At 60.5% G+C, this 55,052-nt stretch carries 62 protein-coding genes, 1 tRNA gene and 2 pseudogenes (1 of these 65 only partly in view); 46 read left to right on the top strand and 19 right to left on the bottom strand.

Features of this window, described 5'->3' with window-relative positions; translation table 11 throughout:
• Positions 1–20 precede the first annotated feature (20 nt).
• On the top strand, positions 21–566 hold the full coding sequence (locus K6118_RS09945; RefSeq protein ID WP_247120200.1) for a protein tyrosine phosphatase family protein: 546 nt from the start codon (positions 21–23) through the stop codon (positions 564–566).
• Positions 567–712: 146 nt separating this feature from the next.
• Entirely contained in the window at positions 713–1,264 is a 552-nt protein-coding gene (locus K6118_RS09940) for a protein tyrosine phosphatase family protein (protein WP_247120199.1), read from the top strand.
• Positions 1,265–1,272: 8 nt separating this feature from the next.
• Here the strand turns inward: K6118_RS09940 and mutY are convergent, their stop codons facing one another.
• Positions 1,273–2,319, bottom strand: coding sequence for an A/G-specific adenine glycosylase (mutY, locus tag K6118_RS09935; RefSeq protein WP_247120198.1), 1,047 nt, complete (start codon positions 2,317–2,319; stop codon positions 1,273–1,275).
• Positions 2,320–2,480: 161 nt separating this feature from the next.
• Here mutY and K6118_RS09930 point away from each other — a divergent pair, with 161 nt between their 5' ends.
• The 21 genes from K6118_RS09930 (at position 2,481) to K6118_RS09830 (ending at position 20,223) form a co-directional block, all read left to right on the top strand.
• Positions 2,481–2,924: a DUF721 domain-containing protein gene (locus K6118_RS09930; RefSeq protein WP_247120197.1), complete on the top strand. Its 444-nt coding sequence runs from the start codon at positions 2,481–2,483 to the stop codon at positions 2,922–2,924.
• 43 nt (positions 2,925–2,967) lie between these two features.
• Positions 2,968–3,603: a thioredoxin domain-containing protein gene (locus K6118_RS09925; protein WP_247120196.1), complete on the top strand. Its 636-nt coding sequence runs from the start codon at positions 2,968–2,970 to the stop codon at positions 3,601–3,603.
• 93 nt (positions 3,604–3,696) lie between these two features.
• Positions 3,697–4,383 (top strand): DsbA family protein, encoded by a 687-nt coding sequence (locus K6118_RS09920; RefSeq protein ID WP_247120195.1) that lies wholly within the window; start codon positions 3,697–3,699, stop codon positions 4,381–4,383.
• A 74-nt stretch (positions 4,384–4,457) separates the two neighbouring features.
• Positions 4,458–7,916: a chromosome segregation protein SMC gene (gene smc, locus K6118_RS09915; RefSeq protein ID WP_247120194.1), complete on the top strand. Its 3,459-nt coding sequence runs from the start codon at positions 4,458–4,460 to the stop codon at positions 7,914–7,916.
• Between the two features lie 172 nt (positions 7,917–8,088).
• Positions 8,089–8,394, top strand: a complete 306-nt coding sequence (locus tag K6118_RS17530) for an AtpZ/AtpI family protein (protein ID WP_247120193.1) — start codon at positions 8,089–8,091, stop codon at positions 8,392–8,394.
• Between the two features lie 56 nt (positions 8,395–8,450).
• Positions 8,451–9,221: a F0F1 ATP synthase subunit A gene (locus K6118_RS09905; protein WP_281500739.1), complete on the top strand. Its 771-nt coding sequence runs from the start codon at positions 8,451–8,453 to the stop codon at positions 9,219–9,221.
• Positions 9,222–9,290: 69 nt separating this feature from the next.
• Positions 9,291–9,515: a F0F1 ATP synthase subunit C gene (locus tag K6118_RS09900; RefSeq protein ID WP_247120191.1), complete on the top strand. Its 225-nt coding sequence runs from the start codon at positions 9,291–9,293 to the stop codon at positions 9,513–9,515.
• A gap of 138 nt (positions 9,516–9,653) precedes the next feature.
• Positions 9,654–10,199 (top strand): F0F1 ATP synthase subunit B family protein, encoded by a 546-nt coding sequence (locus K6118_RS09895; protein WP_247120190.1) that lies wholly within the window; start codon positions 9,654–9,656, stop codon positions 10,197–10,199.
• Between the two features lies 1 nt (position 10,200).
• On the top strand, positions 10,201–10,704 hold the full coding sequence (locus K6118_RS09890; RefSeq protein ID WP_247120189.1) for a F0F1 ATP synthase subunit B family protein: 504 nt from the start codon (positions 10,201–10,203) through the stop codon (positions 10,702–10,704).
• Positions 10,705–10,824: 120 nt separating this feature from the next.
• Positions 10,825–11,748: a cation diffusion facilitator family transporter gene (locus tag K6118_RS09885; protein WP_247120188.1), complete on the top strand. Its 924-nt coding sequence runs from the start codon at positions 10,825–10,827 to the stop codon at positions 11,746–11,748.
• A complete protein-coding gene (locus tag K6118_RS09880) occupies positions 11,745–12,101 on the top strand; it encodes an ArsC family reductase (protein WP_247120187.1) in 357 nt (118 codons plus the stop codon). The genes K6118_RS09885 and K6118_RS09880 overlap by 4 nt, the downstream gene beginning before the upstream one ends.
• A 46-nt stretch (positions 12,102–12,147) precedes the next feature.
• Positions 12,148–12,963: a PhzF family phenazine biosynthesis protein gene (locus K6118_RS09875; RefSeq protein WP_247120186.1), complete on the top strand. Its 816-nt coding sequence runs from the start codon at positions 12,148–12,150 to the stop codon at positions 12,961–12,963.
• Positions 12,964–13,045: 82 nt separating this feature from the next.
• On the top strand, positions 13,046–13,624 hold the full coding sequence (locus K6118_RS09870) for an RNA polymerase sigma factor (protein ID WP_247120185.1): 579 nt from the start codon (positions 13,046–13,048) through the stop codon (positions 13,622–13,624).
• On the top strand, positions 13,621–14,007 hold the full coding sequence (locus K6118_RS09865) for a DUF6768 family protein (protein ID WP_247120184.1): 387 nt from the start codon (positions 13,621–13,623) through the stop codon (positions 14,005–14,007). The genes K6118_RS09870 and K6118_RS09865 overlap by 4 nt, the downstream gene beginning before the upstream one ends.
• Positions 14,008–14,051: 44 nt before the next feature.
• Positions 14,052–14,531, top strand: coding sequence for a glutathione peroxidase (locus tag K6118_RS09860; protein ID WP_247120183.1), 480 nt, complete (start codon positions 14,052–14,054; stop codon positions 14,529–14,531).
• Between the two features lie 70 nt (positions 14,532–14,601).
• Positions 14,602–16,503 carry an NAD(P)-binding protein gene (locus K6118_RS09855; protein ID WP_247120182.1) on the top strand — a complete coding sequence of 634 codons (1,902 nt, stop codon included), beginning with the start codon at positions 14,602–14,604 and terminating at the stop codon, positions 16,501–16,503.
• Between the two features lie 71 nt (positions 16,504–16,574).
• Positions 16,575–17,588 (top strand): alpha/beta fold hydrolase, encoded by a 1,014-nt coding sequence (locus K6118_RS09850; RefSeq protein WP_247120181.1) that lies wholly within the window; start codon positions 16,575–16,577, stop codon positions 17,586–17,588.
• A 395-nt stretch (positions 17,589–17,983) separates the two neighbouring features.
• Entirely contained in the window at positions 17,984–18,628 is a 645-nt protein-coding gene (locus K6118_RS09845) for a LysE/ArgO family amino acid transporter (RefSeq protein WP_247120180.1), read from the top strand.
• Between the two features lie 32 nt (positions 18,629–18,660).
• The gene (locus tag K6118_RS09840; RefSeq protein WP_247120179.1) at positions 18,661–19,326 is read left to right on the top strand and encodes a glutathione S-transferase family protein; all 666 of its coding nucleotides are present in this window, start codon (positions 18,661–18,663) and stop codon (positions 19,324–19,326) included.
• Positions 19,327–19,359: 33 nt separating this feature from the next.
• On the top strand, positions 19,360–19,779 hold the full coding sequence (locus tag K6118_RS09835; RefSeq protein WP_247120178.1) for a GFA family protein: 420 nt from the start codon (positions 19,360–19,362) through the stop codon (positions 19,777–19,779).
• Positions 19,780–19,788: 9 nt separating this feature from the next.
• Complete coding sequence (locus K6118_RS09830; RefSeq protein WP_247120177.1) at positions 19,789–20,223, top strand: hypothetical protein; 435 nt, start codon at positions 19,789–19,791, stop codon at positions 20,221–20,223.
• Positions 20,224–20,295: 72 nt separating this feature from the next.
• Here the strand turns inward: K6118_RS09830 and K6118_RS09825 are convergent, their stop codons facing one another.
• Positions 20,296–20,583 carry a GIY-YIG nuclease family protein gene (locus tag K6118_RS09825; RefSeq protein WP_247120176.1) on the bottom strand — a complete coding sequence of 96 codons (288 nt, stop codon included), beginning with the start codon at positions 20,581–20,583 and terminating at the stop codon, positions 20,296–20,298.
• Between the two features lie 544 nt (positions 20,584–21,127).
• On the opposite strand from K6118_RS09825, the gene ettA reads away from it, so the two are divergent.
• Positions 21,128–22,798: an energy-dependent translational throttle protein EttA gene (gene ettA, locus K6118_RS09820; RefSeq protein ID WP_247120175.1), complete on the top strand. Its 1,671-nt coding sequence runs from the start codon at positions 21,128–21,130 to the stop codon at positions 22,796–22,798.
• Between the two features lie 125 nt (positions 22,799–22,923).
• Here ettA and K6118_RS09815 read toward each other — a convergent pair whose 3' ends face one another.
• The gene (locus tag K6118_RS09815; RefSeq protein ID WP_247120174.1) at positions 22,924–23,691 is read right to left on the bottom strand and encodes an MlaA family lipoprotein; all 768 of its coding nucleotides are present in this window, start codon (positions 23,689–23,691) and stop codon (positions 22,924–22,926) included.
• A gap of 254 nt (positions 23,692–23,945) precedes the next feature.
• Here K6118_RS09815 and K6118_RS09810 point away from each other — a divergent pair, with 254 nt between their 5' ends.
• The 3 genes and pseudogenes from K6118_RS09810 to metH all read left to right on the top strand — a co-directional run bounded on the left by K6118_RS09810 (position 23,946) and on the right by metH (position 29,534).
• Entirely contained in the window at positions 23,946–24,896 is a 951-nt protein-coding gene (locus K6118_RS09810; protein ID WP_247120173.1) for an ArsR/SmtB family transcription factor, read from the top strand.
• Positions 24,897–24,900: 4 nt separating this feature from the next.
• Complete coding sequence (gene metF / locus K6118_RS09805) at positions 24,901–25,824, top strand: methylenetetrahydrofolate reductase [NAD(P)H] (RefSeq protein ID WP_247120172.1); 924 nt, start codon at positions 24,901–24,903, stop codon at positions 25,822–25,824.
• Positions 25,825–25,827: 3 nt separating this feature from the next.
• Positions 25,828–29,534: pseudogene (gene metH / locus K6118_RS09795) on the top strand (methionine synthase).
• Positions 29,535–29,544: 10 nt separating this feature from the next.
• Here the strand turns inward: metH and K6118_RS09790 are convergent.
• From K6118_RS09790 to K6118_RS09775, 4 genes are all read right to left on the bottom strand, one after another.
• Positions 29,545–30,468: an MBL fold metallo-hydrolase gene (locus K6118_RS09790; RefSeq protein WP_247120169.1), complete on the bottom strand. Its 924-nt coding sequence runs from the start codon at positions 30,466–30,468 to the stop codon at positions 29,545–29,547.
• A gap of 15 nt (positions 30,469–30,483) precedes the next feature.
• On the bottom strand, positions 30,484–31,011 hold the full coding sequence (locus K6118_RS09785; protein ID WP_247120168.1) for a PAS domain-containing protein: 528 nt from the start codon (positions 31,009–31,011) through the stop codon (positions 30,484–30,486).
• Between the two features lie 246 nt (positions 31,012–31,257).
• Positions 31,258–31,854: an ATP-dependent Clp protease proteolytic subunit gene (locus K6118_RS09780; protein ID WP_247120167.1), complete on the bottom strand. Its 597-nt coding sequence runs from the start codon at positions 31,852–31,854 to the stop codon at positions 31,258–31,260.
• Positions 31,855–32,158: 304 nt separating this feature from the next.
• Positions 32,159–32,989 carry a class I SAM-dependent methyltransferase gene (locus tag K6118_RS09775; protein WP_247120166.1) on the bottom strand — a complete coding sequence of 277 codons (831 nt, stop codon included), beginning with the start codon at positions 32,987–32,989 and terminating at the stop codon, positions 32,159–32,161.
• 479 nt (positions 32,990–33,468) lie between these two features.
• On the opposite strand from K6118_RS09775, the gene K6118_RS09770 reads away from it, so the two are divergent.
• Entirely contained in the window at positions 33,469–33,702 is a 234-nt protein-coding gene (locus tag K6118_RS09770) for a hypothetical protein (RefSeq protein ID WP_247120165.1), read from the top strand.
• A 104-nt stretch (positions 33,703–33,806) separates the two neighbouring features.
• Here the strand turns inward: K6118_RS09770 and K6118_RS09765 are convergent.
• Positions 33,807–33,882, bottom strand: a tRNA-Thr gene (locus K6118_RS09765).
• Positions 33,883–34,226: 344 nt separating this feature from the next.
• Here K6118_RS09765 and K6118_RS09760 point away from each other — a divergent pair.
• Entirely contained in the window at positions 34,227–34,859 is a 633-nt protein-coding gene (locus K6118_RS09760; RefSeq protein WP_247120164.1) for a 2OG-Fe(II) oxygenase, read from the top strand.
• Positions 34,860–34,956: 97 nt separating this feature from the next.
• Here K6118_RS09760 and K6118_RS09755 read toward each other — a convergent pair whose 3' ends face one another.
• Positions 34,957–35,247, bottom strand: a complete 291-nt coding sequence (locus K6118_RS09755) for a hypothetical protein (RefSeq protein WP_247120163.1) — start codon at positions 35,245–35,247, stop codon at positions 34,957–34,959.
• 241 nt (positions 35,248–35,488) lie between these two features.
• Here K6118_RS09755 and K6118_RS09750 point away from each other — a divergent pair, with 241 nt between their 5' ends.
• Positions 35,489–35,947 (top strand): VOC family protein, encoded by a 459-nt coding sequence (locus K6118_RS09750; RefSeq protein ID WP_247120162.1) that lies wholly within the window; start codon positions 35,489–35,491, stop codon positions 35,945–35,947.
• Positions 35,948–35,989: 42 nt separating this feature from the next.
• On the opposite strand, the gene K6118_RS09745 is transcribed toward K6118_RS09750, so the two are convergent.
• The 3 genes from K6118_RS09745 to K6118_RS09735 form a co-directional block, all read right to left on the bottom strand.
• Positions 35,990–36,382, bottom strand: coding sequence for a hypothetical protein (locus K6118_RS09745; RefSeq protein WP_247120161.1), 393 nt, complete (start codon positions 36,380–36,382; stop codon positions 35,990–35,992).
• 73 nt (positions 36,383–36,455) lie between these two features.
• Complete coding sequence (locus tag K6118_RS09740) at positions 36,456–37,274, bottom strand: hypothetical protein (RefSeq protein ID WP_247120160.1); 819 nt, start codon at positions 37,272–37,274, stop codon at positions 36,456–36,458.
• 177 nt (positions 37,275–37,451) lie between these two features.
• On the bottom strand, positions 37,452–38,228 hold the full coding sequence (locus K6118_RS09735; RefSeq protein WP_247120159.1) for a hypothetical protein: 777 nt from the start codon (positions 38,226–38,228) through the stop codon (positions 37,452–37,454).
• 187 nt (positions 38,229–38,415) lie between these two features.
• Between K6118_RS09735 and K6118_RS09730 the strand changes: the two genes are divergently transcribed.
• Positions 38,416–39,489: a deoxyribonuclease II family protein gene (locus tag K6118_RS09730; protein WP_247120158.1), complete on the top strand. Its 1,074-nt coding sequence runs from the start codon at positions 38,416–38,418 to the stop codon at positions 39,487–39,489.
• On the opposite strand, the gene K6118_RS09725 is transcribed toward K6118_RS09730, so the two are convergent.
• Positions 39,486–39,755 (bottom strand): hypothetical protein, encoded by a 270-nt coding sequence (locus K6118_RS09725; RefSeq protein ID WP_247120157.1) that lies wholly within the window; start codon positions 39,753–39,755, stop codon positions 39,486–39,488. The genes K6118_RS09730 and K6118_RS09725 overlap by 4 nt on opposite strands.
• Positions 39,756–39,894: 139 nt before the next feature.
• On the opposite strand from K6118_RS09725, the gene K6118_RS09720 reads away from it, so the two are divergent.
• The 13 genes from K6118_RS09720 to K6118_RS09660 all read left to right on the top strand — a co-directional run bounded on the left by K6118_RS09720 (position 39,895) and on the right by K6118_RS09660 (position 46,935).
• Positions 39,895–40,155 (top strand): RebB family R body protein, encoded by a 261-nt coding sequence (locus K6118_RS09720; RefSeq protein WP_247120156.1) that lies wholly within the window; start codon positions 39,895–39,897, stop codon positions 40,153–40,155.
• A 154-nt stretch (positions 40,156–40,309) separates the two neighbouring features.
• On the top strand, positions 40,310–40,633 hold the full coding sequence (locus K6118_RS09715; protein ID WP_247120155.1) for a RebB family R body protein: 324 nt from the start codon (positions 40,310–40,312) through the stop codon (positions 40,631–40,633).
• A gap of 330 nt (positions 40,634–40,963) precedes the next feature.
• Positions 40,964–41,290, top strand: a complete 327-nt coding sequence (locus K6118_RS09710; protein WP_247120154.1) for a RebB family R body protein — start codon at positions 40,964–40,966, stop codon at positions 41,288–41,290.
• A 186-nt stretch (positions 41,291–41,476) separates the two neighbouring features.
• Entirely contained in the window at positions 41,477–41,806 is a 330-nt protein-coding gene (locus K6118_RS09705; RefSeq protein ID WP_247120153.1) for a RebB family R body protein, read from the top strand.
• Positions 41,807–41,995: 189 nt separating this feature from the next.
• Positions 41,996–42,319 carry a RebB family R body protein gene (locus tag K6118_RS09700; protein WP_247120152.1) on the top strand — a complete coding sequence of 108 codons (324 nt, stop codon included), beginning with the start codon at positions 41,996–41,998 and terminating at the stop codon, positions 42,317–42,319.
• Positions 42,320–42,549: 230 nt separating this feature from the next.
• Entirely contained in the window at positions 42,550–42,876 is a 327-nt protein-coding gene (locus K6118_RS09695) for a RebB family R body protein (RefSeq protein ID WP_247120151.1), read from the top strand.
• A gap of 275 nt (positions 42,877–43,151) precedes the next feature.
• The gene (locus tag K6118_RS09690; RefSeq protein ID WP_247120150.1) at positions 43,152–43,394 is read left to right on the top strand and encodes a RebB family R body protein; all 243 of its coding nucleotides are present in this window, start codon (positions 43,152–43,154) and stop codon (positions 43,392–43,394) included.
• Between the two features lie 94 nt (positions 43,395–43,488).
• Entirely contained in the window at positions 43,489–43,821 is a 333-nt protein-coding gene (locus K6118_RS09685; RefSeq protein WP_247120149.1) for a RebB family R body protein, read from the top strand.
• A 50-nt stretch (positions 43,822–43,871) separates the two neighbouring features.
• Positions 43,872–44,105 carry a RebB family R body protein gene (locus K6118_RS09680; protein WP_247120148.1) on the top strand — a complete coding sequence of 78 codons (234 nt, stop codon included), beginning with the start codon at positions 43,872–43,874 and terminating at the stop codon, positions 44,103–44,105.
• Positions 44,106–44,213: 108 nt separating this feature from the next.
• Positions 44,214–44,540, top strand: a complete 327-nt coding sequence (locus tag K6118_RS09675; protein WP_247120147.1) for a RebB family R body protein — start codon at positions 44,214–44,216, stop codon at positions 44,538–44,540.
• 51 nt (positions 44,541–44,591) lie between these two features.
• Positions 44,592–44,855, top strand: coding sequence for a RebB family R body protein (locus K6118_RS09670; RefSeq protein ID WP_247120146.1), 264 nt, complete (start codon positions 44,592–44,594; stop codon positions 44,853–44,855).
• A gap of 51 nt (positions 44,856–44,906) precedes the next feature.
• A complete protein-coding gene (locus K6118_RS09665) occupies positions 44,907–45,440 on the top strand; it encodes a hypothetical protein (RefSeq protein ID WP_247120145.1) in 534 nt (177 codons plus the stop codon).
• A gap of 643 nt (positions 45,441–46,083) precedes the next feature.
• Positions 46,084–46,935, top strand: a complete 852-nt coding sequence (locus K6118_RS09660; protein WP_247120144.1) for a sigma-70 family RNA polymerase sigma factor — start codon at positions 46,084–46,086, stop codon at positions 46,933–46,935.
• Between the two features lie 6 nt (positions 46,936–46,941).
• Here the strand turns inward: K6118_RS09660 and glgP are convergent, their stop codons facing one another.
• The 6 genes and pseudogenes from glgP to ada all read right to left on the bottom strand — a co-directional run bounded on the left by glgP (position 46,942) and on the right by ada (position 53,878).
• On the bottom strand, positions 46,942–49,449 hold the full coding sequence (gene glgP, locus K6118_RS09655; protein WP_247120143.1) for an alpha-glucan family phosphorylase: 2,508 nt from the start codon (positions 49,447–49,449) through the stop codon (positions 46,942–46,944).
• Positions 49,450–49,542: 93 nt separating this feature from the next.
• Positions 49,543–49,884, bottom strand: a complete 342-nt coding sequence (locus K6118_RS09650; RefSeq protein WP_247120142.1) for a DUF2934 domain-containing protein — start codon at positions 49,882–49,884, stop codon at positions 49,543–49,545.
• A gap of 169 nt (positions 49,885–50,053) precedes the next feature.
• Positions 50,054–51,322: pseudogene (gene glgC / locus K6118_RS09645) on the bottom strand (glucose-1-phosphate adenylyltransferase); the annotation flags it as partial.
• A gap of 85 nt (positions 51,323–51,407) precedes the next feature.
• A complete protein-coding gene (gene alkB, locus K6118_RS09640; protein ID WP_247120140.1) occupies positions 51,408–52,043 on the bottom strand; it encodes a DNA oxidative demethylase AlkB in 636 nt (211 codons plus the stop codon).
• Between the two features lie 12 nt (positions 52,044–52,055).
• Entirely contained in the window at positions 52,056–52,790 is a 735-nt protein-coding gene (locus K6118_RS09635) for a 2OG-Fe(II) oxygenase (RefSeq protein WP_247120139.1), read from the bottom strand.
• The gene (ada, locus tag K6118_RS09630) at positions 52,787–53,878 is read right to left on the bottom strand and encodes a bifunctional DNA-binding transcriptional regulator/O6-methylguanine-DNA methyltransferase Ada (RefSeq protein ID WP_247120138.1); all 1,092 of its coding nucleotides are present in this window, start codon (positions 53,876–53,878) and stop codon (positions 52,787–52,789) included. Before ada ends, K6118_RS09635 begins: the two co-directional genes overlap by 4 nt.
• 185 nt (positions 53,879–54,063) lie before the next feature.
• Here ada and K6118_RS09625 point away from each other — a divergent pair, with 185 nt between their 5' ends.
• Both K6118_RS09625 and K6118_RS09620 read left to right on the top strand, forming a co-directional pair.
• Positions 54,064–54,531 (top strand): DUF1203 domain-containing protein, encoded by a 468-nt coding sequence (locus K6118_RS09625; protein WP_247120137.1) that lies wholly within the window; start codon positions 54,064–54,066, stop codon positions 54,529–54,531.
• Between the two features lie 136 nt (positions 54,532–54,667).
• A protein-coding gene (locus tag K6118_RS09620) for an amino acid aminotransferase (protein WP_247120136.1) crosses the window boundary here: on the top strand, positions 54,668–55,052 show its beginning. 806 nt of this gene lie beyond the right edge of the window; only the first 385 of its 1,191 coding nucleotides appear in the window; the start codon lies at positions 54,668–54,670; its stop codon lies off the right edge, out of view.

The following is a 55,052-nucleotide window of genomic DNA, read 5'->3' as shown; positions in this document are numbered from 1 at the left end:
TCCGGATCAGGAGTATTGAGATGACCAAACTGTTTGCTGCCTTTACGCTCGTTCTTGGGCTTGTTGCCGGCCCGGCTTTCGCCGCTGATGCCAGCCTCAGCCTCGATATGCACAATATGCACACGCCCGCGCCGGGGCTGATGACCGGGGGGCAACCTTCGAAAGCCGACCTCGAGAAACTGAAGGCAGCCGGCTATAAGGTGATCGTCAACCTGCGCCTGCCGACCGAGGTCACCAAGACGGAAGACCCAGCCAAGGCGGACCAATATAATTTCCCTGAAGCGAACGATGCGCTATCGCTCGGCTTCCAATATATCAACCTGCCGGTCAAAGGCGCCGCGGGGATTTCGGAAGAAAATGCCCGCACGCTCGATGCCATACTGAAGGCGGCGAAAGGCCCTGTGCTGGTGCATTGCAGCAGTGGCAACCGGGCAGGTGGCCTGATTGCCCTGCGTGCCTTTTATGTCCTGCATCAAAGTAAGGACGCAGCGCTTGCCGCTGGCCGTCAGGCGGGCCTGACCCAGCTTGAGCCATTGGTCAAAGCAACGCTGGACCACGCACGGTAAGGGCTCCTCCCCGGTTTGAAAAGCTGGGCGGTCCCGGCCGGGGCCGTCACGCTTCCTTCCCAAGCTGTTATGGTGAAATTGCACCAAAAGGTGTATTTTGCAGTCTGGTGTCGTGACCGGCACGGCATGAGGAGGAGGGAGCTATCATGATAGTCCGGACCCTGACCTTTGTTTTTCTTCTGATCTGGCTGCCTATCGGTGCCGCTTATGCGGGCGGGGCTGAAACCGGTTTTGACATGAAGAACCGGCATGAACCCTTGTCGGGCGTGATGACCGGCGGCAAACCCACCAAAGAAGACCTGATGAAGCTGAAGGCGGAAGGCTATACCACCGTCATCAACCTTATGATGCCGAACGAAGTCATCCCCACGGTCAACAAGGCGGATGATGAAAAATATAACTTCCCCGAAGGCGATTATGTCGCCTCGCTCGGCCTTCATTATGTCTCCATCCCGGTCAAGGTGCCGGACGGGCTGACGGAAGCGAATGCCCGCCTGGTCGATGAGGCTCTGAAGGCGGCAAAAGGCCCGGTGCTCCTCCATTGCAGCAGCGGCGGCCGTGCCGGTGCGATGCTGGCCCTGAGGGCCTTCTATGTGGATGGCGCAAAACCGGATGAGGCCTTGGCGCTTGGGCGCAAGGGTGGTGTCAGCATACTGGAGCCGGATGTGAAAGCGATCCTGGGGATCAAGGACGAATAAGTATCCGTTCAGCCCTTCGCCGCAAGGCTGGCCATCTTCTTGAAGACGGTGGGCAGGCCGACGTCCTGAAGCGCCTCCAAGGGGTGCCAGAAGCCATTCTCAATATTGTAGCGCTGGCTGGCTTTCGCGGCCACCAACCGTGTTTCCAGGTGGAAATGGGTGAAGGTATGCTTGGCCGTGCCGTCGACCGGCTTCCAGTAATCGTCACTGGGCTTATGGTCGAGCCATTCCGGCTTGGCCGGGAAATCGGCGCGTTCGGTCCAGGGGGTGGAAAAAAGCCCCGGCATGCCACCGAGAAGCCCCTTGGGCGCGCGCCGTTCCAGAAGCACATGTCCGTCATGAATGAGCCAGAAGGCGACGGTGCGCCGGGTCGGCTTTTCCTTCTTCGGCGCCTTCATCGGGAAACGCTCGGCATCGCCGGCGGCGCGGGCCGCACAGGCCTTGACCCATGGGCACAGGAGGCATTTGGGCTTCTTCGGTGTGCAGACCGTCGCCCCCAGGTCCATCATCGCCTGGGCGAAATCGCCTGGGCGCTTGGTCGGCGTGATCGCGGCGGTCAGGGCTTTTATACTTTTCTTCGCGCCCGGCAGTTCTTCTTCCAGACGGTTCAGGCGGCTGATCACCCGCTCGACATTTCCGTCGACCACGGCGGCGGCTTCACCGAAGGCGATGGCGGCGATGGCGGCGGCGGTATAGTCGCCGACACCGGGCAGGGCACGCAGGCCAGCTTCATTGTCCGGGAAGCGGCCGCCATGATCCGTGACTACGGCGTTCGCGCATTTGTGCAGGTTCCGGGCCCGGGCGTAATAGCCAAGCCCCGCCCATTCCTTGAGGACATCGTCAAGCGGGGCGGCGGCAAGGGCATCCACCGTTGGCCACAGCGCCATGAAGCGGGCGAAATAATCCTTCACCGTGGCAACAGTGGTTTGCTGCAGCATCACCTCGGAAAGCCACACGGCATAGGGGTCAGACGCACGGCCGGGCTCGGCGCGCCAGGGCAGGCGGCGCCGGTTGCTGTCGTACCAGTCGAGGAGCTCTGTTGCGCGGTCTGTCATCACTATAACTTGAGGGCTTGAAAGGTTAGGGCGTTTGTCCTTGTGCCCGCGGAGGGCGTTTGATAGCACTGACCATAATCCAAGCGACAAATAGAGCAAGCCTTATGGCTGGACCAGCGCGCAAATCAGATCGCCGTTTTAAAGTTGCCCCGGCTTCCGAGGTGGCTGGACGTTTGCTTGCGGGCACCATGCGCAAGCGTGGCTTCGTTCAGGCCGAGGTGGTGACACGCTGGGCGGATATCGTCGGGCAGGAGCTGGCGATGAGCACGGTGCCGGTGAAGCTGGTTTTTCCGCGTGGCGAACGCATGGGCGCGACCCTCGTGGTCAGGACAGAGTCGGCCTTCGCGCCGCTTCTGACCCACAAGGCACCGCACATCATTGAAAAGACCAACAGTTTTTTCGGTTATGGCGCGGTAGCCAAGATGACCGTGGTTCAGGGGCCTCTGCCGCACAAAACCGTCTATCAGCAGCTTGAAAAGACACCGCTCAAGCCTGCCGATAAAGGCAAGCTGGAGGCGTTAACCGGCACGGGAGAGTTGAGCCCGCTCCGGCAAGCGGTTAAAAGTCTTGGCGAATATGTCCTTGGCAGAAACAAGAAGGACTGATGCGTAACGCCGTTGCGCATCTTGTAGATTGGGGAGAACGGGTATGACCCACCTGAAGCGGCTTGCGGCCGCTCTATGTATGGCCGTAGTGCCGATGTTTGGCTTCAGCGCGGCCCATGCGGCAGATAAGGCGGCAGATAAGGCGGCGCCAGCCGCAACCGTAGGCCTGCGCGGCGATATTGTGTACGGCAAGAAAGACGCACCGCTTGTGCTTATCGAGTATGGCTCCCTGACCTGCCCGCATTGCGGCCATTTCGCCAACGACGTTTTCCCCACGATCAAGAAAGACTATATCGACACCGGCAAGGTGAAATATATCTTCCGCAATTTCATCCTCGACCGGTTCGACCTTGCCGCGGCGGAAGCGTCGCGCTGCACGTCGGATCCGGAAAAGACCAAGACCATGATCGCCACTTTCTATAAAACCCAGAAAGACTGGATCATGGCTGAGAACCAGTATGAGGCGATTGCCGCCATTGCCGCCAAGTCGGGCGTCAGCAAGCAGGATTTCGCCAAGTGCCTGACCAGCGACGACCTGGGCAAATATCTGCTGGATATGCGCACCGAAGGCGCCAAGAAATACAAGATCCGCGGCGTGCCGATGCTGATTCTCAACGGTAAGGAGATCAAGGAGCATGATCTGGCCGGGGTGAAGAAACACCTCGATAGCGGCCAATAGGCTGTCAGGTATCCGGCTCAGCCCTCGGGCATGTAAAAATGACTCGCTCATGGCGAGTTTGCGATGTAAACACAATATCTGGTAGGTGAGGATATGACTGCACACAAGAAATTCGGTTTTGGGATGCGCGCGCTTGGCATGATGGCCGGTGTTCTCATGCTTGCGGCTTGCGGTAACGGCAAGTCCGGTGACGGTGCTGCGAAGACGGACGGTTTCCCGCCCGCAGCCAAAACCCAGATCGAGGTTCCGGCTGATGTTGCCAAAAGTGGCACCTGGGGTGATGTGGTCTATGGCGATGCGAACGCGCCGGTCGAGATCATCGAATATGCCTCCATCACCTGCCCGCACTGCGCGCAGTTTTATCGGGATGAATTTCCGGAGCTGAAGAAAGAATTTATCGACACCGGCAAGGTGAAGTTCATCTTCCGGAACTTCCTTCTGAACCGGCTTGACCTGGCGGCCTCGACTGTCGCGCGCTGCGGCGACATGGATACCACAAAGAAGCTGATGCAGATCCTGTATGAGCGCCAGGCTCAGTGGGAAGGGTCGAAAACGCCTGAGGACGAACTGGCCGCCATCGCGCGCCGGGTCGGCATCAGCCGCACCGAGTTCGACCGGTGTCTCGAGAACACCAAAATGCATGAGCATCTGACCAAGATGAGCACCATTGCGCAGAAACAGTATCAGGTTAAAGGCACGCCGACGCTGTTTGTGAATGGTATCAGGATCGAAGGCCACGGTATGGACGCGATCAAGAAAGCAATTGCCGACGCCAAGTAGCGTCAATTCCGGGAAAGCGGTTTGCCGGGGGGCGGACCGCTTTCTGTCTGTAACAGAGGGGGAGTAGGGCGGCCATGCGGTTTTCGCGTCTCAGGCTGTCAGGGTTTAAATCCTTTGCCGACCCGACCGAGCTTCATATCGAGCGCGGTCTGACGGGGGTCGTCGGCCCGAATGGCTGTGGCAAATCCAACCTTCTCGAAGCGCTTAGGTGGGTGATGGGTGAAAACCGCGCCAAGTCCCTGCGTGGTGCCGGTATGGAAGACGTGATCTTCGGGGGCACCGACCGGCGTTCGCCCCGCAACCTCGCCGAAGTGACGCTGGTAATTGACAACCACATGCGTGTGGCCCCTGCCGATTATAACGAAGAAGATTTCATCGAGGTTACCCGCCGGATCGAGCGGGATTCAGGCTCGGCCTACCGGATCAACGGCAAGGACGTGCGCCAGAAGGATGTGCAGCTCCTGTTTGCGGACGCGGCCACCGGCGCGCATTCGCCCGCGCTCGTCAGCCAAGGCCGCATCGGCAACCTCATCAACGCCAAGCCGGAGGACCGGCGCGCGATCCTTGAGGAAGCCGCGGGGATTTCCGGCCTGCACACGCGCCGGAAGGAAGCTGAAAGCCGCCTCAAGGGCGCTGAGGGCAACCTGGTGCGCGTGCAGGATGTCATCCAGGCGATGGAGGCGCAGATATCTAGCCTCAAGCGTCAGGCCAAGCAGGCTGTGCGCTACCGCAGTATTTCGGGCGATATCCGCCAGGCCGAAGCCAGCCTGATGTATCTCAAATGGAAAATGTCGGCCGAGGAAGTCATCCAGCTTGAAAGCAAGCTCCGCGAGGCCGAGGTGCAGGCGGGCGAAGTGACCGGCAAGGTCACGGAGCTTTCCGCGGCACAGGCCGAACTGGCGGCCAAGCTGCCGCCGCTCAGGGAAGCGGACGCCGAAGCCGCTGCCCGGCTCCAGCGCCTGACCATCGAACGGGAAAACCTGGATGCCGAGGCCGAACGCCGCAAGGCGGCGGCAGCGACCCTCCGGGCAACGCTGGAACAGATCGCCAGTGACCGCGCGCGCGAACAGGAAATCTCCGCCGACGCTCGCGCCGCGCTCGACCGCCTGAACGGCGAGAAAAAGCGCCTGGAAGCCGCGCGTGACGCCGAAAAGGATGCCGAGACCGCCGCCCGCGAAGCGCTTGATGGCAGCCAGAAAGCGGCAGGCGGGGCTGAGGCCGACTATGACAAGATGAGCGAACAGGCCGCCCAGGCCCGGGCGCGCCGCTCCAGCCTTGAAAGCGACAAGCTGGCGATTGCCCGCCGGGTCGAACAATTGGGGGCCGAACAGGTCCGCATCCAGGGCGATATCGATGCCATGGCGGCGGAAGACGCGGTCATTGCCGCTTTGAAGGCGGCCGAGAAGGAGGTCGCCGACGGGGAAGACCGGCTCGCCAAGGCCACTGAAGCCTTGCAGGAAGCCGAAGCCGCCACCCAGGACGCGCGCACCCGCCGCAATGATGCCGATGCTGTCCGGTCTGAGCAGGAGGGCGCGGCCAAAACCTTGGCGGGTGAGGTGGCGAGCCTCGCGAAACTTCTTGAAGCCGATACCGGCAAGGCCGAAAGCCCGGTTGCAGACCGGCTCAAGGCTAAGCCGGGATATGAGCGTGCGGTCGGTGCTGCGCTCGGCGGGGAAGCCGAAGCCGGAACAGGCGATGGCGCCGCCCGCTACTGGGCCGACCTTCCGGCGCTTGAGCCCGCTTCCTGGCCGGACGGTGTCGAAAGCCTTGAAGGCTATGTTGAGGCGCCGGGCGTGCTGGCGCGCCGGTTCGGCTATGTCGGCCTTGTGGGCGAGGGCGCTGATGGCGCGGCGCTCCAGAAAATGCTCAAGCCCGGCCAGCGGCTGGTGTCCCGTGATGGCGGCTTCTGGGCGTGGGACGGTTATGTCGAAAAAGCCGGGGCGCCGGGGGCGGCTGCCGTCAGGCTCGAACAGAAGAACCGGCTGGCGGCGCTTAAGAAGCAGCACGCCAAGGCGGTTGAAGCGTCCGACGCCGCGGCTGAGGTTGCGCGCACAGCCCACGACGCGCACCAGAAAATGCGCGAGGCCGAGCAGGCGGTCCGCCAGCTCCGGCAGGAAGCCGAACGGGCCCTTGGGGATGCCCGCCGTGCGCTTGTCGCGGCCGAACAGGAAGCCAGCCGCCGGGCGACCCGGGCCAACATGCTCAAGGAAACGCTGACCCGGCTGAAGATGGAAGAGGGCGAAAGTCAGGAACGGCTGGATGCCATCGACGCCAAGATCGCCGAGCTGCCGGAAACCACCGCGCTTGAAGAGGACCTCAAGACCCGCCGGGCCGAGGTTGAGCGGCTGAGGGGTGAGCTGAGCCATGCCCGCGCGGCTTATGACAGCCTGCGCCGCGAAGCCCAGGCCCGCACCGACCGGCTGACGGCGATCGCGACCGAATCAGGCGCCTGGACCGTCCGGGTTACTGGGGCGGATAAGCAGCTCAAGGCGCTTGATGAGCGGGAAGACGACACCAAGAAACAGCTCGCCGCGGCAGAAGCCAGCCCGGAGGAGCATGAAAAACGCCTTCAGGCGCTTCTGGACCAGCTGTCCGTGGCGGACGCGGCCAGGACAGCTTCCAGCGAAGCTTTGCGCACCGCCGAAGCGGCGCTCGCTGAAAAAGACCAGGCCTTCCGGGCCATCCAGGAGGTCCAGGCCGAAGCGCGCGAACGCCAGATCCGGGCCGAAGCCTCGGTCGAGAATGCGCTGACACGCCGCAAGGACATCGCGCTCCAGATCGGGGAGCGCTTCGAATGCGCGCCCACCCAGCTGATGGAAAAGGTCGGCATCGAAAGCGCCGACAAGCTGCCGGACACCTCGGTGCTTGAGGTTCAGCTCGAAAGATTGAAGCGGGAGCGGGAGCGCCTGGGCGCCGTGAACCTGCGCGCCGATGAGGAACTGACCGAGATCGAGGAGCAGCTCAACCACCTGACCGGTGAGCGCGCGGACCTGGAGACCGCCATCGCCCGGCTCAGGCAGGCGATCGCCGGCCTCAACAAGGAGGGGCGCGAACGCCTGCTGTCGGCGTTCGATGTGGTCAACCAGCATTTCGGGGACCTGTTCAAAACCCTGTTCGGTGGCGGCACCGCGCATCTGGAGCTGACCGAATCCGACGATCCGCTCAATGCCGGGCTGGAAATCTTCGCGAGCCCGCCGGGCAAGAAGATGCAGGCGCTGTCGCTCTTGTCCGGGGGCGAGCAGGCGCTGACGGCGCTGTCGCTCATCTTCGCGGTCTTCATCACCAACCCGGCGCCCATCTGCGTGCTCGACGAGGTGGACGCGCCGCTTGATGACGCCAACGTCGAGCGTTTCTGCAACCTGCTTGAGGAAATGATCGACCGTACGGACACCCGTTTCCTGATCGTGACCCACAATGCCGTGACCATGTCGCGCATGAACAGATTGTTCGGTGTGACCATGGCGGAACGCGGAATCTCCACCCTCGTTTCGGTGGACTTGGAGCGTGCCGAGGAACTGCGCGACGCGGGCTAGGGTTTTTCTTCTTATTTTACCATTAAAAACAATAGCTTAATCTTTTGTCCGCAAGGCTTGACACCTGAGGGGGCAATCACTATGTTGCAGGCGCCTTTTGGCAGCACTTCTAATTGTTCGGGAGTGTGCTGGCGGTAAAGGCGCTGAACCTTGTCCCGAAGGGGGAAATGCTGTGGGTGATATTGATAAAGACCCTAAGCTTGCGGCCCTTGAGGAACGGTTGAGCCAGGCTCGGAAGAAAGCAGAGCCGGAACCCGAAAGGGTATCGGCAAATTCATCGGCGATGAGTGCAGCTTTCAAACTGGGGATTGAATTAGTGGCCGGAGTTGGTATCGGCGTGCTAATTGGCTTGACCTTAGACAAATGGCTCGCTACACCGCCCGTGTTTTTGTTCGTGTTTCTATTTTTAGGTTTTGCTGCGGGTCTACGCAATGTTATTCGCGAGGCTAAGAGAATGCAGGACCAGAGCGACGACTGAGCGTCGCTGAAACATGGTAAGGTTTGACAGCATGCCGCTTTTAGCGACGTGCCTAAATGAATGAGACGGTAGCCGTGGCCCACAGTCCTATTGAGCAGTTCAAGATCAAGCCCATTTTCGACTGGCATATTGCCGGTTTTGATGCGTCTTTCACCAACAGCTCGCTGTGGATGGTCATCGTGATCACGCTGACGACCTTCTTCATGATCGGCGGAATGCGCAAGGCTTCGGCTGTGCCGGGCCGCTGGCAGTCGGCTGTTGAGATCATGTATGAATTTGTCGCAGGCATGGTCCGCGACAACGTCGGCCGCGAAGGCAAGAAATATTTCCCGTTCGTGTTCACGCTGTTTGTGTTTGTGCTTGGCTGTAACCTGGCAGGCTTGCTTCCCTACAGCTTCACGGTAACGAGCCATATCATTGTCAACTTCGCGATGGCCCTGTTTATCTTCACGGGCGTCACCCTCATCGGTTTCTTTAAGAATGGCGCTGGCTATCTGCGCCTGTTCGCGCCGGCCGGCGTGCCCCTGTGGCTGCTGCCGCTGATCACAGTCATCGAGATCATTTCCTACTGTATCCGTCCCTTCAGCCTGTCTGTGCGTCTGTTCGCCAACATGCTGGCTGGCCACATCATGCTGAAAGTCTTCGCGGGCTTCATCGTGACCCTGGCCCTGGGCGCCGGTGTTGCCGGTGCAGCGGGTGCGGTACTGCCGTTCGGTGTGACTGTTATCCTGACCGGCCTTGAGCTCCTGGTAGCGTGCCTCCAGGCTTATGTATTCACGATTTTGACCTGCATCTATCTGAATGATGCCATGCATCCTGGGCATTGATAGGTCTGGTCGCGACGCCCCTAACCATACAATCAACATACTGATCCAGTTATAGAAAAGGACTACATCATGGAACTCGCAGCTGCAAAAATGATCGGTGCTGGTATTGCCACCCTCGCTCTCGCCGGTATCGGTATCGGCCTCGGCAACATCTTCGGTAGCTACCTCTCCGGCGCTCTTCGCAACCCGTCGGCTGCTCCGAAGCAGTTCACGAACCTGCTGATCGGCTTCGCCCTGACTGAAGCAACCGGCCTGTTCGCGCTGGTTATCGCCTTCCTGATCCTGTTCACCTAAGAACAGCGATTTAGAACCGGATCGGTGTCTCGGCGCGGTCTTATGGCCGCGCCAGACCTACACCGGGCCACTTGTGGTATGATCCACAAGGGATGGCCAAAAAGGCCAATATTGAACACCTAGCCACAGAGGCAAGTGATGTCAGAAGCTCATACAGAAGTCGCTGAAAGCCAACATGAGGGCGGCCTGCCGCAGCTCAATACGGCGACCTATGAAGGGCAGATCATCTGGCTGGTTATCAGCTTTGCTGTGCTGTTCCTCATTGTGTCACGTTTGGTTCTGCCGAAAGTGACCAAGGTTCTGGAAGAGCGCGAAGAGCGTATCGCCAATGATCTGGATACTGCGGAACGGCTCAAAAGGGACGCGGAAGAAGTGAAAGCGGCTTATGAAGCTGCGATCGCCGAAGCCCGCTCCAAGTCGAAAGACCTGATCCTGGCTGCGAAGGAAACCATCCAGGCCGATATCGCCAAGGCGCTGGCCGACCTTGATGCTGACCTCAGCAAAAAGGCCGACGAAGCCGAGGCTGAAATCGCCAAGGCCCGTGATAAAGCTTTCGCCAGCATCGATGCGGTTGCCACGGAGGCCGCTCAGGACATGCTCAAGAAGCTTGCCGGTATCGAAGGTGAAGATGCGGCTGTCGCCAAAGCCGTAAAGTCGGCGCTCAGCGCCACGAAGGGGGCTTAAAATGGAAGCGCATGAAGCATTCTATGTAAACCCGGAATTCTGGGTAGCCCTTGGTTTCTTCGGCTTTGTAGCCCTTGTTCTCCGGATGAAGGGCCACAAGCAGCTCGGTGCCATGCTCGATGAGCGTTCGGCTGCGATCAAAGCCCAGATCGAAGAAGCCAAGACCCTGCGTGACGAAGCTGAAGGCCTGCTTCTCGATTATCAGCGCAAACAGCGCGAGACCGAGAAAGAAGCGGCTGAGCTGCTCGCTCATGCCCAGGAAGACGCCCGGATCATGACGGAAGAGGCGAAAGCCGATATCGCCGTGCTGATCGAGCGCCGCACCCGTGCCGCGCAAGAGAAGATCCATCAGGCGGAAGCCGCTGCGGTCAAGGAAGTTAAAGCCGCTGCGGTCAACGTCGCTGTTGCGGCAGCCAGCCAGGTTATGGCCGATAGCCTCAAGGGCAAGGCCGGCGGTACGCTGATCACCGACGCTATCGATGATCTGGACGGCAAGCTGCACTAAGTTTCTGTACTGAGTACCCTTTGTTTTGAGTAGCTATGACGCCCCGCTTCGACGGGGCGTTTTTGCTTGTATAAGGCGCGGCCTTTGGCTAGCCATAGGGCGACCTTAAGGGAAATGAACATGCATAAGGAAACAGCCGGTCAGCTTATGCGCTGGGCCACACGGGCGTCGGTCGGTGTGGCATCGAGCCTCGTCGTCGCCAAGGCGGCCGTCTGGTGGATGTCCGGCTCGGTGGCGCTTCTGGGTTCGCTTACGGATTCCGCGCTCGACCTCGCCGCGTCGCTCGTGACCATGTTCGCGGTCAAAACCGCGTTGACCCCACCCGATGAAGACCACCGGTTCGGCCACGGCAAGGCTGAAGCGCTTGCCGGGCTTTTCCAGGCTTCGGTGATGAGCGGGTCGGCCGTGTTCCTGATCCTGGAATCCTTCCACCATATCTGGACGCCGCTGCCCGTGGCGCATTCGTCGCTGGTGATGGCGGTTTCGGTGGCGGGGATCGTGCTGTCGCTCGGCCTTGTCCTGTTCCAGGCTTATGTGATCCGGCACACCAAGTCCCTGGCGGTGAGGGGGGACCACCTGCATTATCAGGGCGATATGCTCCTCAACCTGTCGGTCATCGCGGCAGCCATGATGTCCGAGTATGGAATCCTGGCGGCTGACGGTGTGTTCGGCGTGCTGATCGGGCTTTATATCCTCAAAAGCGCGTATGATATCGTCCGCCCCGCCATCGATATGCTGATGGACAGGGAATTCTCCCTGAAAGACCGGGAAAAGATTTTCAATATCGTCATGGGCAACCCGGACGTCTTGGGCCTGCATGAACTGAAGACCCGGTCATCGGGCCGCGACAAGTTCATCCAGATGCATATCGAGGTCCCGGCGGAGATGACGGTCAAAGCCGCGCATCTGGTTGCCGACGAAGTGGAAGCGACGGTCGGGGAAGCTTTTCCGGATTCGGAAATCCTGATCCATATCGACCCGCCGGATGAGCTTGCGGTGGACCGCACGCTCGAGGAACTGCCGCCGCTCAAGGAAGAAATATGATTGTACTTTATGGCATCAAGAATTGCGACACGGTGAAGAAGGCCCGCGCCTGGCTTGAAGGTGCCGACATGCCCTATCATTTCCATGATTTCCGGGTCGATGGCCTGAATGAGGCGATGATGGACCGGTTCATTGCCGCCCTTGGCTGGGAAGCGCTTCTCAATACGCGCGGCACCACCTGGCGCAAGCTGCCGGAAGAAGACCGTGCCGACATGACCGAAGCCAAGGCCGCCGCCCTGATGCTGGCCCATGAAGCGTTGATCAAACGGCCTGTGTGGGAAAAGGATGGCGAGTACCGCCTGGGCTTTGCCGCGAAGGACCATGATGCGCTCACCGACTGGGTGGGTATTTAACTGGCCAGCGACTGACGGAACAACAGCGGAAACGTGGGGGAAGACGATGCCGCAGATTGAAATCTATCAGGTTGATGCCTTTACCGACCGGGCCTTCGGCGGTAACTCCGCGGCGATTTGCCCGCTTGAGGCTTTCCTCGACGATGCGACATCCCAGATGATCGCGCGGGAAAACAACCTTTCTGAAACCGCCTATATCGTCGAAAAGGGCCAGGAGGGTGATGCGCCCGTCTATGCCCTGCGCTGGTTCACGCCCACGACCGAAGTGGATATTTGCGGTCATGCGACCTTGGCATCCGCTCATGTGGTGCTGAGCCACCTGCACCCGGACGCGCCTGCCGTGCATTTCGATACCCGCTCCGGCCGCTTGATCGTGGTCAGGGACGGGGACAAGCTCCGGATGAATTTCCCGCTGATGCCGCCGAAACCGATCGATATCCCGGAAGGGCTGGGCGCGGCGATGGGGGCGGAGCCGAGCGCCGTGCTCAAAAGCGACCTGGGGGACCGGGACCTGCTGCTCATTTACGGGAATGCCGACGTGATTAAGGGGCTTGAACCTGATCTGCAGGCACTGACGGCCTTCGCGCCCTACGGCTTTGTTGCCTCGGCGCCGGGTGAGGGCGATACGGATTTTGTCTCCCGCTGCTTCTTTCCCAACCACGGTATCCCGGAAGACCCGGTTACAGGCTCCGCCCACTGTGTGATGGCGCCTTACTGGGCCGCGCGGCTGGGCAAGGATAAGATGTTCGCTGAACAGATTTCCGCCCGTCACGGCGACTTGTGGCTGGAGATGAAGGGCGACAGGCTGTTGATCACCGGCAAGGCGGTTGAGGTCATGCGCGGGGCGCTGTTCATTTCCTGATACTTTTTGTGCTCTCCCCGCGAACCTTTCCCCGTGCCTGTGCGTTTATATGGAAGACAGATAAGGCAGGGTGGCAGGGTACGTGTCTGGTAGGGGCTCCCCCAGTGATAGGTCCAGGACTTCAGGTCGGGTTTCCGGCAGGAAGGCCGAGGAACTGCTTGTCCTCAGGGTGCAGGCGGGGGAGACGCGTGCGTTCGAGATACTTTACCGCGCGTACCAGCCGTCGCTCCTGAGATTTGCCTACCGCCTGAGCGGTGACCGGCAGCTGGCGCTCGATGCGGTGCAGGATGCCTGGATCCTGACCGAGCGCACCATAGATGAGCTGGACAACCCCGCCATGTTCCGCGCGCGGGTGTTCAAGGCGGTGCGATGGCGCACCTATGACCATATGCGCCGCCGCGGGGTCCCGCATCTGCCGCTGGAGGCCGCGGGCGAGGTGATGGATGCAAGCCGGGAGACCCTGGCGACGCGCGACCAGATCGTCCGGCTGGTCGATACGCTGCCGGACTTCGAGCGCCAGGCGATTTATCTGTTTTATCTGGAGGACATGATGGTGACGGAGATCGCCGATGTCCTCGACGTGCCCGCGGGCACCGTCAAATCACGGCTGAACAGGGCCCGGGCCCGGTTACGACAGCAGCTAGAAGGAGAAGAGGAATGACCTCGATCGACGACCGCATCAAGGAGGAGCTCGAACGCGACAGCGCCGAGATCGACAAGATGCTCAAGGATGATGGTGGCTTGTCCAGCATGATCAGGGCTGGCTACCGCGGCAGTATGGGCGGCTGGATGAAGCTGGTGATCGGCATGGAAATCGTGCTGATGCCGGTGTGGGGCTGGCTGGTGTACCGCTTCGCCGTGGCCGGGTCGGTGGATGACCGGGTGTGGTGGGGCATCTGGATGGCGCTCAGCGGGATCACGCTGATGCTGTTGGAGCTGTGGCTGTGGCTGGAGGTCCACCGGGCCTCGACAAGACGGGAAATCAAGCGGATTGAGCTTGCCATTGCCGAACTGGCGTCTAGCTTAAGGGGAAAGCCGGACTGAAGGGCTCCGATTTGACGGGGCCCGCGCGCATAACGGAGGACGCCATGACCGATGTCTATGATTTCACCTGCACTCGACTGAACGGCAAGGAGCAGCCGCTCAGCGACTATAAGGGCCAGGTGCTCCTCATCGTCAACACGGCGTCCAAATGCGGCTTCACCCCGCAGTTCGAGGGGCTGGAAAAAATGTATGAGGACCTCAAGGACAAGGGCCTCACGATCCTCGGCTTCCCCTGCAACCAGTTCGGCAGCCAGGACCCGGGCTCGAATGACGAGATCGGCGAATTCTGCCAGCTCAATTACGGTGTCAGCTTCCCGATGTTCGCCAAGATCGACGTGAACGGCGAGGGCGCGGCACCGCTTTACAAGCACCTGAAGGCGGTCAAGCCCGGCGTTCTCGGCACCGAGAAAATCAAATGGAACTTCACCAAATTCCTGGTCGACCGCGACGGCAACGTGGTCAAGCGTTTCTCGCCGACCGACAAGCCCGAAGCGATCCGCAAGCATATCGAAGCGCTGCTCTGAGGCGATTTTCCGTATAGCCCCGCGCGCGTGACCCCGTTATCATGGCGGGACAATGCGGGGGGCGCGGACGATGAGTAAACTCAAAGGCATCAACAGACGGGATTTCCTGTCCGGCATGGCGCTCACGGGCGCGATGTTCGGCCTCACGCCCTATGAGGCGATGGCCAAGGGGCTCGCGCTGCCCGGTGGCCCCTTGTGGACTTATCCGCCCGAACGCACGGGGATGCGCGGCGACCATAAGGGCAGCTTCGAAGTCGCCCATGCGGTGGCGTGGCAGGGCAAACGCTACGACCGCCCAAAGGACGTGACCGACAGGCCCTATGACCTGATCATCGTCGGCGGCGGCATCAGCGGGCTCGCGACCGCCGTGATGGCGCAGGACAAGCTGGGCAGTCGCGCGAATATCCTGATCCTCGACAATCATGACGATTTCGGCGGCCACGCCAAACGCAACGAATTTAACGTGAACGGCCAGTCGCTGATCGGCTACGGCGGCAGCCAGTCGCTGGAAGCGCCGGGGCAGTATAGCAAGGTGTCCAAGGCCTTCATCAGGCGCCTCGGCATCGATACCGAGAAATTCTACCGCTATTTCGACCAATCCTTCTACACGCGCGAGGGGCTCGGCCAGGGCCTCTATCTCGACGCCGAGCATTACGGCAAGGATATGCTGTTCGCCGATCCCGCCCAGGGGCTCAGCGGCTCGATATGGCGCTGGGACAAGCCGGCGGAAAAAGCCCGGGTCGAAGCGCTTATCGCCGGTCTCCCGGTCTCGGACGCCGAGAAAAAGGCTCTCCATCATGTGCTGATCGGCAGGCCGGACTGGCTCACCGGCATGGAGGCGAGTGCGAAGGTCAGTTGGCTGAAGGCGCGCTCGTTCGAGGCCTGCCTGCAGGAACGTGCGGGCCTCTCCGCCAAGGTGTGTGGGCTTTTCCGCAATGAGGTCACCAGCTATTGGGGTGTGGGCTGGGATGCCCTGTCGGGGCTGGAGGCCGTGCGCCTCGGCCATCCGCTGACCGTGGGCCTCGGGCTCGACCCGGCCCGGATGCCGGAGCCCTATGCGGAGGATGAGCCCTATATCTTCCATTTCCCGGACGGCAACGCTTCGGTCGCGCGATTGGCACTTGCGAAGTTGATCCCGGATGCCCTGCCGGATGCCAAGGACATGGACAGCGTGGTCGGCGCCCGCGCGCATTATGACCGGCTGGACCGGCGGGAAAACCCGGTGCGCGTGCGGCTCATGAGCACCGCGGTCGATGCCCACAACACCAAGGACGGGGTCGAGGTCACCTATGTGCGCGGCGGCAAGGCCGAGCGGGTGGTGGCGCGCCATGCTGTCATGGCGTCCTGGAACCATATGCTGCCCTTCATCATGCCGGATATGCCCGCGGCCCAGAAGGACGCGCTGCACTATGCCGAAAAGGCGCCGCTCGCCTATATCAACATCGCGCTCAGGAACTGGAAGCCGTTCGCGGACGCCGGTGTCGCCCGGCTTTATTCGCCCAAGGCCCTGTGCGCCTCCGCAATGCTCGACTTCCCGGTCAGCATGGGCGGCTATCTCTTCTCGCGTGCGCCGGAGGACCCGATCCTGATGCATATGGCGCATATCCCCACCTATCCGGGCCACACGATGCGGGAGCAATATAACGCCGGGCGCCACATCATGTATGAGATGAGCTTCGACGATTACGAAAAGGGCGTGCTGGCCCAGCTTTCGGGCGCGTTCGGGCGCCACGGCTTCGACGCCGAAAAGCATGTCGCCGCCATCACGGTCAACCGCTGGCCGCACGGCTATGCCTACGAATATAATGAGCTGTTTGACCCACCCGGTTATGACCGGAACCACGGCCCGCACGTGGTGGGGCGGCAAAAGGTTGGCAATATCGCCATCGCCAACTCGGATTCCTCGGCCGCCGCCTTCGTCAACGGCGCAATCGACGCCGCCGCCCGCGCCGTCACCGACCTGTGGGGGTGACGGCTCGCCTTGCCGCCGCGCCCGCTTGGCCTATCTAGCCTTATACGTGCTTTCAATGAACGGGGGACCCCATGGCAGATATGCCCGCGCCTGAAATGGTTGAAGTGAACGGCATCCAACTGGCGGTGTACCGTGCCGGGCCGGACCCGTCCGACACCGACAAGCCCGCCGTTTTCTTCCTGCATGGCTTTCCTGAAATCGCCTACAGCTGGCGCGCGCAACTGAAGGCGCTCGGTGATGCGGGCTACCCCGTCTTCACCTATGACGCCCGCGGCTATGGCGCGTCCGACGCGCCCAAGGGCCGGAAGAATTACACCGTCGCCAAACTGTGCGCCGACGCCGAAGCGCTTCTGGACCATTACGGCCTGAGGGACGCCGTGTTCGTCGGCCATGACTGGGGCGCGCTGACCCTGTGGGCCATGCCTTTCTATATGGGCGACCGGGTCGCGGGCTATGCCGGGCTCAACGTGCCCCTGATGCCGCTCTACCGCGAAGACCCGATCGCGCTGTTCCGCCGCCATTTCGGTGACAAGATGTATATCGTCCGCTTCCAGACGGAGGGCGCGTGCGAACCGGTGCTTGAGAAGGACCTCATGCGCACCTTCCGCTATTTCCTTAGGAAGCCCGGCAAGTGCAAGGCGCGTGCAGGTGAAGCGCCCAAGCCCGATACCGGCTTTTCTGAAAAGAACCTCGACCTTATCGGCCAGTTGGAGCAGGGCGAGGAAGGCTGGGGCGGCGTGCCGCTGCTGCCGGACGAAGAGCTTCAGATTTATGCCGACGCCTACAGGAAAAACGGCTTCACCGGCCCGCTGCACTGGTACCGCAACATGACCCACAACTGGCAGGACATGCAGCGTTTCGCCGATGCGGACGGCAAGCTGCCGTTCGTCGCCCGGCCGTGCCTGATGATCACGGCGGAGCTGGACCGTGCCTGCCCGCCGTCGCTGGCTGACGGTATGGAAAATCTGTGTGGGCCCTATGAGCGCATCGACCTCAAAGGCTGCGGCCACTGGAGCCAGCAGGAACGCGCCGCCGACGTCAACGCCGCGCTTCTGGATTGGCTGCACAAATATTTCCCGTGCTGAGCACCGTCTTCCGCTCCTTTCCGCCCCTCTCTGTCACCCTGAACTAGTTTCAGGGTCCATTGGATGGCGACCATGCGTTCTCACGTCATCATTGACTGTGTGGATGCTGAACCAAGTTCAGCATGACGGGGAGGGTGGCAAGGGCCGGTGTTCCTGGGCCCGCCGGTCAAGCCGTCGGGTGACGAGAGAGAGGGGAGTTATCCGCCCTTCCAGCTGTCACCCTGAACTTGTTTCAGGGTCCATTGAGTGGTGGATCGTGCGTTTTTACGGAGGCAGAGGCTGTATGGATGCTGTTTGCGCAGCTGGCATGGCCTAGCAAGTTCAGCATGACGGCATCTAGTGAAAGGCCGCCCAGCCGTGCTAAGCCTCGGTAAAGCCGCCATTTGAGGAACAGCATGGGTAATATTGCCGCTTTTACCGAAGGATTCATGGTGTCACTGGGGCTGATCGTCGCGGTGGGGCCGCAGAATGCCTATCTGCTCCGTCAGGGGCTCAGGCACCGCCATGTCGGGGCTGTCAGCACCGTCTGCTTCCTGTCCGATATTATCCTCATCATCCTCGGTGTGATGGGGGTTGGACGCCTTATTGCCTCCCACACTGGCTTATCCGTCTGGCTCGGCTGGGGCGGCGTGCTGTTTCTTCTGTGGTTCGCCCTCAAGAATGTGCGCTCGGCCCTGCACCCCGATGTCATGACCGATGCCCGCATGCGGGACGCGGCGGGGGATGCAGCCGGGCAGGGGGTCAGGACCGCAGTTCTGCATACGCTGGCCTTCACCTGGCTCAATCCGTGGGTCTATGTCGATACCATGGTGCTGATCGGCGGGGTCAGCACAAAATACGCGGGTGACATGGCGCGGATCAGCTTCTGCGTCGGGGCGATTCTGGCCTCGGGCGTCTGGTTCTATGGTCTCGGCTTCGGCGCCAAGAAGGCGGCGCCCTTGTTCCGAAAGCCCATGACATGGCGCATTCTCGACAGTGTGATCGCGCTCATCATGTTGGGGGTTGCAACTCTCCTCATAAAGCATCAACTTCAACTATAACGTTTTAAAATAATGATCAGCGGAGGAGCCCCATGCAGCTGCGTGGCATGAGTCTGTCACCCTATTACGAACGGGTCGTCATTGTTCTGGATGTGAAAAATGCCCTGGACCGGGTTGAGCACGGCCGGATGCCAGGGGTTTTCGGGTCGCCCGAGCTGAAGGCCGAAAACCCGACCGGAAAAATCCCCTATCTCATCCTGGATGACGGCTCCATCCTGCCCGAAGGCCAGGTGATCGCTGAATATTTGAATGCCGTGTTCGAGGGCGAGACCCTGATGCCGGAAGACCCGCTGGCCACCGCCCGGGTGCGGGTGTTCGGCCGCCTGGTGGACCTTTATCTCGGCCAGCATACCATGCCGCTGGCCCGGACCGTAACCCGGGGCACCTATGATGATGCCGCGCTCGCGCTCGCGCTTGAAACCGGCATCCCGGACGCGCTCGACCATATCGAATTCCACCTCTCGGGCGGGCCGTATGCGGTGGGCGACAGCTTCACCATGGCCGATGCGGCGCTCATTCCCTTCATGTTCCACCTGACCAGCTTCCTGGCCCATTTCGAGCTGAAACCGTTCGAAGGCCGGCCCAAGCTTGAGGCCTGGTGGAATGCCCATAAGGACACCCCGCTGGTGGAACGCTGCTTTGGCCGGATGCAGAAATCGCTCGATTTTGTCCTGTCGCTCAGGGCGGCGGCAAAGTAAGATGAACAGGCTTTGGAAGGAGGCTGAGACGGCATGACCGAGGACGGCATTCTCTATACCGGGCGCTGCCTGTGTGGCGGTGTGAAAATGGAAGCGGTGGCGGAACCCCTGTGGGTCGCGCACTGCCATTGCCCCAGCTGCCGCAAGACCACGGGCGCCGCCTTCGCAACCTACGTCGGGTTCGATAAGAACGCCGTACGCTTCATAGGCGAACTGCAGCTTTATAAATCCAGCCCCGGCGTCATGCGCCGCTTCTGCCCCACCTGTGGCGGCACCGTCAGCTTCATGGGCGAAGCCTGGCCGGGCGAAGTGCACCTGCACGCGGGCTTCCTCGACCAGGCCGAAAGCCTGAAGCCCGAAAGCCACGTCTTCACCCGCACCGAAATGCCCTGGGCCCACATGGACGATGGGCTCGAGCGCCACGAGACCTTCCCCTCGGATGATGGGCATTGAGGACAGCCTATGAATTGGCGTCATACCCTAAGGTATGCTCTGCAGGGCTCCGTCACGATTTTGGGTATGGCTTTTCTGGCCTCACCTGCCTTAAAACAATTTCCAGTTTGGCAAGTTTATGGCATTCCGCTTGGAGTTTATCTTGGGGGTATTTTGCCCCTTGTTATCATGTCCGTTGAGCGCGGGCACTGGAGCTTTGGGCGCTGTCTGGTGCTTGGGGCGCTGGGAGGCATGCTGACGCCAATTCTAATCGTCATGCCGATAGTTCCGGGAGCTGCTTTATGGGCTCGTTTGCAAGAAGCGGAAATGCTGGGAAACTATGCGGGATTAGCAGCAATGCTCGCACTGATTGGTGCTGTTCCCGGTATTTTGACCGCCATGGTCTTTTGGGGCGTTGGCTGGGTTTATGAATTTGCCAGCAGTCTACGCATGGAGAGCAAATAGAGCCTCCCCCACCTTCGTCACCCGACGGCTTGACCGGCGGGCCCAGGAACACCGGCCCTTGAAGGGGCGCTCTTAACGGCATATCCGCTGGTATAAGTCCTCCCAGTTGGGGTTTTCGGCTTCGATCAAGTCGATCTTCCAGTCCCGCTTATAGCGTTTCAGGCGTTTCTCGCGCTGGATGGCTGCCTCTGCGGTAGCGTGTTCTTCGAACCAGACGAGGCGGGTGACGTCATACCGGTCCGTAAAACCTTCAATCACATGGTTCTTATGTTCCCACACCCGGCGCGGCAGGTTGCCCGTCATGCCGATATAGAGTGTCCCCTTCGGGCCGCTTGCCATGATGTAGGTGTAATATTGCATGGCCCAATGGTGGTGTTCCTGGGTTCGCCGGTCAAGCCGGCGAATGACGAATAAGAAAGAGTCCTCTTAAATAGAGCGCAGTGGAACCAAGATAATTTGTCCTGACCGTGCCGCATACCTCTCCGGTCGTCACCTCACGGCTTGACTGGCGAATGACGAAAATGGAAGAGAGCCGCCCGAATATAGAGGTAAGCGTCCAGCGCCGCGTGTTCCTCTCCCTGCGTCGACCTTACCCCTCCTCGTCACCCGACGGCTTGACCGGCGGGTCCAGGAACACCATCAAGGCCTCTCCGTCATGCTGAACTTGTTAGGCCATGCCAGCTTCGCAAACAGCATCCATATGGACCCTGAACCAAGTTCAGGGTGACGGCCGTTAGGGGCTCCTTCGGCTTTTCAGCTCGCCAACCGCGCAGCCGGCGAATGACGGAAGAGATAGAGGGGTGCCCGAATATAGCCTGAGGGCCTGACTCTGCTTGTCCCGAAAGCAGATTCGCGCTAACAGAGGGCCAAATATTTTTCCCTATCTTTAAGGACCCAAGTCACCATGGCTTCCTATCAGTATGTCTTTCAGATGCACAAGCTGTCCAAAACCTATCCGGGCGGCAAGCAGGTTCTGAATAATATCTCATTGAACTTCATGCCGGACGCCAAGATCGCCGTCATCGGTCACAACGGTGCCGGTAAGTCGACGCTGATGAAAATCATGGCCGGCTATGACAAGGAATTCACCGGGGAAGCCTGGGCCGCGGACGGTATCCGCGTTGGCTACCTGCCGCAGGAGCCGCAGCTGAACCCGGAGAAGGACGTGCTCGGCAACGTCATGGAAGGCCTTGCCGCCACGCAGGCGCTGGTCGACGAATATAATTCGGTCGCCATGGCTTATGCCGAAGACCCGGATGACATGGACCTTCTCGGCAAGATGGGCGAGCTTCAGGAAAAGATCGACGCCGCCGACGCGTGGGACCTGCAGTCCCAGGCTGAAGTCGCGATGGACGCGCTCTGCTGCCCCCCGAACGACTGGCCGGTCGAGAAGCTTTCGGGCGGTGAGAAACGCCGGGTAGCACTCTGCAAACTGCTGCTTGAGAAGCCGGAAATCCTGCTGCTTGACGAACCGACCAACCACCTGGACGCCGAAACCGTCGCGTGGCTCGAACGCTTCCTGCAGGACTATAAAGGCTGCGTGATCCTCGTCACCCACGACCGTTACTTCCTCGATAACGTCGTCGGCTGGGTGCTGGAACTTGACCGCGGCCAGGGCATTCCGTTCGAAGGCAACTATTCCGCCTGGCTTGAGATGAAAACCAAGCGCATGGCGCAGGAAGAACGCGCCGACAAGTCGCGCCAGAAGGCCATGCAGTCGGAACTGGAGTGGATCCGCCAATCGCCGAAAGCGCGCCAGGCGAAATCCAAGGCCCGTATCAAGGCCTATGATGAGCTTCTGGAACAGCAGCAGGAACGTGTTGCCGGCCCGGCGCAGATCAAGATCCAGCCGCCGAAACGCCTGGGCAGCAAGGTCATCGAGGCCCATAACCTGACGAAGGGTTTTGGCGACAAGCTGCTGTTCGACGGGCTGACCTTCAGCCTGCCGCCGGGGGGCATTGTCGGTGTCATCGGCCCGAACGGCGCCGGTAAGACCACCCTGTTCAAACTGATCACCGGCCAGGAAAAGCCGGACGGAGGCGAGATCATCGTCGGCGATACGGTTGAGCTCGGCTATGTCGACCAGAGCCGCGACGCCATGAACCCGGACAATAACGTCTGGCAGGAAATCTCCGGCGGGCATGATGTCTTCTATTTCGGCAAGACCGAGATCAACACCCGGGCTTATGTCGGTGCCTTCAACTTCAAGGGCGCGGACCAGCAGAAGAAGGTCGGGCTTCTCTCGGGAGGTGAACGTAACCGCGTGCACCTCGCCAAGATGCTGAAGGAGGGTGGCAACGTCCTCCTGCTTGACGAGCCGACCAACGACCTCGACACCGAAACGCTGGCCGCGCTCGAAGAAGCGCTCGAAAACTTCGCCGGGTGCGCCGTGGTCATCAGCCACGACCGTTTCTTCCTCGACCGGATCGCCACCCACATTCTCGCCTTCGAAGGCGACAGCCATGTGGAATGGTTCGAAGGCAACTTCGAAGCTTACGAAGAAGACAAGAAACGCCGTTTGGGTGCGGAAGCGACCCAGCCGCACCGGCTCAAATATCGCCGTTTCACCCGCTAAACGCGGCGCGGACTATACCGGAAATGCGAAAGGGGCCTCTCGGGGCCCCTTTTTGTTGCGCGTGCAACAGGAAAAGTCTTGGAAATTGCGCCAGCTGTTGCAGCTGCAACAGCCGCCGGGCGGCGTCAGTTTGGCGTTTCGCCTTCCGCGTCCTCGAGGTCGTCGAACAGATCCTGCTCACGCGCGGGCGGGTTGCCGTCATGGATTTCGAAGCGGCGGTTCTGCTGGTAAACGGACCGCGCGACCACATAGGGGTCATCTTCCTTGTAAAGCCCGTCAAGCGCGCTGTCGTAGCGGACGCGGGCATCGAAAAAGTCAATGCCTGTACGGGTATAGCTCAAGGCCTTGCCGCCTTCGTCTTCAAGTGCATTGCCTGTCGGGTCGTAAAGGAAATAGCCGACGAGGCCCGTGGTGTCCCGAAGGTTGGAGGGGCCGAGGAATGGCAGGACAAGGTACGGACCGTCGCCCACACCCCAGGTGGCAAGCGTTTGCCCGAGGTCCTCGCTTTGATACGGAATGCCGACATCGTCGGACACTTTCAGAAGCCCGGCCAAGCCGAAACTGCTGTTGAGCACGAACCGGCCAAGTGTCTGTCCTGCCTTCTTGAATTTGAACTGGAGGATGTCGTTTACGAACACCCAGGGTTCGCGCAGGTTGCGCATCACATTGCTGATGCCCTGCCTTGGCGCCTTCGGAACCGTCTTGGTATAGGCATGAACGACCGGGTCGATCACCGCGCGGTCGATGGCCCTGTTGAAGGCGAATGTCGCCCTGTTCATCGGCTCCAGCGGGTCGCTGACATCCGTGCCATTGTGGGCCGTGGAGGCACAGGCGCTGGTCAGGAGCATCAGAGCGGCGCTCAAAATTGCCTTGAGGGAAGGGGCTTCGGTCATTCTATCCTCTGTGGTCCGGCTATCCTGCAGATGCCGATATTATATTGGTTTCTAAATTATGTTTGGCAAAATTCCCGGACTATTTGGCGGTTGCTGCGCTCTTGTTCAAGAGAACACATGCAAAAATCGGCGATATTGTGTTCAGGTTTTTCCGATCCGTGGTAAGAAAACCATGTTTGGCCGCTCACATTTCCTCACTTTACAAACATAAAGAAATCTTTATATTCATGATTTCCTGATGAGAGAAGGGATTCATGGAAGAGCTTCTGGCAGCCCTCAGAGCGGCAAGTGAAACCACGCGGTTGCGCATATTGGCGCTTCTCGCGAAGGGGGAGCTTACCGTCAGCGATCTGGTCCGGATACTGGACCAGAGCCAGCCGCGTGTGTCCCGTCACCTGAAGCTGATGGGTGACGCCGGGCTTTTGGACCGCTTTCAGGAAGGCACCACCGTTTTTTACCGCCTCGCTGAGGGCGGGCAGGGCGCAGCTGTCCACGCTGCCCTTTTACCCATGATCCCCGAAGATGATGCTGACTTTCAGGCTGACCTGACCGTGCTCGCCGATATCCGTGCGGAGCGGGTCAAAAAGGCCGACAGTTTCTTCCGAGAGAATGCCGCCGAGTGGGACCGTATCCGCTCGCTTTATGTTGCTGAGGCGCAGGTGGAAGCAGCGCTTCAGGACTTGCAGGGCAAAAGGCCGGTCCACCGCCTGCTTGATGTCGGGACCGGCACGGGGCGGATGCTCGAAGTGTTCGCACCGCTCGCCGACCAGGCGCTGGGGATCGATGTCTCCCGCGAAATGCTGTCGGTGGCGCGGGGCAACCTTGCCCGCCGCGAGCTGACGAACTGCCAGGTCAGGCAGGGCGATATGTATAACCTGGGGCTTGCGGACGGCAGTGAGGACCTGATCCTGTTTCATCAGGTGCTGCACTTTGCCGACGAGCCCGCCGCAGCGATCCGGGAAGCCGCGCGGGTGCTCAGCCCCGGCGGCCAGTTGTTGATCGCCGACTTTGCCCCGCACGGGGAAGAATATCTGCGCGAGGAGCAGGCGCACCGTCGTCTCGGCTTCGCGGACGAGGAAATAGCTCAATGGGGCCGTGCCGCAGGACTTGGGGATGCCACAATCCGGCATCTGGACGGCGGCAAGCTCAGGGTAACGATCTGGCGGTTCGAAAAGGCCGCCGCAGCGCCTTCAGGTAAGGAGTAGACTTATGGTGCGTTTGGCTGACACGATTGGACGCCGGAATGGCGGCTCGGTTTATGCGGAGCCGGTTGAGGATGTCACTTTCTCCTTCGAATTCTTCCCGCCGAAGACGCCGAAGATGGAGGAAACCCTGTGGTCCTCGATCAAGACGCTGGAGGCGTTGAATCCGAGCTTCGTGTCCGTGACCTACGGTGCGGGGGGCACAACACGCGAACGCACTCATAAAACCGTCAAGCGCATCCTCGATGAAACGCCGCTCAAACCTGCCGCGCACCTCACCTGTGTGGGGGCCTCCAAGGATGAGGTGAATGAGGTGGTTCGGGACTATTATGACGCTGGCGTCCGTCATCTGGTGGCGCTTCGCGGTGATGCTCCTGAAGGGGCTGGCGGCTATAGGCCCCATCCGGGCGGGTACGCCAATGCGGCCGAGCTGGTAGCTGGAATCCGGGATATCGCTGACTTCGATATTTCCGTTGCGGCCTACCCCGAACGGCACCCGGAAAGCGGGACGCTGGCGGCCGACCTGGATAACCTCAAGCGCAAGATCGACGCGGGGGCGACCCGCGCCATCACCCAGTTCTTTTTCGAACCGGATACCTATTTCCGCTTCTTAGATCACTGCCATTCATACGGCATCGAAGTGCCGATCGTGCCGGGCATTCTGCCGGTGACCAATTATGGGACGCTCAAAAGCTTTGCCGCTGCCTGTGGTGCTAGTGTGCCGAAATGGATGGGTGACCTGTTCGAGGGGCTTGACGATCATCCCCAGACGCGCATGCTGGTCGCCGCCTCGGTCGCCAGCGAAATGTGCCGCCAGCTTTATGCCGGTGGTGTGCGCGACTTCCATTTTTACACCCTCAACCGGGCGGAACTCACTTATGCGATCTGCCGCATGCTCGGCTACCGTGCGCCGGCAAAACAGGAGGCCTAAGCCATGACCAACAAAACCAAGCTGCTGTCCGATATCGCCGACAAGCGCATCCTGGTGATGGACGGTGCCATGGGCACCATGATCCAGAAGCGCAAGCTTCAGGAGGCTGACTTCCGGGGTGAGCGCTTCAAGGATTGGCCGACCGACCTCAAGGGCAACAACGACCTCCTGACCATCACCCGGCCGGATGTGATCGCCGATATCCACAGCGCGTTCCTGGAGGCGGGCGCCGATATTCTCGAGACCAACACCTTCAACAGCACCAAAATCTCGCTGGCTGACTATGACATGCAGGCGATGGCGCGGGAGCTGAATATCGAAGGCGCCAAGCTTGCCCGCCGGGTGGCAGACGAATGGACGGCCAAGACGCCCGATAAACCGCGGTTCGTGGCCGGCTCCATCGGCCCCACCAACAAGACGCTTTCCATCTCGCCGGACGTCAATAACCCCGGCTTCCGGGAGGTAACGTTCGATGAGGTGGTCGAAGCCTATCAGGAGCAGGTGGAAGGCCTGATCGAAGGCGGGGTGGATATCATCCTGATCGAAACCGTGTTCGATACTCTGAATGCCAAGGCCGCGATTTTCGCGACCCAGGAAGCGTTCGAGAAGCTGGGCGTGACCCTGCCGGTCATGCTTTCCTGCACGGTGACCGACATGTCCGGCCGGAACCTTTCCGGTCAGACGGTGGAAGCCTTCTGGTATTCTGTCCGGCACGCGAAGCCCTTCACCGTGGGCCTCAATTGTGCGTTCGGGGCTGACAAGCTGCGCCCCCACGCTGTGGCGCTTTCGGCGGTGGCGGACACACGCGTTGCCATATACCCGAACGCCGGTCTCCCGAATGAGATGGGCGAGTACGACGAAACGCCTGAGACCATGGCCCGCCAGCTCAAGGAATGGGCGGAAGAGGGGCTTCTCAATATCGTTGGCGGCTGCTGCGGCACCACGCCCGACCATATCGCCGCGATCGCGAAGGCGGTTGAAGGTGTCGCCCCCCGCAAGGTCAAAAGCTTTGCGCCCGCGATGCGCCTTTCCGGCATCGATCCCATCACCATCATCAACGCCGCGTGAGAGTATAGGTCATGAGTAAAGCTACGGCTCAATTCATCAATATCGGCGAACGTACCAACGTTGCCGGGTCCGCCAAGTTCAAGAAGCTGATCTTCGAGGACAATTATGACGAAGCGGTCACGGTTGCGCGCCAGCAGGTCGAAGGCGGTGCCCAGATCATCGACATCAACTTCGATGACGCCATGCTGGACGCCGAGTTCGCGATGGAGAAATTCCTGAAGCTGGTCGCGGCTGAGCCGGATATTTCCCGCGTGCCGGTGATGATCGACAGCTCCAAATGGTCGGTGATTGAAACCGGTCTCAAATGCGTGCAGGGCAAGGCGGTCGTCAACTCCATCAGCATGAAGGAGGGCGTGGAGCCCTTCAAGGCACAGGCACGGCGGATCATGCGCTACGGCGCCGCCGTCGTCGTCATGGCGTTCGATGAAAAGGGGCAGGCGGACAGCGTTCATAGGAAGTATGACATCTGCGCCAAAAGCTACGATATCCTCGTGAACGAAGTGGGGTTCCCGCCTGAGGATATCATCTTCGACCCCAACATCTTCGCGGTCGCCACGGGGATCGAGGAACATAACAATTACGGTGTCGATTTCATCGAAGCCACGCGGCTTATCAAGGCGCACCTGCCGTACGCCAAGGTGTCGGGCGGTGTGTCCAACATCAGCTTCAGCTTCCGCGGCAACAATCCGGTGCGAGAGGCCATGCACAGCGTGTTCCTCTACCATGCCATCAGGGCCGGTATGGATATGGGTATCGTCAACGCGGGGCAGCTGACCGTCTATTCGGATATCGACCCTGAGCTTCGCGAACGGGTGGAGGACGTGATCCTCAACCGCCGTGATGACGCGACCGACAGGCTGCTGGAGATTGCGGACAATTATAAAGGCCAGGCAGGCCAGGTGCGCAAAGAGGACTTGAGCTGGCGTGAGCAGCCCGTCGCCAAGCGGATCGAACATGCGCTTGTCAAGGGCATCAACGACTATATCGAGATGGATGCCGAGGAGGCGCGCCACCAGTTCACCCGGCCGATCCAGGTGATCGAAGGCCCGCTGATGGACGGTATGAATGTGGTCGGTGACCTGTTCGGCGCCGGTGAAATGTTCCTGCCGCAGGTGGTGAAGTCCGCCCGCGTGATGAAGCAGGCGGTTGCCTACCTCCAGCCTTTCATCGAGGCCGAGAAGGAAGAAGGCGCCAAGGCCAAGGGCCGGATCGTCATGGCCACCGTGAAGGGTGATGTGCATGATATCGGCAAGAATATCGTCGGCGTCGTGTTGCAGTGTAACAATTTCGAGGTCATCGATCTCGGCGTCATGGTGCCGTGGGCGGACATCCTGAGAGCCGCGAATGAGCATGAGGCGGACATGATCGGCCTTTCCGGCCTCATCACCCCGTCGCTGGATGAAATGGTCACGGTGGCGGCTGAAATGGAACGCACGGGCATGAAAACCCCGCTTCTGATCGGCGGCGCGACCACCAGCCGTGTGCATACGGCGGTCAAGATCGCGCCGGAATATTCTGGCCCCGTGACCCACGTGCTGGACGCATCCCGCGCGGTTGGGGTGGCAAGCACGCTGGTCTCCGATGAGCTTCGGGAGAAATTCGTCGCCGATACCAAGGCTGCGTATGACGAAATCCTCCGGAAACGCCTCGCCAACCCGAAGGCGAACCGGCTGGTAAGCCTGGATGCGGCCCGCGCCAACAAGGCGACACCGGACTTTGCCAGCCACACGCCGGAGCGCCCCACCTTCACCGGTCTCAAGGTGTTCGAAGACTATCCACTTGAGGAATTGATCGAGCGTATCGACTGGACGCCTTTCTTCCGCACGTGGGAATTGGCGGGCACATACCCCGCAATCCTTGAGGATGACGTGGTAGGCGCAAGCGCACGCAGCCTGTTCGAGGACGCGCAGGAGATGCTCAAGACCATCGTCGCGGAAAAGTGGCTGACCGCCAAGGGTGTCGTCGGCTTCTGGCCCGCGAACGCAGACGGTGACGATGTGGTGCTTTATGACGGCGACAACCGGGCGGACGAGCTGACCCGTTTCCCGTTCCTGCGCCAGCAGGTGGAGAAGCGCGAAGGCCGCGCCAATGACTGCCTCGCCGACTTTATCGCCCCGGAAGGTACCAAGCCGGACTGGATCGGTGGCTTTACCGTCACCGCAGGCCACGGCATCGAAAAGCACCTGGAACGCTTCAAGGCCGAGAAGGATGACTATAACGACATTCTTCTGAAAGCCCTGGCCGACCGCCTCGCCGAAGCCTTCGCCGAGCGCCTGCATGAGCGCGTGCGCACCGAATTCTGGGCTTATGCCCCGGATGAGAAGCTCACGAACGCGGAGCTTATCAAGGAACGCTACCGCGGTATCCGTCCTGCCCCCGGCTATCCGGCGTGCCCGGACCATTCCGCCAAGCCGGAGCTTTTCAAGCTGCTGGACGCGACCGAAAACGCCGGCGTTGTGCTGACCGACAGTTTCGCCATGGTGCCGACGGCAGCGGTTTCAGGCTTCTATTTCGGCCATCCGGACGCGCATTATTTCGGCGTCGGCAAGATCGGCCGTGACCAGCTTGAGGATTACGCCAAGCGCCGGGGCGTCAGCGTTGAGGAAGCTGAGCGCTGGCTCCGCCCCAACCTCGCGGACTGAGGCACTGTCTTTAGGGTGTGAAGACGTCCAGGTCTTTCGCCGAGATTACCACGCCGTCATACCCGGCGGCGTGGATTTCCTTGACCAGATCCTGATCCGATGTGCCCCAGTAAAGCTGGTGGTAAAGGACGAGGAGCTTCGGCTTGGCCTTGTTCGCAAGCGCTGCAAGCTGGCTTGCCGAAGTGTGAAAGCTGGCATGGTACCGCTGCCATACCGCGGAGCGGCGCTTGAACCCGGCGTCGGAATAGACCTCATGTACCAGAATGTCGGCGCCCTTTGCGGCTTCCAGCAGCGCGTTTGACGGCCGTGTGTCGCCGGACAGGACGATGGTCTTGCCGTAGGCGCGGAAACGGTAGCCATACGCTTCCTTCCAGCTGCCGTGCAGCACGGGAATTGCCTCCACCGTCATGGTGCCGTCCTTGTAGATGAGGCCGGGCTTGACAATCTCATGCACATCGACCTTATAGCCTTCCGGGTTGGCGGGTTCGAGGCCATGGAGGCGCAAGTTCACATCGTCCGAATAGGCGGCTTCCAGGTGCTTGGCCATCCGTTTCGTGCCGTGCGGGCCATAAAGCATGAGCGGAACAGGGCGTTCCAGCACCCACGACGTGAAGATAAGGTCGGGCAGGCCGACGGTATGGTCTGAATGCAGGTGGGTGAGGAAGGCGAGCCGGAGCTGGTCAGGCTTCAGTTCGGGGATACCCTTGCGGGCCGCGGCGGCCGCGCGCCGGACGATGCCTGGGCCTGCGTCGATCAGATAGGACTTGCCGCCCGCGACGATGGCGACTGCGGGGCCTGACCGGTCCGGGTCCGCGTTCGGGGTGCCGGTTCCCAGCATGACCAGCTTCATGGAAGACGTTGTGGGACTGTCCGCCCGGGCGGATAGGCTGCCTGTAATGGTCAGAAGAATGATTGCAAGCCAGCGTATGGTCATGTCGGTCCCCTCCGTTCAGGGGGTGCCGAACACAACCCCATATAGGACCATATCCACATTTACGCCGTCCTTGGCAAGCGGCAGGGCCAGTGTGGAATAGGACTTGTATGTCCGAGGCGACCATTTGGCGGACACGTCGATCATATAATAAGGCTCCCGGTTTTCGACCAGGAGGCGCGAGCGTTCGATGGCCTTGTCGTGCCCCGGTTCGTCGCGCCAGGTGCGGCCGGTGAGGTCGATCCCGGAATCTTCGACGATGCGGGTGCCAAACAGGCGGAAGCGGAAGTTGTTACCACCATCCTCGACATCGGCAAGCGCGATATACGGCAGGAGCGGTTTGATCGTGGACGGGCTGATATCGGCGCGGCCGGGCAGGGCGCCCCGTGCGTCACGCTTCAGGGTCCAGAAGTCCAGAAGGGCCTTCAGGACCGGATGCGTGACGGCATTCGGGTCGAACGGGCGACGCGACGCTGGGCGCTCCGGTGCATTGTCCGCACCATGGAGGCCGAGCAGGTCGCTGATGATACGGGCACCTGGCAACACGATGTCTATTTCCAACCAACCAAAACAGGCGCGAGCGCTTACGTGTCTTTGGGTGCTGTGTTAATACAAATTTAACCAAAGCGCGGTTGAAAACCCCTTGTTTTCTGCGGGGTGTGGCGAATAAACCACGAACACCTCAGATTATTGCGGGGTGAAGGTTGCGTTTGAAACTATCGGTCGGCGGGGGATGGGAGGGGGATGCTGGCGGCCCCGCCCATGGGGCGAGGCCGACAGGGCAGGATAAGGTTACTTTTTCCGGTCCAGGTCATCCATCGTTTCGATGACGCGGCCGACGATGCCGTAGTCGATGGCGCCTTCGGTATCGAGCCAGAAGTCGCGGTCGATATCCTTGCGGACGCGCTCGACATCCTGGCCGGTGGCCTTGGCGATATGCTGGGCCAGGCGTTCGCGCATCCGGATGATCTGTTCAGCCTGGATCGCGATGTCGGTCGACTGTCCACCAGCGGCGCCGCTCGGCTGGTGGATGAGGAAGCGGGTGTTCGGCAGGCTGAGGCGGCGTTCCTTCGGGACCGCCAGATAGATGTGCGTGCCCGCGCTCGCCACCCAGCCGCTGCCGATGATCGTCACTTCCGAGCGGATGAAGCGGATGATGTCATGGATCGAATCCCCGGATTCCACATGCCCGCCGGGCGAGGAGATGATCACCCGGATCGGGTCGTTGGATTCGCTGTCCAGCGCCAGAAGCTGGGCGCAGACGGTCCGGGCCAGCTTGTCATTGATCTGGCCGTAAATCAGCACGGTCCGGTTGGCGAAAAGCTTCTCGTCCACCAGGTCGCTAGCGGGTTTGCTTTTTTCTTCTGCGCGTTCTTCTTCGTCCATCATGCTGATCTCCTGTCAACTGTGGCTGGGCAGGGATGCTGGCGATGCTGTCATTAACGCCGCCGGGCGCCCTTGTGCGTGCAGGGACTATAGGCTGATGGAGCCACAGCCTGCAAGGGGGTGCTGATACGCATCACGGGGTATACAGCAGGGCAAAATGACCCTCTTGATTAGGAGTGTAACGAAGAAGCCTGAGCCACTTGTGACATACAGACTGAAAATTATGAAGCGTCTATTATTCTATCAATGCTCTTCGGTCTATAGGTGCGAATCAAAACGGATCTAGCACTACGATATATGCCTTAGGTCATTTGGGCTCGCCAAATTTCGCCACGTAAAGCGTATGCGTATGCAGAAAGCGACCAAGGAATTTGGGGAATATATCAGCGACGCCAGTATAGACGTGAAAGGCTTTCAATATGGCAGCATTCTTGACACTGCCACCGACCACAAACCCTTTCTGTGTCGGATAAAAAGCCGTCACGGTTAAGCCTCGAGTTTGGGCGATACATTTTACATGGCGGTTAACCGAATCCCAAGAAACTAGAAAATTCTTTGCGTGCCAAGGTATCGTCAGCCGGGACAGCTTAGGTACGGCTTTCTTGATCCGAGACAGAGCACCATATTGGGCTGGACCATGCTGGAGGTCGAACGGATATAGCTTGTTTGGACCGAATACTAATAAAAGCCCACCTGGGCGAAGCAGGTCTATGCTTTCTGTGTAGAATTTGGCACGTACCTGTTCGTAATCGTCTGCGAGCATATTGTGACCGTCCGTAGTGCCGACATGTTCGATCACCCCGAATGACATAACAACATCGAACTTCTCGTTAGGAAACTTTTCCAGATAGTCGGCGGTGAAACAGGGAAAGACCTGATCGGAAATTGCTTGCTGGTAACGCCCGCCCGGCTCCAGTCCTTTGGCGTCGTAGCCTGCGCGCCTCAGGCCTTCGACAACAGCGCCGGTGCCACACCCGACGTCTAGTATCTTGGCGTCCTTTTCCACCCCAAATCTTTTCAAGAATTTCGGCAAGATTTTGCCACCAAGCTGCAGGCCACTAGAGACCTCCAGATTAAAGGCAGAGTCATCCAAATGATAAGACCTGTCAGCTCCGTTCTGAATTTCCGGTGTGTTCATTTCAACTCTAATGTCCCAAAATATATAGCGGTCTTAAGACGCATTATTAGTTGGCCGATAATTGCTTCCAAGGCAGCATAGGAGCACCGCGTAATTCTGTTCAAACTATGATAGCGGGGCGAGAAGAGTCAAATTCTAAAGAATTCAATTTTGGCGAGGGCATTGGGTAGATACGGCACGGACGGCTTGGTCTCTTCCTCTTCACGTTCTTCTTCATCTATCATTCTGGCCTCCTGTTTGACTTGCGGTCATACCGCAATACCAGACAAGTCAAGGTTATTATCGGCGACTATAGGGAGTGGACGTGTTATTGTATAAACTGCTATACGTGGCCTGTGTCGGAAAGTGACCCCTGTTCTCCATCAAAGGGCTATCTGCTCTTTGGCAGCGGTCACTTTGTGGTTTTCTTTATGCACGTTTGGGTAGCTATGATCCGACGTCAAAAGATGAATTTTTTGAGATATTTTGGGAGGTCGGTGATGGTGAACCTGATCGGGACTGCCGGTAATGACGCTCTGACCGGAGGGGACGCCAGCGACACGTTCCAGTTCGGCAAGGTCTCGGGGCATGACACGATCACCGATTTCAATGCCGACGAGGGCACCCTCAATTTCAGCTATCTCGCGACCCGTTTCGAGAGTGTCGCAGATGTGGTTGCGGTCGCAACCGCGCAGACGGAAGGGGCAGTCCGGTGTCCTTCTGGACCTCGGTGACGGCAACAGCATTTTCCTGGAGGGTGTGGCGCTGCATAATCTTACACCCCGGCATATTCTGATTTGATGGACGGGACCGGCGGACGGCGACGAGGCGGGAAAAGTGGTGCCGGCAGCAGGAGTCGAACCCGCGGCCTGATGATTACAAATCAACTGCTCTACCAACTGAGCTATGCCGGCACGCAAAGGGCAGGGACGGCCAAAATGCCGTCGCCGGTTTTCTATCATAAAAATACTGGAGTGCAAGCTCTATCAGTGCCCGAAGGGACGTGGGGGCCAGACAGGGGCGGACCGCTTCATGGTTCCGGGATTGTGGCTTCTTGCTCCCTTTGCAGGGCTGCAGGCCAATCCATGTGAATTTCAAATATCAACAATCGTTTTTCTTCGCTTTCCAAATAATCGGGGGCAGCCAATAGAAGGGTTTCCGCTGCGTGCAAGCGGTGAGGAGACACGAACATCATGGCAGGCGGTATACAGACGATAGCGGGGCTTCACGGCCTCCGTGCTTGCCCGGCGGTGAAGCGATGACCCCGGACGGGCTCAGTGTGCAGACGGCGCCGGACCTGACGGTCGGGGAGCCGGATCAAGCGCTCACGCTGGCGCCTTTCGTGTTGCCCGTATGCCTGAGCCATGCCGAATGTGCGGCGCTGATTGCTTTGTTCGAGGACCGGGATGCTGGTCGCAGCCGCCTGACCGGTGGTGTGGCCGTGTCCGCTGTGCGCTCGTCTTCCAGCTTGTGGTTCGATGACCGCGATGTGCCGTGGCTGGCCGGTCGCCTGTCTGGCTTGGCGGCGAAGGCCTGCCGGGAAGCCTTTCCGTTCGAGATCGACGGCTTCGAGGAGGGCTATCAACTCCTGCGCTATGACGCGCCGTCAGCGGACGCCCCGGATGGGGACTTTTACCACTGGCACGTGGATATCGGCGGCCATGGCACCGCCCGCAGCCGTAAGCTGACCCTGATCGTGCAGCTGAGCGCGCCGGAGAGCTACACAGGTGGAGCGCTTGAGCTGAACGCGGACGGTACGCCCGAGACGCTACCGGCGGAGGCGGGCATGGGGCTCGCCTTCCCAAGCTTCATGCCGCACCGCGTGCGCCCGGTCGAAAGCGGTGTGCGCTATTCGCTGGTGGCCTGGCTGCACGGCCCGGCCTTCCGCTGAAGCAGGAAGCCACCCCGGCGCAAAAGAAAAGGGCGGGTCACCCTGGGGTTCCCGCCCGCGCCTTATAGGCTTTCCTTAAAGGACAGTCGCGCCAGGCTTATTCCTGTCCCTGGACCTGCAGCTTGCCCTCGACAATGCGGATGACGGTGGTTGCGTCGGCATATTCGAAGTCTTCCTGACCCTTGATCGAGACATAGCAGTTCGAGCAGATGTTCGAGACGGTGGCGCTGGCATCAACCTGCACTTCCCATGTCTTTTCCTGGGAATCTTCAACGACCAGGACATAGGCTTTTGAATCGGCATTGATGACGGTCAGGCCGCCGTCGGCATGGGCGGACCAGCTAAGTGCTACCAGGGTGAGGGCACCAAGCCATTTGGTTAGTTTCATGGTGGGGGTCTCCAAAGTTAGATCGCGCTCGATCAAGCCATGCACTCATAAAAATGACAAACGAATATTATTACATATTAACATCAAGAAAATAGATGGATAAGCGGCATGCGATCCTATGGCTGCCAAGGGGCTGGGGCGGTGGCTGTTGGCGCCCTCAAATGATATGATAAGCGTTGCCAATAGGGCGATATCGCCGCCATTGAAGGCGGTGCCGACTAACGTAAAGGGGAGACGCCGCATGGAACCGACACCGACATCGACACCGGCAGGCTGGCCGCGAATCTCGTCATCGCTTTATTACAAGGATGCCGCCGGCATGATTGACTGGCTCGTTGAAGCGTTCGGGTTCGAGCTCAGGCTGAAGGTGGAGGGCGAAAAGGGCAGCATCCAGCATAGCGAGCTGACCTACGGCAGCGGCGTGATCATGGTGGCGACCGAACGGCTGGAGCCCGAAGGCAGGTTCGGTGTCAAGATGGCGAGCCCGAAAACCGCAGGCGTGAATACCCAGAATATGATGATCTATGTCGATGATGCGGAAAGCCACTGCGCGCGGGCACGGGCCGCAGGTGCCACGATCGTGGCTGAGCCCGCGATCCATGACTATGGCGCCGATTACTGGGCCGATAAAAGCTACGGCGCGCTCGATCCTGAAGGCCATATGTGGTGGATCAGCGAACGCATCCGCGACCCGCAATAGGCTGGGGGTAAGCCTGCGAAGGGAGGCTTGCCTCCCTCAGTCTCAGGCGTGCCCCATGGTCTGGCTGTCGCGCAGCAGACCGCAGCCGATCACTGCAACCAGCGTTTCCATGTCATGATGCAGCTTGGCCAGGCAGGCGCGGCCGCTGAACAGGCAACAGGGCATTGCTTCATCGTCTTCCTTGTCATCCATCAGTGTGTCGATCAGCGGCAGGATCGTGGTGCGGCCATCGGCATAAAGCGCGCGCGTCAGCTCGCTGGACGGTTCCTGTGCGGAACAGAAAAGAAGCAGTGTCTGGCCATATTTATTGAGGCTGTAGACGGCGGGTCTGAGCTTGTGGTCGAAATCCGGTCGGCTGCGGATCTCCCGTGCGACCGGCACCAGATCGGTGAGAACGGTTTCGGCAATCGGTAAAACGCTTTCATGGTCAGGCATCGTCTTCCTCCCTTTTCACGCCACGAATAAAAGGGACGGATGGGAGGGCTGTTTGTGAAATGCTCAATGCCTTTTAGGATTTGCCGCTTTTAGGTTTGTCGGTCTTTCCAGGGGCCGATTTGGCTGAAGCGCCTTTCGGGGCTGCCGCCTTCTTCGCTCCAGCCTTAGGGGCTGGTGTCGGGGGCGGGGTCTGCCCGGCGGGGGATGGGACGGACGGCTGGTTGGCCATCAGCGTTTTCATCCGGGTGTCGACTTCCTCAAGGATGATGCCCCGGATGGTTTCGACAAATTCCTGCACCATGGACGATTGCCCAGCCATCGCGCCCGTCGCGGCCGATAGCGGGTCGCCGGACATGCTGTTGATCTGGTCTATCGAACTTTTGAGCTCGGGGTCATGTGGGGACTGGGCCTGAGGTTGGGCAGATGACGTGGCGGCGTCGGTAGGGGCCGCATTGCCGGCATCCCCGGTGTCGGCCTTGCCTTCGGGTTTCAGGGCCTCACGCGTAACCGAGGCCAGGGTCGAGGTTGCCGCCTGGGCTTCGGTCATCCGGCTTTGGGCTTGTTGCGCGCTATATTGCTTGCGCGCTTCAGCAAGCTGCTGCATTGCGGCGGCACGCTGGGCTGCGACAGCATCCTGCATTGCGGTTTTCTGTGCTTCGAAGGCGCGGGAGATTGCCTCGCGCTGCAGGGCTGCCGCTTCGATGATATTGACGGCGCGCTGCGTGGTGGTGTTGCCGTAGCCAGCCTGCGCCTGGGCCGCCAGGGCGGCCTGTTCTTCCCGGGAAAGGGGCGCGCCCGTATGGGGTTGACCTTCAGCGGTGCCCGGCTGAGCCGTGGCCTCCGGGCCGGGCGCAGTTCCTTGAACGGTGTCGGCGTTATGATCGTCGGTCATTACCAGGATACTCCGCCAGGAAGTTCCGTGGAGGGGGATGCCGAAACGGCGGGGGTAACCGTTTCCGGCACGACATTGTCATCCGTCTGATGCCCATAAGCGGATGCTTCGACACGCTGGGCTTCTGAAGATGCGGCGTGGTCGCCGTCAGCCCCGAAGTGTTCGGTAAACGGCGTGTCAGGATTTGCGGCGGCTTGGGCGGCGGGGCTTGGCTGTTTCTTCGGTGTCAGCATCCGCGCTAGCGCCACCATCTTCACCAGCGTCAGTGTCCGGTTCCAGGTCTGCTGGCTGGACGGCGTCGGCATCCTGTGTTTCGTCAACCTCTTCGGCCTTCTCATCTTCTGCCTCCACGAATGTTTCAACGGCTTCTTTCAGGGCTTCGCTTGCCCGCTGTTGTTCGAGTTCCGCATCCAGGGCATCAAGCTCAAGCGCTGTTGCCTCTTTCTCTGCGGCCTTGGCTTCGGCGGTCGTATAATCCGCCATTGCGGTATATGCCTCTGCGCTGAAGCCTGTCTCGTCACCGGCCTCATCGTCACTGACCTCATCATCACCGGCCTCATCGTCGGCTTCCTGTGCTTCTTCCATGCCCAGCGCTTCGCGTTCGGTGGCGAGGCCTTCGGCATTGAGCGCCTCCGGGTCTAGCGTATAATCGTCACCAGTCTCTTCGTCGGCTTCCTGGGCCTCTTCCATGCCCAGCGCTTCGCGTTCGGTGGCCAGGCCTTCGGCATTGAGCGCCTCAAGGTCTTGCGCGTCATCGTGATCAGTCTCTTCGTCGCCTGTTTCGTCCCCTTCAGCCACCAGATACAGGGCCTCGAAGGCCAGAGCTTCCTGTTCGGTCGCATAGGCTTCGTCTTCGACACCCGCGGCTTCGGCTTCCAGACCTTCGACAGCGTCCATATCCGCTGCGTCGCTGAGGTCGTCATCTATCTGGAGGGCTGTTGCGTTGGTGCTCATGGCCATTGTCCTGCTTTCGGGGGTGCATAGGAACTTTCCTGCCAGCCGAAGCCGGCCGGGGCAGTCTGCTCTCTGACGCGATATCCGTGTAACGGGGGAGGGGGCAGACTTGTGAACCTGCGCGGAGAATTTTTTTCACGAATTTTATGCCCTCCCGTCTGGCTTGGGTCAGACATGGGAGGAAACCATGACGCTTACACCCTTGAGTGACCTGGACGGGTCGGCAGTGGATTGGTGGTTTATCTATAAGCTGCCCCACGCGACCGAGGTGCGAAAGGGGGATACGGAGACTGAAAGCGAGGGCGCGGCCTCCGGTGGCGGTTATGATTATCTCTATTACGACCCTGGCTCGGAAGACGGGCTCAGGCTCTCCCCGAACCGGCTGAGTGGAGGCGATGACGCCCTTGCGCGCACGCTGGGCCAGCTTGCCAGTGCCGCAGGGGCCGGGGCAGGCGGCAATGCCGGGGCGGAGGACAGCTCCCTATGCTGGTATATCTATAACGATGAAATCCCGGGCACATCCCACAATGACGAGGACAAGGGCCACACCAAAGGCGTGGTCGCCTTCGATATGGCTGCGGGGAGCGGGTTCTGGCTTCTGCATTCGACACCGCGTTTCCCTGTTGCGGGTCATGCAGGCTTTCCGGCTGACGAAAAGATCTATGGCCAGACCTTCCTGTGTGTGAGCTTCTCCGACTATGGGACCCTCAATGATATCGCCGGCATGATGCGCCAGTATCATGTCCCGCAGATCTATGGCTTCAATCTGCCTGCAACGGTGTCCATAACGGATGACGTATACGGCTTATGCCATGGCGAAGAGCCGGACGAAGCCCCGGCAAGCGGGAAGATCCAGTTCACATCAGCGGCGGGAAAGTCCTTCACCTGCATCGCCAAGGACAGGCGGTGGGGGCGGGATTTCTGGACCGACCTGGTTGGCCCGACCCTCGGGGTTGACCTGGATATCGAAAGCTGGCGCCGGGGTGCCGTACCGTCCGATGAAGACAGCCGGGCAGGGCTGGATGTCGCCGATATGTCGGGGGTGGACCTGGCCGCGCTTGGGCTGGATCTCGCCTGGCCCTATACCCGCGATCATGCCAAATGGGCGGTCTCCAACGATCCATCCTGGGTCTGTGTGGCGGACCTTAACCGGCAAGTGTCGCAGGAAAGGCGCGGGGGTGGCGCGCTATGCTTTCAGGAGCAGCGCCTGTGGCAAGACCTGGCGTCGATCGATACGCTGCCTTCGTCAGGCACGGCCTAGCTGTCACCTGATTTCAGGTAGCCGAGCGGGCCGGTCTCGATGGCCTTGATTGTCATGTTGATGGCGGTTTGCTGCAATTTCAGCATATCCGCCGAGACATCCGGCCCCAGCGTGTTGGCCTTGATCAGCTTTTCAATTTCGCCTTCCGCGGTGGTGACGAAACTCGCCAGGCCTTTCTGGATCGCCAGTTCAACCGCCTGACGCGCCGCTATGGCGTCTTGCATCTGTTTAACGATATCGCCCCCGCCTGAGCTGCTGTCTGCCATGCTCCGTCTCCTTCCTGTGTTTGGTCATGTGCAGGCATAACGGTTTGGTTGCCCGGTTTGGGAAGCGATGCCATTTCCCCCGCCCCTTGATGTTAAATCGTGTTATAAGTGTATTTTACATATATAAAGGAGAGCGATTATGACTGAGGACCAAACAGCCAGTGCGGCGCCAGCTTCTGAAAGCGGGCCTGAACCAGGGCCGGCTGAGGCGATGAATGACTATTATCAGACTTGGCTGAAATCGGCAGGGACAGTGGTGCAGAACAGCGCCTCTTTCCAAAGCGATCTCAACAAGGCGGCTGGTGCCAGCATCACCAATGGCGTGACCCAGATTTATGCCCTTTCGGCGGCGGCAACCGCGCGGGCGGTGGCCCTGATGGCGTCCGCGGTGCATCCCTAAGCCTATATTAAGGCGGGAAAAATGAGGTTGGGCGGCTTTGCTGGTTCACAAGTCGCCCGGTGTTTCCGTTGGAGGACTGAGCGGTGCGTGGCACGACGACACTTCAGGCAGGCGGCGCAGGCTCAGGAAGCAGCTACCTCAAAGGAGAAATGACATGGCTATTCCGACACCCGTCAACGGTCAGATCACGGATTCAGTGACCCAGGCCAATGTCAAGGTGCTGGGTGACGCCCCCGCGATGGCGATGGGGGCTATCTACCAGTCTCTGGCGCACTCCACCGGCATTCTCTATGAAAATGCGGTTGGGGCGCAGCAGCAGCTCGCTATTGCGGCGCAGGCCGCGACCAACCAGGGCGTCATTCAAATCTACAGCATCGACAGCATGGCGGACGCCGTGGCGACCTCGAAGATCGCGCAAAGCGATACGCCGAGCACGATGCTGTCGCTTCTGACGGCCCTCAAGGCAACCCAGACCTAAAGCCTGTATCGGCCTTTCGTTCCATTCTTTCCTCGCCTCACGCGGGGAAAGAACGGAGCCAAGAAGCGCCTGCGACAGACCCGAAGACAGCCGACACCTTCGAGAAGAGGGTGGCGGTTTTTTCATGCCCAGAAGCTGGGGCTGGGTAGGCGCTGAAACCACGCCATGCAAAATCTGGTTTCCGGGTCCCCTGAAGGGCTGATTTTCCCGCTTAAATTCCCACTTTTCCCTCACAAACCCTGCTGCCACCCGTCATTAGCCTGAGACGATATCGGCCCCGGTGCGGGCGCCGGTCCCGGTCTCAAGGCAAACTCAGCAAGGAGAGCTACGATGGCAGTTCCAACCGCCGTGAACGGTCAGATCACTGACTCCGTCACCCAGTCCAACGTGGAAGTGCTCGGCAATGCGCCCGCCATGGGCATGAGCGCAACCTATCAATCGCTTGGCCATTCAATCGGCCTGATGTTCGAAAACGCAGTCGGCAACCAGCAGCAGCTGGCGATCGCGGGCCAGGCGGCCACGAACCAGGGTGTGATCCAGGTCTATAGCTTCAACACCATGGCCGGTGCGACCGCGGCATCCAAAATCGCGCAAAGCGACACGCCGGACACCATGATGTCGATGATGTCTGCGCTCAAGGCGACGCAGTCTTTCTAAGGCTTTGTTCCCAATGGTGAAAATTCGGCGCATTGGCGCGAATAAAAACCGGGGAAAAGACAGAAAAAATGCCTGCCCGTCCATCACAAAAGCTGCGGACAGGCGTCAGTAAAGAGAGCGGAAGATGACGGCTAAAGCCGGCAACGCAGGCTCAAGTGAGGTCAGATTTCCAAAGGAGAGACAATCATGGCATATCCGACACCCGTGAATGACCAGATCACGGATTCAGTGACACAAGCCAATGTTAAGGTCCTCGGGGATGCTCCGGCTATGGCCATGGGGGCCCTGTACCAGTCGTTGGCGCATTCCACCGGTATTCTCTATGAAAATGCCGTAGGGGCCCAGCAGCAGCTCGGTATCGCTGCCCAGGCCGCAACCAACCAGGGCGTCATCCAGATCTATAGCATCGACACGATGGCAACCGGCGTTGCGACGTCGAAGATCGCGCAGAGCGATACACCGAGCACGATGCTGTCGCTTCTGACAGCCCTCAAGGCCACGCAGGGCGTGTCCTAAGGCAGGTGATGCGGGTTTCTTCAGCAAGGCCAGGAAGGCCCACGATGCCGTGGACCAGATGTCCTGTCCCTGCTGAAAGGCCCGGCCACCGACAAGGTCGGGGCCACAAGCCCCCGATATCAGTTTCCTCAGTCCACCCACCCGAGCCCGCCAGGCTCACACATCCGCAGTTCCTAAGGAGAGATCATTATGGCAATCCCTACTCCCGTAAACGGCCAGATCACCGATGCCGTTACCCAGGCCAACGTCAAGGTACTGGGCGACGCGCCGGCCATGGCAATGGGCGCTCTTTACCAGTCGCTCGCACACTCCACCGGCATTCTTTATGAAAATGCCGTAGGGGCCCAGCAGCAGCTCGGTATCGCCGCACAGGCAGCCACCAACCAGGGCGTGATCCAGATCTACAGCATCGACACCATGGCAGGTGCGGTTGCGACCTCGAAGATCGCGCAGAGCGACACGCCGGATACCATGCTGTCGCTTCTGACGGCCCTCAAGGCCACCGCGTCCTGAGCCTAGCCATCCCGGCTTTCAGGACCAGCCCGTCGTCGCACCCCATCGCGACGGCGGGTTTCTATTTAACACATTGATATTACTGAATTATATATCGTCTTAATGTGCGGCTTCGGCTTCACAATCCCTGGTGGTCTCTCGTCTTTTAAGTATGCGTGTTCTGGCCCCTGAAGGCTGTGCCGCATCGCGATTAACACATCCCCCCACCCGCGGGGTTAAGGAGATAAAGCATGGCAGACAATACACCGGTCAATGGCCAGATTACGGATTCCGTTTCCCAGTCAAATGTTGCGGTACTCGGCAATTCGCCGGCCGTGGGCCTCGGTGCGATCTACCAATCGCTCGGACATTCGACTGGCCTCATGTTCGAAAACGCGGTCGGCGCGCAGCAGCAGCTTGCGATTGCGGGGCAGACGGCGACGAACGAAGGCGTGATCCAGATCTATACCGTCAACACCATGGCCAGTGCGGCGGCCACCTCCAAGATCGCCGCCAGCGACACGCCGAGTACCATGATGGCCAACATGTCGGCACTGAAGGCATCCCGCGGCTACTGATGCCGCAGCTCGCCTTCGGGCACGCACCCCGGCCCGGTCCATGGGTTTCCGTTCCCCAGAGGCGGAAACCGGTGGGGCGGGCCGTGTCTTTTGGGCGGGCACGGGGCTTTTTTCGGAAAATATCGCCTGTCGTTTCACAAAGGCTTTGTGCCGAGCGTTAGACGACAAAGACCTGAGCCAAACCGGCGGAACGCAGGATGGCCGGTCGGTAAAGGGGCCGGTTCCGCCCGATGGTGCGGCCGGTATGGGGAGGCAGTCCTCCCGGGAGAAAAGACATGGAAGATATCAATCTCGATACTGTTGACGAACAGGCAACCGATGCGGTGACCCAAACCAATGTCACCACGCTTGGTTCCGGGCCGGCACTGGCATTCGATCAGAGCATTTTTGCCCAGACCCAGGCGCAAGGCATTCTGTTCGCCAACATGATCGGCGATCAGCAGCGCCAGTCGGCAGCCGGCCTTGCGGCATCGCTTGCCAGTACGGCGCGCATTTTCGGCCTGACCAAAAAGAGCTAGGCCAAAAAAGCCTGTGGCGGGACAGCCGACCGCCAGGAACGAGCCCAAAGGGGCGTCCAGAGAGTGACAAGCAACACAAAAAGGGGCCATGGCCATGTCTATTGACGTCAATTCACAAGTAACCGACGGACTGACCCAGACAAACCTCACGGTGTTGGGGGCCGGGCCTTCGATGGCGATCGTCCAGTCCGCCATGTCCCTGGCCCAGGCTCAGGGCGTTTTATTCGCGAATATGATCTCGAACCAGCAGCAACTCGCGCTTTCGAGCAACGCGGCGATGACCGAAGGCATCATGCAGCTGTATGCGCCTAGTGGGAACAGCGGCCAGTCCCTGCGCGACGAGAAGCTTGCGTCGGCGCTCGGGACGCTGTCGACCGTGCTCAATGAAAAGCTCAGCGATCTCGACCAGACTTTGGCGACAAGCTGAACCGCGCGATATGGGGCAGGCCCTGAAGGGCGGAAGGAAAGGGAAGCATAATGCCAACGGCAACCGTGAATTCTCAAGTCACCGATGCGGTGACGCAGACAAACGTCAAAGTGCTTGGGGAAAGCCCGGCGGAAGCTGTGGGCCTTACCTACCAGTCCTACTCCAACTCGGTCAGCCTGGCGCTTGAAAACGCCATGACCACGCAGGGTGGGATGCAGCAGGTCGCCAACGCGTCCACCTCCTCGGTCTGCACCATGATTATCAAGGCCGGCGCGAGCGGATAAAGGCGAGTTGACAAGGGGTTGTTCACAAAGCGGCGTTCCAGCCGTCATTAGCGATAGAGCAGGTTTAGGGCGTGTGTCAGAGCCGCCCACTGAAGCGAGACGAATAGGATGGCAATACCAACTTCAGTCAATAGCCAGATCACCGATGCGGTGACACAGAGCAACCTTCAGGTGCTCGGTATGGCACCGGCGATGGCGTCGAGCTTCATATATCAGAGCATGGCCCATTCGGCGGGCATCATGTTCCAGAATTCGGTCCAGGCCCAACAGCGGGCGTCAATCGCCGGCCAGGCTGCGACCAACCTCGGTGTGATGCAGATCTACAGTGTCAACTCGATGGCCGGCGCTACGGCGACTGCCAAAGTGGGCCGGAGTAACGAAACATCAACACTACTCACGCTTTTGGTCGCGCTTGCGGCGCTCAAGCAACTGTAAATAGCGTTCAACGGAAATAGCCAAGACTAGGCGCAAGACAGGCGTAAAACCATGGCAGACAATACACCCGTAAACTCACAAATAACCGACGCGGTCACCCAGACCAACGTCAAGGTGGTGGCGGAGGCACCGGCCCAGGCAATGGGCCTTGTTTATCAAACCGTCGCCCATTCGATCAGCTTGTCGATGCAGAATGCCATGCAGGCCCAGGGCGGCTTGCAGCAGATCGGCAACGCCGTCACCTCCAGTGCGGTCAGGATGATCCTGGAAGCCTCCGGCGGTGGCATGGGAGGTGGTGGCAGCTCCACTTCGTAATCATTCGGTTCAGCGGTGGGCCGACAATCCGTACGGCAAAGGACCTGAGACATGAGTGACGAGAACACGACGTCGAACGACGACGACACAAGCGCAGACGCCGCCAAGGCGGCAGACGCCGCAAGCAGCAGTTCGGGCGGCTCTGGCAGTTCTGGGGGCAGCTCCGGCAGTAGCTCTGGCAGTAGCTCTGGCAGCGGTTCAGGCGGTGATTCCGGCGGCAGCGCCGGGAGTGGCGGTTCCGTGCCGATGGCGCTGAACCAGCAGATCGTCGAGGCGGTTCAGACCACCAACCAGACCGTTCTTGGCGCATCAGGCAAGGAGGGCGCCGCTGTCGCCTACCAGAAGGTGGCGCAGGCCGCCGCCTTCTCGGTCCAGGATGCCACCGACTATCTCAGGAACGTGATGACTATGGCCTCGACGGCAACGGGTGTGTGCCTGCAGCTGATGATCGCCAAGGAAACCACGTCGCCCTACACCGATATTATCGAGGCCGCGACCAAGGCGGTAACCTCGGCGCAGCAAAACTTCGATGCCGTGGGCAAATCCGCCGGCACGGTCGTCAGCGAATTTCCGTCCGGCTCCTAAGCCTGCTGCGGGGCATTCCAGCCAATCCAGCGTATTTCATGTGAGGGCGCGCCCGTTGCTTCGGCAATCGGCGCGCTCATTTGCATTCTCACGCAGGGTTACAATTTTTAAGGCGAAATACACCAATATATAGTGTAGGCACAGCTTAAAATATTCGTAATAATACACATTATACACGCAAAAGTTCACAAAGCCTCCCTGAGCCACGTCGTAAGTTGCACCAAAAAAGTGCTTGAAACACTTAACAGAGGGAGGAAGTGGCATGGGGATCGGCCGGAACTCTCCTGACCATAGCCTGCGGGCATCATGGGGACGGAAAAAGCTCGGAAAAGTTGATAATGGCCAGGGTGGTCATGATGCAGGGTCGAGCAATGATAAGGAGGGCCAGCCAGGGCAAGCTGGCGCCCCCGCGCCTTCCAGCCAGCCCGAGCACTCTAGCCCATCAGCGGAAATTCACCAGCTTTTCTCTGGTCACCCAAGGTGGCAGGGGGAGACCGGCACGGGGCCTTTTTCCGACCCCGCCCCGGATGGTTCCGAACAAGGACATTCCACTCAGGAAGCGGCATCAGCCCCTGACACCCCTGAGAACACCCCGGAGACGGGCCCTCAGGCTCCGTCATCAGGCCCCAGCAATGCCCCAGGCATGATGGCTGGGCCAGCCTGGGCGGATCACCCGATCACCCGTGCCCTGGAGGCGCTGTACCAGCCTGGCCCGACCAATCCGGTCCAGATCATTGCGGACAGCATCCAGCCGCGGGGCCTCAGGGAGGGGCAGGCCTATCAGGAATGGTTCCCACTCAAGACACCGCCCTTTGCACCGCCTTCCTATGAACCTCAGCGGGAAGAGGCGCCCATCCGGGAAGAAAGACCGGAGCCGGTTTCGGAAATCGCGCCAGAAATCGCGCCAGAAATCAGCCCAGAAATCAGCCCAGAAATTGCCCCTGAGGTTATGCCGGGTTACACGCCGGAAACTGGCCTGCATGATACATTCTGGCAGGTCTGGTCAGGGCACCAGGAATTTCTTCTCAAGCAATGTATCCGCCTGATGTCCGGCAACATGGCCGACGCGGAAGACGCACTTTCCAATGCCATGCTGCGGGCTTCACGCAAGTTCGTCAGCTATTCGGACAGTATCGTCAACGAACGTGCCTGGCTCAGCCGGTTGGTCCATAATGTCTGCATCGACCATTACCGCCGTCAGCGCCGGACCGAATATCGGGACCCGCACGAAGACGCTGGCGCGGATATCGTCTCCACCATGTTTGCAGAAGCACAGCTGACGCCGGAGGAGATTGCGCTGGAGCGAGAGCAGGTTCGTGCGCTCGACGTTGAAATCGGGCACTTGTCGGACCAATTGCGGGAACCCCTGTTGATGCGGTTTGTCGAAGGCCTCTCATACCCTGAGATCGCCGAGCGGCTGAACCTGAGGGCCGACACGGTCAGGAAACGCATCCAGCTTGCCCGGGACCATCTGAAGCGGGCTGACATCCGCTAGGGCAGATCATTTCTGCCAGCGGATAAGATGCTGCTCAGCCGGGATGAAGGCGTCCTCATGGAAGGGGATGACCCGGGCCGTGTAGGCCGCCGCGGGGCGGTCAGTCGGGACGCGCAGGCTATAGACATAGCCATGTTCCGCGCCTGGGGCCGTGTCGCTGCGTTTCATGGTCTGCCGGAACGTGGGCTTGTCCTCCATGGGGGCGGCATAAAGCTCGACCCGCACCTGGTCCGCGCGCAATTCCCCAAGATAAAGCCTGACCTGATAATCCCATTCTTCCCCTGCTTCACTGACGGTTACCTCGCCAAAGTGGATTTGGCTCCAGTGGTCGGTCAGCTCCTGTTCCCAGTCATGGAGAGCGCGGGCCTTCTTGGCGCCGCCATCAAGCCGGGCATGGTAGGCCGCCGAGGCGGCGGTGTAGAAGCCGTCATAATAGTCACGCACCATGCGGTTGGCGCTGAAATGGGGGGCCAGCGTTGCCATGCTTTCGCGTATCCGGGCGACCCAGGCCTGGGGAATGCCGCCTTCATGGCGGTCATAAAATTCGGGGGCGACCTCTTTTTCCAGAAGCTCATAAAGCTTGATGGCGTCTTCCGCATCGGAGGTGGAGCAATGATCCCCCAGCACCCAGCCTGCTTCGGGCTTATGGGCTTCGGCCCACCAGCCGTCGGGGACGGACAGATTCAGCCCGCCATTCACCAGGACCTTCATGCCGCTGGTGCCGCAGGCCTCCATCGGCGGGCGCGGCGTGTTGACCCACAGGTCGACACCGGCGACCATTTCCTGGGCGAGCCCGATATCGTAATCCTCCAGGAAGACGGCATGGCGGCGGACTTCCGGCCGGTTCACGAACTCCAGCCATTCGGCCACCATGGCCTTGCCGGCCTTGTCGTCCGGGTGGGCCTTGCCTGCGACAATCAGCTGAACAGGCCTGTCCGGCGCGGTCAGAAGCCGGATTAGCCTCTCCGGGTCGTGCAGAAGCAGGTTCGGGCGCTTGTAGGCAGTGAAGCGGCGGGCGAAGCCGATGGTCAGGACGTTGGGGTCAAGGGCCGCGCGCACCTCGGTTTCCTGCGCTGACGGGCGGGATGCAAGCTGCCTGTCCAGGCGGAAGCGGACATTCTCGATCAGGTCGGCGCGCTGGTGCGCCCGGAAGGCCCATAGCCGGTCATCGCTCAGGCAATGGATATTTTCCGCCAGGCCTTCGGTGCTGTCGCGCCAGCGTTCCCGGCCGCAGCAGTCGGTCCACAAGGCATCGGCCCACTGGGAATCCCACGTTGGGGTATGGATGCCGTTGGTGACGTGGCCGACCGGGACCTCGTGATCCGGCCAGCGGGGGTAAAGCGGTTGGAACAGACGCTTGCTGACCAGCTCGTGCCGGGCGCTGACGGCATTGATGTGGGCCGAGCCCCGAAGCGCCAGCCAGCTCATGTTGAAAGGCTCGCTGTCATTGTCCGGGTCTTGTCGGCCGAGCGCGAGGATACGGTCAGGGTTGACCCCGTACCGGCTCAAGTAATCCTGGATGAAGTGCGCGGGGAACGGCAGTTGCTCCAGCAGGAAGCGGTCGAAGCCTGCGCTCACCGGTGTGTGGGTGGTGAAGATATTCCCGGCCCGCGCCGCCCAGAAGGCGGGCCAGAAGCTGAGTCCGGTGCGCGCCATGACAGACAGGGCACGGGCCAGCACCACAAGCGCGGCATGGCCTTCATTGAGGTGGCAGACGTCGACGTCTATGCCCATGGCTTCAAGAACGCGCCAGCCGCCGATCCCCAACACCAGTTCCTGCAGGAAGCGCATTTCGCTGCCGCCGCCATATAGCTTGGCGGTGATGCCGCGGTCTGCTGCACTGTTCAAAAGATCATTGCTATCGAGAAGATACAGCGTAACCCGCCCCACGGTCGCCTGCCATACCCTTAAGGAAAGCTGGCGGCCAGGCAGGTCCAGTTTGATGCGCAGGCGTGTGCCGCCGTCGACCATCACCGGTTCGATCGGCAGGCTTGCCGGTTCGTTATAGGGATAGGTTTCCGCCTGCTGGCCATGGCCGTCGATATATTGGCGGAAATAGCCTTCCTGATAGAGAAGGCCGACCCCGACGAGCGGGATACCCAGGTCGCTTGAGGCTTTCAGATAGTCGCCCGCCAGGATGCCCAGGCCCCCGGCATAAAGCGGCAGCGCTTCGGAGAGGCCGAATTCCATGCTGAAATAGGCGATGCCGTGCGGCTTGGGCTGGTCCTTCGGCAGTTGGCCAAACCAGGATGGGCGCTCCTGATACTGGCGTCGTTCTTCGGTGAGGTCATCGAGAAGCTTCAGGAACGCCTTGTCTTTCGCCAGCGCTTCCAGCCGGTCCTTGGGCAGATACTGCAGGATGAACCAGGGGTTGCCTGTGCGCTCCCACAGATCGGGATCGAGGGTGCGCCACATGGCGTCGCCTGCGTGGCTCCAGGTCCAGAAAAGGTCCAGCGCCAGCTCGCGCAAGGCGGAAAGACGCTCCGGTAACGGACGCGCGTGTCCTGACGGCATAAATCGTCGCTCTTCTGTTAGGCAGCCTTGCCCATGCGCCCAGTTTTCAGTCCCCCGCAAGGGCAACTGTGGCTTGGCGCAGGGGCTGCCTGTTCAGCTTTTGGTCGCGGTTTTAGTGCGGCTTTTGGCGGTTTTCTTGGCCGGTGCGGCTTTGCGTGTCGCAGCTTTCGCGCTCGCGGCCTTCACGGATGCCTTCTTCGCCGGTGCGGGCTTGGCTTTTGTCGCGCCATTACCGCTCGCCTTTTTCGCCGCAGCTTTCTTCGGGGCTGCCTTCTTGGGCGCGGCTTTATCGGGGGCCGACTTGGGCGCATAGAGGTGGGCCAGTTCGGCTTCGGCCTGCAGCCAGTGCTCAACATGCTGGCCGTCAGGGCGGCCGGCCTGTTCCCAAATCAGGTAGCTGCGTTTGGCGATCTGGTCGTGTTGTAGTCTTGTCATGCTTCAGTCTCCCGGGGTGCGATGATCAATTGTTCGTCGTCAAAGGATCGGCCTGCCGGAGGGAGAACGGAACCGGCAGCGCGCGGGCGCTGTAATGTTCCGTCTGGCCTACCGGGGGCATGTGGTATGGCCGGGCACGTACCAGTTTACGGCTGATGGCGCGCCGGTCAAGGGCATCTTGGGTGATAAGCGCGATGCCGTCGGGCGTGCGCGTGAACCAGCGGGCGTCCTCGGTGATATCCTCACCGGCGACAAAGCCGTCCGGGATTTTGCATCCGGCGGCGACAATGACGCGTTTGAGGCAGGCATTCGCCCCGACCTGGACGCCGGGCAGCAGCACGCAGCCGTCGAGCCGAGCGTTCATGCCGACCGTCACATCCTGCGACAGCAGCGTATCTTTTACTGTTGCACCGGCAACAGTAACGCCCGGGGCTGCAACAGTATGCGCGACACTGCCGCGGCAGCCGATGCCGATATCGAACCGGGCGGGCGGACGCGCCTGATAGGAAGACCGGACCGGCCAATCGGGATCGAACAGATCGAGCGCCGGATGACCGCCCGCGAGATCGAGGTTCGCCTGCCAGTATGAATCGAGCGTGCCGACATCGCGCCAGTAGGGGGCTTCACCGGGAACAGCGCCGGCGCAGCTGTCCCCGAACCGGTGGGCGATGATTTTGGCGCGGCCGATGAGCGCGGGCAGGATGTCATGGCCGAAATCATGGCCTGACGATTCCCTGGCGGCATCCTCGGCCAGTACTTCAGCGAGGAAGTCTGCGCGGAAAATATAGATGCCCATGCTGGCGAGGGCATGAAGCGGGTTGTCCGGCATCGCCGGTGGATGCGCGGGCTTTTCAACGAAATCGGTGATGTTACCGGCGGCGTCAGTCGCGACAATGCCGAAGCCGGAAGCTTCGCCCGTCGGCACCTCAACGCAGGAGACGGTGACGTCCGCACCCTTTTGCAGGTGTTCGGCCAGCATGAGGCCATAATCCTGCTTATAGACATGGTCGCCCGCGAGGATCAGCACATGCTTGGCGCCGTGGGCGCGGATGGCATCCAGGTTCTGGTAGACCGCGTCGGCAGTTCCCTTGTAACCGATGCCGTCCGAGCTGGCCTGTTCAGCCGGCCAGGCGGCGACGAATTCCCCGAGGTGAGGGGACAGGAAACTCCAGCCTTCCTGAAGGTGGCGGTGCAGGCCCTGGGCGCGATACTGGGTGGCGACGCCGATCTTTCGGATACCGCTGTTGAGGCAGTTGGAGAGCGGAAAATCAATCAACCTATAAGTGCCGCCGAACGGCAGCGCCGGTTTGGCGTCGGTGGCGCCGAGGTCCTTGAGACGGGTACCCTTGCCGCCCGCCAGCACAAGGGCAAGCGTGTGTTTCAGGGCATGGTCCAGATTTCCACTAAGTCGATGCACGGTTCGATCCTCTCGTAGCATGACCACTAGCCAATGATTAGATAACAACCATTCGTGTCAGGAAATTGACACCTGTCAATTCATTCGGAAAAAGTGGGAAGGGAGGTCAGCGCGCGCGGCGGAAGGTGAGGTTGAAACGCTGGTCACCGGTCAGCGGATGGCGTGACCGCACGAGCGGTTTGACACCGTGATAGACCAGCCGGGACGGCCCGCCGAAGACGAGCACATCACCGTCATGGAGCGGGATGATGAGCGGGCTGCCGCCGCGCTTCAGACCATAGAGCTGGAAGTCCGCCGAGACGCCGAGGGAGACCGAGACGATCGGCCAGTTCTTGTCGGCCTCATCCAAATCCTGATGCGGACTAAGGCCTGTTCCGGGCTCGTAACGATTGATCAGGCAGGCATCCGGCGTGAAATCCCCGAAGCCCGCTTTCTTGGCGGCACGGGTGGCGAGGTTTAAAAACACCTCGGGCAGGGCGGGCCATGGCGCGCCGGAGACCGGGTCTTCGGGCAGGTAGCGGTAGCCCTGCGGCGTGGAGACCCAGCCGTAAGACCCGGCGTTTGTCATCGCCACTTTCATCGGCCGTCCGCCCGGTGTGACCATGTGCCGGAACGGGGCTTCGTCGGTGATATTTTTTATCGCGGGCAACAGCTCTGCACTGTCCGCGAAGCCGGAAAGCAGCACGACTCCGTCCCGGATGACCTCCTTCTCGGCGCGCAGGGGTGCGAACAGGTCGGTCATTACCACTATGCCTCAGCGCGCGTCATGAAAGATGATGCCGAGGGTGAAACGCTCCCCCGCCGTGATGTCACTGACCCCGTGCCGGAGCGCGGTCCGGTAATAGCCGCGGCTGCCCTTGTTCGGCCGTTCGTTGACCGCGAACAGGATCATCTGGCCAAGACGGACAGGCACCACAGCAGAGCGGGACTGCATCCTCGGCCGGTTTTCCACCAGCACGAATTCGCCACCGTCGAAGTCCGTGCCCGGCTGACTGAGGAGAAGTGCGGCCTGGAACGGGAAGTAAACGTCGCCATACAGGTCCTGATGCAGGCAGTTATAGTCACCGGCCTTGTATTTGAGCATCAAGGGCGTCGGGCGCAGTTGGCCTGCCGCGTGGCACCGGGCGGCGAACTCGGCATGACTTTCGGGGAAGCGGACATTGCGCCCGAGCCGCTCCGCCCAAGTTTGCGCGACCCTCGAGAGCGGCGGGTAGAGCGTTTCCCTGAGTGTCTGAACCCTATCCGGCAGGGGATAGGCGAAATATTTATATTCGCCGCGCCCGAAATTGTGCCGGGCCATATGGATGTGACTGCGCCAGCCGGTGTCCTTGTCATAAAGCGCACGCAAGTCCGCGCATTCCTCCGGCGTCAGCAGCGGCGGTGTGAGCGCGAAGCCGCGCTCCAGAAGCTGGGTGCCGAGCGTTTGCCAGTCAAGCGCCTGAAGACGGGCCCGAAGGTCCACCCTGAGGGGGTGCATGGGCGCATTCATGCCTTTTTCTCCCGGCTAAGCAGCACGCGCTTGCGCTCAACGCCCCAGCGGTAGCCGCTGATGCCGCCGTCCGAGCGCACCACACGGTGGCAGGGGATGGCGACAGCGATGCGGTTGCTGGCGCAGGCCCGCGCAACCGCGCGCACGGCTTTCGCGTCTCCGATCGCTTCGGCAACCTCCTTGTAGCTCGCGGTCTCCCCGGGCGGGATCGCCTGCAGGGCTTGCCACACTTTCTGCTGGAAGGCGGTGCCCTGAATATCAAGCGGCAGGCCTGCTTCCGGTTTTGCGCCGGTTTCGACCAACGCGAGCGCGGCATCAGCCCAAGCATCGAACACCGCATCGCCGGCGGTCAGCGTGGCGTCCGGGAAATCATGGCTGAGGGCTTCCGTGAGCGCCGTATCGTCATCCCCGAACTGGATCATGCAGATGCCTTTGTCCGTCGCGGCGATCAACATACGGCCGAGCGCAGAGGGGCGAATGCTATAGCGGACCGTCTGCCCCTTGCCGCCCGCTTTGTAGGCCTTGGGGCTCATGCCCAGGAAGCCATCCGCCTTTTCATAGAAGCGGCTGCTGGCGCCGTAGCCTGCGTCATAGATAGCGTCCGTGACCGTGCCGCCCGTCTTGAGCCCGGCCTTGACCGCCTTGGTGCGGTGCGCCGTGGCGTAGGCCTTGGGGGTGACGCCGGTCACTTCCTTAAAGACACGGTGGAAATGGTGCGGGCTCAGGCCCGCGTGTGCCGCGACGTCTTCGAGGGTTGGCGAGGTTTCGGCGTCCTCGATGAAGCGGCAGGCCTCGGCAACCATGGCGGCGCGCGCCTGCCAGCTTGGTGTGCTATCGGGGCGGCAGCGTTTGCACGGGCGGAAGCCCGCGGCCTCGGCTGCGTCCCGGTCGTTATGGAAGGCGACATTCTCACGGTTCGGCAGCCGCGCCCCGCACGAGGGGCGGCAATAGACGCCGGTGGTAGCGACCGAGAAATAGAACTGGCCGTCGGCGGTTTTGTCCCGCGCCCTCACCGCCTGCCATTTTTCCGCGTCTGTTTTGAAGCCGGTCACGTTTGTGCCCATCATATCCATCGTCTGTATGGTCATCCTCTTCTCCTGTCGTCGGATGGTCAAGCTTTCCACCAGCCTAGAGCGCCCGAACGGGCTGGGCTTTCCGGTCCTTGCTGTCGAATTCAAAAAGTTTCCGAATTCAGCATCAAGAAACGGAACGCGGGGGATGCACGCGCCTGCTAGGGCTTCGGAAAACCCGAGACACACGACAGGAGATAGAGATGGGCTTTCAGGTTACAGGACTTCCAAGCACCCCATTTGAGCATCTGTTTGGCAAAAGCGATGCCGACCTCGCGGCGCTCGGCGCCCGCGCCTATGTGGCGGACAGCGACGTCGGCTTCCCCTGCCGGGTGGAAATGCGTGATGCACAGGCCGGGGAACGGGTGATCCTGGTCGGGCATGAACATCTGCCGGTGGCGACACCGTACCGGTCTTCGCACGCGGTCTTCGTGCTTGATGGTGCTAGGGCGGCCGCGCCGGTTTTGAACGGGGTATCGCCATATCTCAGCCGTCGCCTGCTGTCCGTCCGGTCATTTGGCGCGGACGGCATGATGCTGGATGCCGACGTGTGCGAAGGCCGGGATGCGGCCAGGCTTTTTACCCGGTTGCTCGCGAATGGGGACGCAGAATACCTGCATGTGCACACGGCCAGACGTGGCTGTTACCTCGCGCGTGTCGACCGGGCTTAAAAAGGCGCTAAAAAGGCGAGACACGGCTTGCCAAACGGCAGGAAAACACGCACAAGGGGGCACAGGTTCCGGGTTTCGGCGCGACCGCCGGTGCCCGGCCGTTTTACACCCAATTGTATTTGCCCGTGAGGACGCCATGTTTGCTCATCTGACCCCGCTTCCCGCCGACCCGATCCTGGGTCTTTCAGCCCTTTCGAAAGCCGATACCAACCCGAAGAAAGTTGACCTCGGTGTAGGTGTTTATAAGGACGATAACGGCAAGACCGTTATTCTGGGCGCGGTACAGGCGGCGTATGAGCATATGGTCGAGACCGAAGGCAGCAAGGTCTATATCCCGCCTGTTGGCTGGCCCGGTTTCACCGATGCCTGCCAGGAACTGGTGTTCGGAGAGGCCATGAAGGCCGACCTCGCGCCCCATATGGCTGCGATCCAGACGCCGGGTGGCTGTGGTGCGCTGCGCCTCGGCTTCGACCTTGTTCATCAGGCAGCACCCGAAACCACGGTCTGGGTCAGCAACCCGA

The sequence above is a fragment of the Kordiimonas marina genome (genome assembly GCF_023006325.1).
Classification (GTDB): domain Bacteria; phylum Pseudomonadota; class Alphaproteobacteria; order Sphingomonadales; family Kordiimonadaceae; genus Kordiimonas; species Kordiimonas marina.
The sequence above is the reverse complement of the archived record's forward strand: the minus strand, read 5'-3'. Positions and strand labels throughout refer to the sequence as shown.

Coding starts and splice junctions, on each gene's coding strand:
- K6118_RS09925 (WP_247120196.1), top strand. CDS start 2,968: ATGACCCACCTGAAGCGGCTTGCGGCCGCTCTATGTATGGCCGTAGTG.
- K6118_RS09700 (WP_247120152.1), top strand. CDS start 41,996: ATGGCAATCCCTACTCCCGTAAACGGCCAGATCACCGATGCCGTTACC.
- K6118_RS09830 (WP_247120177.1), top strand. CDS start 19,789: ATGAATTGGCGTCATACCCTAAGGTATGCTCTGCAGGGCTCCGTCACG.
- K6118_RS09895 (WP_247120190.1), top strand. CDS start 9,654: ATGTCAGAAGCTCATACAGAAGTCGCTGAAAGCCAACATGAGGGCGGC.
- K6118_RS09775 (WP_247120166.1), bottom strand. CDS start 32,989: ATGAACACACCGGAAATTCAGAACGGAGCTGACAGGTCTTATCATTTG.
- K6118_RS09940 (WP_247120199.1), top strand. CDS start 713: ATGATAGTCCGGACCCTGACCTTTGTTTTTCTTCTGATCTGGCTGCCT.
- K6118_RS09635 (WP_247120139.1), bottom strand. CDS start 52,790: ATGAATGCGCCCATGCACCCCCTCAGGGTGGACCTTCGGGCCCGTCTT.
- K6118_RS09780 (WP_247120167.1), bottom strand. CDS start 31,854: ATGATGGACGAAGAAGAACGCGCAGAAGAAAAAAGCAAACCCGCTAGC.
- K6118_RS09695 (WP_247120151.1), top strand. CDS start 42,550: ATGGCAGACAATACACCGGTCAATGGCCAGATTACGGATTCCGTTTCC.
- K6118_RS09650 (WP_247120142.1), bottom strand. CDS start 49,884: ATGACAAGACTACAACACGACCAGATCGCCAAACGCAGCTACCTGATT.
- K6118_RS09680 (WP_247120148.1), top strand. CDS start 43,872: ATGCCAACGGCAACCGTGAATTCTCAAGTCACCGATGCGGTGACGCAG.
- K6118_RS09740 (WP_247120160.1), bottom strand. CDS start 37,274: ATGACCGACGATCATAACGCCGACACCGTTCAAGGAACTGCGCCCGGC.
- K6118_RS09710 (WP_247120154.1), top strand. CDS start 40,964: ATGGCAGTTCCAACCGCCGTGAACGGTCAGATCACTGACTCCGTCACC.
- metF (WP_247120172.1), top strand. CDS start 24,901: ATGGTGCGTTTGGCTGACACGATTGGACGCCGGAATGGCGGCTCGGTT.
- K6118_RS09685 (WP_247120149.1), top strand. CDS start 43,489: ATGTCTATTGACGTCAATTCACAAGTAACCGACGGACTGACCCAGACA.
- ada (WP_247120138.1), bottom strand. CDS start 53,878: ATGACCATACAGACGATGGATATGATGGGCACAAACGTGACCGGCTTC.
- K6118_RS09675 (WP_247120147.1), top strand. CDS start 44,214: ATGGCAATACCAACTTCAGTCAATAGCCAGATCACCGATGCGGTGACA.
- mutY (WP_247120198.1), bottom strand. CDS start 2,319: ATGACAGACCGCGCAACAGAGCTCCTCGACTGGTACGACAGCAACCGG.
- glgP (WP_247120143.1), bottom strand. CDS start 49,449: ATGCCGTCAGGACACGCGCGTCCGTTACCGGAGCGTCTTTCCGCCTTG.
- K6118_RS09945 (WP_247120200.1), top strand. CDS start 21: ATGACCAAACTGTTTGCTGCCTTTACGCTCGTTCTTGGGCTTGTTGCC.
- K6118_RS09900 (WP_247120191.1), top strand. CDS start 9,291: ATGGAACTCGCAGCTGCAAAAATGATCGGTGCTGGTATTGCCACCCTC.
- K6118_RS09865 (WP_247120184.1), top strand. CDS start 13,621: ATGACCTCGATCGACGACCGCATCAAGGAGGAGCTCGAACGCGACAGC.
- K6118_RS09835 (WP_247120178.1), top strand. CDS start 19,360: ATGACCGAGGACGGCATTCTCTATACCGGGCGCTGCCTGTGTGGCGGT.
- K6118_RS09760 (WP_247120164.1), top strand. CDS start 34,227: ATGACCCCGGACGGGCTCAGTGTGCAGACGGCGCCGGACCTGACGGTC.
- K6118_RS09720 (WP_247120156.1), top strand. CDS start 39,895: ATGACTGAGGACCAAACAGCCAGTGCGGCGCCAGCTTCTGAAAGCGGG.
- K6118_RS09885 (WP_247120188.1), top strand. CDS start 10,825: ATGCATAAGGAAACAGCCGGTCAGCTTATGCGCTGGGCCACACGGGCG.
- K6118_RS09750 (WP_247120162.1), top strand. CDS start 35,489: ATGGAACCGACACCGACATCGACACCGGCAGGCTGGCCGCGAATCTCG.
- K6118_RS09745 (WP_247120161.1), bottom strand. CDS start 36,382: ATGCCTGACCATGAAAGCGTTTTACCGATTGCCGAAACCGTTCTCACC.
- K6118_RS09715 (WP_247120155.1), top strand. CDS start 40,310: ATGGCTATTCCGACACCCGTCAACGGTCAGATCACGGATTCAGTGACC.
- ettA (WP_247120175.1), top strand. CDS start 21,128: ATGGCTTCCTATCAGTATGTCTTTCAGATGCACAAGCTGTCCAAAACC.
- smc (WP_247120194.1), top strand. CDS start 4,458: ATGCGGTTTTCGCGTCTCAGGCTGTCAGGGTTTAAATCCTTTGCCGAC.
- K6118_RS09880 (WP_247120187.1), top strand. CDS start 11,745: ATGATTGTACTTTATGGCATCAAGAATTGCGACACGGTGAAGAAGGCC.
- K6118_RS09665 (WP_247120145.1), top strand. CDS start 44,907: ATGAGTGACGAGAACACGACGTCGAACGACGACGACACAAGCGCAGAC.
- K6118_RS09920 (WP_247120195.1), top strand. CDS start 3,697: ATGACTGCACACAAGAAATTCGGTTTTGGGATGCGCGCGCTTGGCATG.
- alkB (WP_247120140.1), bottom strand. CDS start 52,043: ATGACCGACCTGTTCGCACCCCTGCGCGCCGAGAAGGAGGTCATCCGG.
- K6118_RS09690 (WP_247120150.1), top strand. CDS start 43,152: ATGGAAGATATCAATCTCGATACTGTTGACGAACAGGCAACCGATGCG.
- K6118_RS09790 (WP_247120169.1), bottom strand. CDS start 30,468: ATGACCATACGCTGGCTTGCAATCATTCTTCTGACCATTACAGGCAGC.
- K6118_RS09855 (WP_247120182.1), top strand. CDS start 14,602: ATGAGTAAACTCAAAGGCATCAACAGACGGGATTTCCTGTCCGGCATG.
- K6118_RS09735 (WP_247120159.1), bottom strand. CDS start 38,228: ATGAGCACCAACGCAACAGCCCTCCAGATAGATGACGACCTCAGCGAC.
- K6118_RS09825 (WP_247120176.1), bottom strand. CDS start 20,583: ATGCAATATTACACCTACATCATGGCAAGCGGCCCGAAGGGGACACTC.
- K6118_RS09905 (WP_281500739.1), top strand. CDS start 8,451: ATGAATGAGACGGTAGCCGTGGCCCACAGTCCTATTGAGCAGTTCAAG.
- K6118_RS09860 (WP_247120183.1), top strand. CDS start 14,052: ATGACCGATGTCTATGATTTCACCTGCACTCGACTGAACGGCAAGGAG.
- K6118_RS09840 (WP_247120179.1), top strand. CDS start 18,661: ATGCAGCTGCGTGGCATGAGTCTGTCACCCTATTACGAACGGGTCGTC.
- K6118_RS09850 (WP_247120181.1), top strand. CDS start 16,575: ATGGCAGATATGCCCGCGCCTGAAATGGTTGAAGTGAACGGCATCCAA.
- K6118_RS09625 (WP_247120137.1), top strand. CDS start 54,064: ATGGGCTTTCAGGTTACAGGACTTCCAAGCACCCCATTTGAGCATCTG.
- K6118_RS09810 (WP_247120173.1), top strand. CDS start 23,946: ATGGAAGAGCTTCTGGCAGCCCTCAGAGCGGCAAGTGAAACCACGCGG.
- K6118_RS09730 (WP_247120158.1), top strand. CDS start 38,416: ATGACGCTTACACCCTTGAGTGACCTGGACGGGTCGGCAGTGGATTGG.
- K6118_RS09660 (WP_247120144.1), top strand. CDS start 46,084: ATGATGGCTGGGCCAGCCTGGGCGGATCACCCGATCACCCGTGCCCTG.
- K6118_RS09705 (WP_247120153.1), top strand. CDS start 41,477: ATGGCATATCCGACACCCGTGAATGACCAGATCACGGATTCAGTGACA.
- K6118_RS09755 (WP_247120163.1), bottom strand. CDS start 35,247: ATGAAACTAACCAAATGGCTTGGTGCCCTCACCCTGGTAGCACTTAGC.
- K6118_RS09770 (WP_247120165.1), top strand. CDS start 33,469: ATGGTGAACCTGATCGGGACTGCCGGTAATGACGCTCTGACCGGAGGG.
- K6118_RS09670 (WP_247120146.1), top strand. CDS start 44,592: ATGGCAGACAATACACCCGTAAACTCACAAATAACCGACGCGGTCACC.
- K6118_RS09890 (WP_247120189.1), top strand. CDS start 10,201: ATGGAAGCGCATGAAGCATTCTATGTAAACCCGGAATTCTGGGTAGCC.
- K6118_RS09815 (WP_247120174.1), bottom strand. CDS start 23,691: ATGACCGAAGCCCCTTCCCTCAAGGCAATTTTGAGCGCCGCTCTGATG.
- K6118_RS09875 (WP_247120186.1), top strand. CDS start 12,148: ATGCCGCAGATTGAAATCTATCAGGTTGATGCCTTTACCGACCGGGCC.
- K6118_RS09845 (WP_247120180.1), top strand. CDS start 17,984: ATGGGTAATATTGCCGCTTTTACCGAAGGATTCATGGTGTCACTGGGG.
- K6118_RS09725 (WP_247120157.1), bottom strand. CDS start 39,755: ATGGCAGACAGCAGCTCAGGCGGGGGCGATATCGTTAAACAGATGCAA.